Source organism: Stygiolobus sp. CP859M (genome assembly GCF_037389975.1).
Lineage (GTDB): Archaea > Thermoproteota > Thermoprotei_A > Sulfolobales > Sulfolobaceae > Stygiolobus.
Genome location: NZ_JBBHKS010000020.1, coordinates 57,672 through 113,751, shown reverse-complemented (window position 1 = coordinate 113,751; position 56,080 = coordinate 57,672). Strand labels below are relative to the sequence as shown.

Here is a 56,080-nt window from a genome sequence, read left to right as displayed (position 1 = left end):
TCAAATTCAGAGAACACAACTAGGATAGGATTATTTATACCCTTAAGGGGTATTCCGAAAAGGGGTATAGGAAGACTAATCACCGAACCTCACTGATAAGTAACCTACTACTGCTGATTTATCCCCAGAAGTATCACCGGAAGTTGCGTGTTTCAACACATACGGTTTCTTACCGAATTTTTTGGCCAGTAATAACACAGTCATTATCGGCCCATAACCACAAGCAGTAACGTCTTTCTCTTCGACGACTTTGAAAAGACCTTTATAATCAAGTTTCTCGATTTCAGTTATTGCCATATTGTCCTTTTCGATCGTCTTATCATGGGGCTCATAGTGATTCAGGTCACTACTTGCAATCACTACAATATCCTTCTTTTTCTCATATATCTTCATAATCTTGTATATACCATCTGCTAACATTTCCGCAACATCGGGTGTTTGCATCATTATAACTATCGGAACTATTTTAAATTCTGAACCGAACAAATATTGGAGAAAAGGAACCTGAACTTCCACAGAATGCTCGTACAAATGGGCCTTCTCATCTATATCAACAATACCCGTTAGCCTCACTAATTCCATAGCAATATCCTCATCTATTTCAACTTCACCCAAAGGAGTCCTCCACTTTCCCTTAAGCCAAACTGATACAAAAGAACCTAAGCCCGTGTGATTGGGGCCTAGTATAATGACTGTGTCCGGTTTACCCTCTTGTGCTAAATAGTAATAGGAATGGGCTGCAACCGGTCCACTGTACATGTAACCTGCATGTGGGACTATGAAAAACAAATTATCTCTTCTCTGAGGTTTTTCTTTAGGAATTGAGGGTAATTCTCCAGGGCCCAAAGGATGTAAAAAACATTCCTTAATCTGTTCCTTTAGTTTCTCGGGATCTGCGTCATAAAATGCACCAGCAACTGCTGGTATTCTTATCATTCCGCCAGCCTCGTCTCAAAGTCTTCGACCCTTGCTGGTATATCACCGTCAGCTGGTATCTCCTTCCTCTCTCTTAATACTTGCCTAGCCAAAGCCCAATAAAGTAATGCTAGCGACTTCCTACCCTTGTTATTTGCAGGTATAACCACGTCTATGAAGTCTACCTTCGCATCCGTATCTGAGAAGGCCACAATAGGAATGCCCACCTTTGAAGCTTCTTTAATAGCTTGCAAATCAGTTCTCGGGTCTGTTACAACCAAAACTTCTGGCTCTATATAGTTAGATAAGTATGGATTAGTTAAAGTGCCTGGCGGGAATCTACCTACTATAGCTTTACCTCTAACTATTTGGGCAAACTTCTGAGTAGGAGTATATGCGTAAGGTCTCGACGCTACGGCTAATATACCTTGAGGTGAAAACTTAGCAAGGAATTTAGCTGCTATCCTTAACCTTTCGTCGATCTTCCTGACATCTAGCACGTAAAGACCTTCCGGTCTAACTCTATAGATAAATCTCTCCATGTAAGCCGTGCACGTATGCGTCCCTATGTGAACTCCAGACGATAGATACATATCTAGAGGCACTAATAGCTCGATTAATTGACCTTTCTCTGTTTTCTGAAGTTCTGCCTTCTCCTCCTCAGATAATTGACCACCTTTTTCTTGTTCACTCATTTTCTCCACCTCAAATCGGCCTGGTGTAATGTATAACTTCCCTAATTATATCTACATGGGATAAAAGCATTCTCCTGCAACAATATCTTTTCACTCCTAAACTATCTAACACTTTTCCCGGTTCCTCTCCTGCCGATATTCGAGTTACAAAGGGCTCCCACTTATCAGCAATTACGGAGCCACATGTAAAACATCTAATTGGAATAATCATAAGATTTCACCTATATGCCTTCTGCCTCCACCTTCTCGCACTATACCTCATCCACTTTTCTGACTCAGTCTGCCTTGGATCGCCAGCTAACATAGTTCTATCATAGGCTTTATATATCTGCTCAAGCTCTTTGCTCCCAGTAAACTTAACTAGAGCTCTAGCTAAAGCCATCCTAGCAGCATCCGCTTGCCCCATTACTCCTCCGCTGCTAGTATATATTCTGGCATCGATCGAGGATGCTATATTTTGTCCTGCTAGCATCAAAGGCTCCATTATTTTCATTCTAACTACCTCTATCGGTAGGATTTCCAAGGGGGTATCGTTAATGTAGACTCTACCTTTACCTGAAGTTAGATAGCACCTAGCTCTTGCCATTTTTCTTCTTGCCGACGTAATTATAACGGTCTTTTGTTGCTCAGCCATTTACATAACCTCCTATGGCTTTAGATAATTCTGCTACAGTTATATATTTACCCTTTAATCTGCTCACATCAGCATCCTCGAACCTAATCGTCTGCTTACCTTCATACTCCTTAGGAACGCCTATATATACAATTAGGTTCTTATAGTATTGCCTACCCATTCTGTTCTTAGGTAACATACCCCTTACAGTCCTCTTCACTATATTTACAGGGTTTCTAGGTCTTCTTATACCGTTCTTTGCAGGGTTCTGCATAGTCCTAACAGTGAACAAGAGACTGTAACCTTGTATAACTCTAGATCTAGGACCGCTTATTACTGCCTTTTCTGCATTAACTACTATTACCTTCTTTCCTTCTTTAAGGAGTTTCACAATATGAGTTGCCATTCTTCCTAGAATCTGGTTCTCTGCATTAACTATTACTTCATTTTGGGTCTTCTGAACTTGTTCACTCATTGCTTCATCAACCTCACGGTTTTACCTTTAAAGTCTTTTAACTCCTGAACTGCCTTATATAAACTCATAACTTTACCCCCACTTTTCTCAATTTTTTCTTTGGCTGACTTAGAAAAGGACAATGCTACAACAGTAACTGGATGATCGAGTGAACCTATACCTAATACTTTACCAGGTACTACCACAATATCATTAGGTTTCGTGTGCTTATTTATTTTATATAAGTTAATGTAAGCTCTTTTTCTACTAGGAGCTTTGAGTTCTTCAGCTACAGCTAACCAAAGGTTCTTCTTTTGCTTTTCGAGAGTGTATATAAGCTTTCTTAGCATAACGTTTGTGCTTGCCATTTTCATACAACCCCTAACTTGCCCTTTAATTCATTTAATTTGCGTATTAAGCTTTTACTTGCCTCTATTAAAATTCTCTCTGGCTTCAAACTGCCGGTTGACTCGATCTCAAGTATGTACTTTCCTTCTACTGCTGATACTTCTATTTTCCCCCTACAATACTTAAGACACTCTTCACATAAGGTACAAGCAAGCTCATTTGATACTACAACCCTGCCGTCCTTTGTCAAGAATACTCTTTCCGGACAAACTTCTACTGCTTTTTCACAATTATCCAAGACTTCAACCTTAGGATAATACCTCAGGATAGCAACTGAAACCGGACTATACTTAATGTGTTCTTTACCGTATCCAAGCCTAAGTTTAGCTTCAAGTGATATCCTCTGCTTCGGACCTAACAGAACTATAGGAATCGCGTCGTTTATAGGAACTACTGCGGGATCCTCGGATTTGAGGTCTTTAGAATATACCATCATAGAGCCTTGGTCATTAACTTCAACTTGTAAATATACTCTAGAATAACATCCATCACAATTTTCCTTGCAGTCCACACATTCTTCAGGTGGACGATAATGTTCTAAAGCCTCGTCAGATGTAAATGGGATCATAGCTAACCTGTGTGCTAAAATCTCATCGTAAAGGGGGCTGTTATTCTCTATAAAATATACTTCATCTACAGCCATTGTGGGTACAAACAGCATTGAAGCTCTGCGTATGGAATTTACAAACTCTAGAGGATACTCTGAGACTATTAATGACAAAGAAAGATTATCTTTACGAAGTACTGAAATAGACATAGTAAAACACTCGTAGTCTCCTTTTTATACTCTTCTTCCTCTTCTTCCGCCTGGTCTCCTTATAGTATCGTGGGGTAAAGGCGTTACATCTTCTATCCTTCCTATTATGAATCCAGCCCTAGCTAACGCTCTTATAGCTGGTTGTGCTCCGGGTCCGGGTGTTTTAGAGCCATAACCACCCGGTGCCCTTACTTTTATGTGAATTGCAGAAATTCCCTTTTCGAATGCATCACTTGCCGCCTTGTTAGCAGCTAACATAGCTGCATAAGGTGATGGCTTTTCTCTATCGGCCTTTACTACAGTGCCACCAGATGCTTTAGATATTATCTCCGCCCCAGTAAGGTCGGTTATCGTTATTATTGTGTTATTTTGTGATGCATAAATCCTTGCTTGACCCCACCTAATTTCACGCCTGCTGGACATTTACCTCACCTCCAGAAGTTTGTGTTGGTGGATACTGTTTAAACGGTGAAGTAGGATAGTAATCTATCATATCCTCTTCACCTCTTTGAACTATGTAACCGGGAGACGTAACTCTCTTACCACCTAGTGCTATATGACCGTGGACTATAAGCTGTCTAGCTTGATATATTGTCCTAGCTAAACCTTTTCTGTAAACTATTGTCTGCAATCTTCTTTCCAGATAACTCTCTTCTGTTAAGCTCAATACGTCGTCAACTGTGGCATTTTCTTTATCTAATATTCCCATTCTGTATAACTTTGCAATTAACTGTTTCTCTCTTACAGCCCTTTCAGCTGGGGGTAAACCCAATAAAGACCTCGCCTGATGTCTAAAGTTTCTTATTATCGTCTGTGCTAACCATAACTCCCTCTTGTTTCTTAGACCGTACTTACCTATTAGAACTTGTTCTCTATCTAGATTTACCTTTATCCAAGGATGACCCGGACCTGCCCACTTCCTTCTGCTTTTTCTTGGATCTCCCATCTATTCCACCTCACTTCTTAGCTTGTCCACCACCTGAAGAACCCCCACCACCGGAAGATTGTGCTTTAGGCTGAGCTTGAGCTTGAGGCTGAGCAGCCTTTGACCTTCTCACACCTACAGTAGTTCCAGTTCTACCCGTAGTCCTTGTTCTCTGCCCTCTAACCTTAAGTCCTAGAGAATGCCTTACTCCTCTCCAGCTTCTAATCTTTTTCTCCCTCTCTATATCGTTCCTAACATAAAATATCAAATCAGAAGTAACTAAATGTAAATCTACACCTTCTTCATAATCCCTCCTTCTGTTATACAACCATGTAGGTAACTCAGGGATTTTCTTATTAGTCAAATAATTCTCTATCTTCTTTATATCCTCGTCAGAAAGTTCTCCTAACCTTCTGTCCTTGTCAAGACCTAATTTACTAACAATAGCTCTTGCGGTGTTATAGCCTATCCCTTTAACCATTGCAAGAGCGTAAGGAACCTTCATAGTACCATCTACGTCTTGCCCGAAAAGCCTAACGATATATTTAAACTGCTGTTGTTCCGACATTAGCATCAGCTTATACACCTAATTACTAACTTGCTTTTAAAGTTTTCAATACATTTTCTTTCTTCTCCTTTACGAGTTTTAACGCATCATTCAACCTATGTCTAATTAATTCCTCGCTGTAACTTGTCTTATTTCCTATAATTTTTTTAATCGAAGTATAGGGGGACTCTCTAAATCCCATTTCTAATCGGTTTCCCCTTTCGTCGACAAGCTTGCCCTTATCGGCCCTCACTATACGACCAATTATACCAGCTCTTATACCAGACTCAGTAAGTTTTTTCAGTATCACGTCAGGCTCTTTAGTGAAAATCGCAATAGAATCTATGGATAAACCTAAAGGGTCTATTCCCAAAGAGTTTAGCATCTCGTAAACTTTGGGGTTTATAAGCGAGATAAAAACCTCTTTTTCAAGTTCAATACCCAAGTTTTCAGGCAACTCGTAAGCCGTGGCACGTATTCCACCGTTAGTAATGTCAGTAGCACTGTGAACCTTGTTGACGATAGATTCTTCACTAATTACTCTACATGTAACTAAGTCTACGAGAGATAAGGTCTCCCTCACTACATCATAAAAACCATTATAAATTGCAGTAGTAGTTATAGTACCTCCTCCGTTTCCCTCGGTCATGACTATATAGTCGCCCTCTTCGATCTTATCCCTGCTAAAGAAGACCTTCTTCAATAAACCCACGGCTCCTATACCTCCACTGATCCTTTCCCCTATAACTAAATCTCCTCCGATCCTTAACGTACTACCCGCAAGAATAGGAATACCTAAAAACTCCGTAACCGACATTACTCCAGCCTCAAAATCCAATAACATTCCCAAATCACTGTCGTCAGACAAATGTATATCAACCAGAACTCCTATCGGTTCTGCACCTTTTACCATAACGTCCCTTAATGCTGCTCTTGTAGCGTGAAAACCTGCTAAAAAGGGGAAGTATGCTAATCGGGAATGTATTCCATCGATCGAGACTACTACGTTCTTGTTAACTCTAGCATCTTCGAATTTATTTAAGCCACTTAAACTCAGGATCTTTTCATGAATTATATGGTCACCTTTCCCCCTAGAGCCTAATCCCGCCTCACCAGCCTTGAGACCGGTTACCGGGTAGGAAAGAAGTGGTTCTATTTTTGATGCAATTATAGACTTTTTAACTTCTTCTATTATAGCATCTGTTAACTGCTCTTTGAGTTGATAATCTTTCCCTTTGTAAAACTCAATTTCCTCTATAATCTTCTTTCTCATTTCTTCTATATTAGGATATAATCTCCTAGCGATACCTTCTAAGTCCATATAATATAAAAAAGGAATTGCAATATTAAGCATATGAAAATACTTTCAAAGGAGTTTCAGGTAAAGACCAAGAGTCGTTTTGAAAGTATAGATATAACAGACCTAGTTCAAGAGAGTATAAAAGGTGTGAATGAAGGTATAGCCTATGTTATAGTAAAACACACAACTTGTGCAATAACTATTAATGAAGCCGAGAGGGGATTAATGAGTGATTACATAGAATGGGCTAAAAAGTTGGTTCCTCCAGAGGGGGAATTCAGGCATAATATAATCGATAATAACGGACATGCTCACGTGATATCTTCTATAATAGGAAATTCAAGAGTAGTACCAATTACTGGAGGAACGTTGGATCTCGGAACTTGGCAAAGGATAATCTTATTAGAGTTCGATGGGCCAAGAACTCGAACAGTTCTCGTTAAAGTGATGGGAGAATAATAGCTTTTTTAGTTGATTTTTACAATATTATTCGGGCTCTAGTTATGCCACCATCGCCCTTAACAATAATCGATAAAGTGGAGTTATGTACTACTTCTTTATGTATTGAAAAAGTTGTGGACGAATATCTTACTTCTCTAATGAGAAAGATAAAAGAAAGCGAGAAAACAATTGACAACTTCAGGCTTTTTGATGAGGGAGAAGACTCGGTTAATGAAAGGGAATTCTTTAATTATTATAAGTTTACAGAGGCTCTTATCGAAAAAGTGATAGAAAACGACATAGATCTCAATTTCATAATCAACGATTTAGTTGAAAAATTGGGCAAGACTCATCCGGTCGTTCTATTCCTTAAGCAACTCACTGAAGAATAGGATTTTTTATTTTATTTTAGTCTCTTTATTTTGGGGATGCTTACTTTGAACGTAGACGAAAAGCTAAATCTAATAAGGAGAAATACGGAAGAAATAGTAACACTAGAAGAACTAAAGAAAAAACTGGAAGAAGGAAACAGATTAAAGGGATATATAGGCTTTGAACCTAGTGGGCTGTTCCACATAGGTTGGTTAATATGGGCACAGAAGGTTAAGGACTTAATCGAAGCAGGCGTTGATATATCAATATTAGTTGCCACGTGGCACGCATGGATAAATGACAAGCTAGGAGGAGATTTAGAGAAAATTCGCTTAGCCGGGGAATACGCAATAGAGGTGTTAAACTCTTACGGAGTAGACGTGAGTAAAGTAAAAGTTGTTTATGCTGAAGAATTCGTGAAAGACCCGAATTATTGGGCTCTAGTAATTAAAGTAGCTAAGAGTACGAGCCTTGCGAGGATGAAGAGAGCTCTTACAATAATGGGAAGAAAAGCTGAAGAAGCTGAGCTTGACACTTCAAAATTAATTTATCCGGCTATGCAAGTTGCTGACATTTTCTACCAAGACCTAGATATAGCCCTAGGAGGAACTGACCAGAGAAAGGCTCACATGCTTGCCAGAGATGTAGCTGATAAATTGGGCAAGAAGAAGATAGTAGCAATTCACACTCCTTTATTAGTAGGACTTCAAGGAGGTCAAAGAATGAACGTTCAAGGGATGGATGAAGACGACTATTTAGCTTCTATAAAGATGAGTAAGTCCAAACCAGAAACTGCGATTTTTGTTCATGACCCACCCGAGCTAGTGGAAGCTAAACTGAGAAGTGCGTATTGTCCTAAAGGAGTTATAGAAGATAATCCAGTTCTACAAATTAATAAGTACATCATATTTGCGAACAAGGGAGCCACCTTGAAAGTGGAAAGGGATGTAAAGTATGGTGGAGATATAGAGTTTAAGACTTATGAAGAACTAGAAAGAACTTTCGCTGAAGGCAAATTACATCCATTAGACTTAAAGCTTGCAACAGCGAGAAGACTAAATGAGATCCTAGATCCAATTAGAAAAAGTCTCTACTCGAAGACCAAATACGAATCCCTTATCTCAGATCTTGAAAAAAGTGTAAGTAGATAAATAGAAGGTGTGAAAAAATGAAATATAACATAGTCCTTAAATTTGAAGTAGAGGGTATTGTAGATAAGCCTGACGTTATAGGAGCAGTTTTTGGACAAACCGAGAATTTATTTGGAGAGGACTTCGACTTGAGAGAATTACAAGATAAAGGTAGATTAGGTAGAATATCAGTTGAGATAAATACTACTAAAGGTAGAAGCGAAGGAACAATAATAATTCCTTCTAACTTAGATCGAATTGAAACTGCACTAATAGCTGCTATGGTCGAAAACGTAGATAAAGTGGGACCCTATAATGCAAAATTCCAGTTAGTAGAAATTCAAGATATAAGAGAGGAAAAGATAAAGAGGATAATCGACAGAGCAAAGGAAATTTTATCTAATTGGTCTAAGGTAAGAACACTTGACATAAGAGAAGTTATTTATGAAATATCTTCAGCCGTAAAGACCGGAGAAATAATAGAGTATGGTCCCGAAAAATTGCCCGCAGGCCCAGATGTAGAAAAGGATCCAGAACTCATAATAGTTGAAGGAAGAGCCGATGTAATAAATTTACTCAAATACGGGTATAGAAATACCATTGCAATTGAAGGAGCTACTGGTAAGATCCCTCAAAGCGTAATAGACCTAGCAAAACAAAAGAAAACAGTAATAGCTTTCTTAGACGGTGATCACGGAGGAGACTTAATACTTAAGCAATTAATGATGAGCAACATAAAACTTGATTACGTCGCTAGAGCTCCAGCAGGAAAAGAAGTCGAAGAACTAACTGGAAAGGAGATAGCTAAAGCACTTTCTAACATGATGACAGTATCTCAATACTTAAAGAAGCAACAAGAGGCTCAGCAAGCCATAAGAGACGCGATAGCTCCAGAGACTAAACAAGTGTCTGTAACTAACGTAAGTATTAAAGAAGAACAGATTCAAAAGTCAGGACAACAACAAATAACCATAAACATTCCGCCTAATGTAGTTGAAGAAATAAAGAAACTGCCTGGTACGTTAGAAGGTATACTTTATGACGAGAACTGGAACATAATAGAAAAAATCCAGGTTAGAGATATAGTCCAAAAACTGGAGAATACAAACGACAACAGGATCAAATATATCGTGTTTGATGGAGTAATAACACAAAGATTGGTAGACTTAGCTTCCTCCAAAAATATAAGTATGTTGATAGGAGCGAGGATAGGAGGTATTTCAAAGAGACCTAAAAACCTTGAATTATTGAGTATCTCTGATGTTATATCCTAGGACACCGTCTATTTCTTAAAGAAGCTTAATATGTCCGTACCGCCACTTTTAAGAGAATCTTCTTTTATACCAAATACTTTTAACACGTGCATAGCTGATGGAATTATTTGATTATCTACGTAGTACGAAATATCAATTCTAGAGTTATCCTTCACAAGGAAATAAGGTTCAGCCCTTTCCGAAAGTTTATTAGTACCTTTAACAATAACGTAACCTATCTTACTTCCCTTAGTCACCAAGTATCCTGCTTTAATTGCCTTCTTTGCTGCAACTACGTGAGGAGCTGTAATTGCGTACTCATTAACATCTTTATCCAAGCCTTTCCAAATTATGAGATCTTCTATCTTGAACTCTCCACGTCTTAGGGAAAGAACAGTCTTCCGTACGTATCTAACAGCATCATCAACCTTCCCTGTCCTGAGTATGATTTCTATTACATTCCTTTGCACTTCTCTAGCCAACTCACACCAATCTCCTCTGATAGCTTCAAACCCTACAATGTCAATCCTTCCGTCTTCTGTTATTCCTGCATATCTTTTTTTACTCTCTGTAAAGAGGACTCTTCTGTATACTTTATCCACCTTAATTTCTATACCGAACCTCTGAGAGATCATTTCTTGGAGCTTGTTTATATCCCCGTTTCCTTTTATGAATATAGAGTCCGTATCACCGTAAATTACTTTGAACCCGTGCTCCGTAGCGATCTTAGCAGCATCACTTATTATACTCCTCCCCCATGCCGTTACAGCCTCAGCACCTTCTCTGCTGTACCATCTTGCGTTAATCCATCCCATATAACCGTAAAAAGCATTTGCCATTACTTTCAACGCCTTTTGTCTTTCGTCTAGCAATCGTTTTTCATATTCGTCCTTCGTTTCTTTCAACTTAGATTTAATCTCCCTCCTCTCCTTTACCAAATTCTCCAGTACGAATTTGTATAGACCAGGTGGTTCCTTTCTAAATTTATGACCTATGGGCGAGACCCAACAATCATTACATTCACCCTTAACTAACGTGTCGGGACCTACATTATATTTGATCATTACAGAGGGATACATTGATGAAAAGTCGAGGACTATTACGTTTTCATGAATTCCTTGAATAGGTGATATAACTAGCCCTCCTTCATAACTTTCGCCAGTTCTCTCTTCCTTATTCGGTATGAGCTCGTTGTACTTATTTGACTCTCTCATTAATAGCCACTCCACTCTGTAACCTACACTCGCCATAGATAGCTGGTCTAGTGGAAGTCCAGTAATCCTCGTTAACTCTATTGCAAAAGGTAGGAAGGATTCGCCAAGAAGATATACAGACCTTGCATTATCCGCTACATATTGAATCACCTTGTTTTTCTTATCCTTATCTTCCCACATCTTAGGTATCTCATACCACTCTAAGTTAACTCTATCTTCTTTTTTGACAATCCCCAAGTAATCACATATGTTCTCCAACGTCTTGATTTTTACCTCTGATACAGAGTTCACGAAGCCAGCCAAGTCCACGTTTAATCTTCCAGTCATCGAATAGTGCCCGTAAACACCTTGTGAGGGTTCCCCATTAACCCTTCTACCAACATCTAGCTTTAAGCCCTTAGAATGAGCCCTCTCCAAAAGATACTGTAAATCAAACGAGTTAGTGTTAAAGCCATAAACAATGTCGGGATCATAATCCTGAAAGAAAGCAACAAACTCCTTAATTATTTGTTTATCGTCAGAATCGGAAGCCACGAACTGCTTCGCACTATCGTCTGTTTTAACTGCAATTACTACTATAGGGTCTTTTCTGGGATTAGGAGAGCCTTGTTTAGAATACACTTGAATGCTAAAAGAAAGCTTTCTAAGCTTCGGTATGGAACCTACGTATTGTTCTTTTATGTTCTTGATTTCATAGACCTTATTAACCCTGAAGTTAGTATTTCCTACCTCCTCTACCTCAGCTTTAATCCAATGGAATGGCTTTATGTCCTTATCTATTGAGTACCTCATGTAAAATCTTATATCAGCCTCTAACACTTGCTTTACTCCTTTAACTTTAAGAACTTCATCCCTATATATTCTAACGTAAGCGGGTATCAGTGTTTCTATTCTTAATACAGTAACGGGTTGTCCAAATAATTTCTTTCCTTTGATTGGAATTATATCAGTTATTGGTGATCCAGACTTACTAAGCTTTTTTATTTCCTCTACAATATAGTCTACTTCTTTTTCATCAACAACCACATAGAAATACGATCTGAAATTTTTCTCTAGAAGAACAGTCCTTTGTCCTTCAGTGTCAATTGCCCAGATAAAGATGACTGGTATATTGTCAATTACGTCATATGAAAAATCAAGTATGAAAAAGTCTTTAATCATAAATTATATACCACTTCTCATGTATTATAAAGGCAATCAATCACTCAAATCCAATTCTATCTAGCAAATCTTTAACCATAATAAATGCATGTTGGTTTCTACCATAGTAATTTAATTGTAATTTTACCACTTTATATCCGAGTTTGTTATAGAAAGAAATTCCATCTTTATTTCCGTAATTAACTTCAAGATACGAGTGAGAGCAACCTTTTAATCTAAACTTCGACTCTAGTTGCATTAAAAGCATAGAGCCCACCCCTCTTTTCCTTTCCGTCTTTTTTACTGCAATAGATACCACATGACCTCTATAACCGTATTGAATCACGCCTAAAGAATATCCCAATACCTTACCTTTCTCGTCCTTTGCAACTAAAAATAAGTCGTCTGCTAAAAAATAATAAGCCCTGAGTAAAGAGTAAGGATAAGGATTCTCAAAGCTCTCAAGTTCTATTGCGTAGATCTCGTTAAGATCGTCTTCGTTCGCATTAGTTATAATTACCAAACTTCCACACTAATTTATTTAGCAATGAGGATTTTAGAAATTGACGAAAAGAAAAACCTAATAAAATTACACGTGGAAGACGAGGACGACTTATGGATATTACACTTGATTCTTGAAAAAGGAGATATAGTAATAGCAAGAACTACAAGAGACGTAAGCATAGGAAAGGATAGTAGGAGGATACCCATGACAGTAGAACTTGAAGTAGAACATACTGAATTTCAACAATATACGTCAAGACTCAGAATACATGGAATAATCTTGAATGCGCCAGAGAGGTTCGGAATAAAGGGGGCTCATCACACCATTAACCTAGATCTAGGAGACGAAATAATAATAATAAAGGAAAAGTGGTCTGAGTTCTCATTAGAAAAAATAAAGAGACAAGCTGAGAAAAAAGGGAAATTACTTATTGTATTAGTGGACTTCGACGAGTATTTAATAGCAACACCTATGGCTCAAGGGGTTAGAATATTACAAGAGAGAAGTTTACCATCACCTAATAAAGAGAATGAAGGAATAATAGAAGAGAACGCTAAAGAAGTCGCTGAAGAGATAAGGAGCTACCTAAACTCTCTCTCAACTAACGTAGTGGTATTGGCTGGCCCTGGTCCTTTTAAGGAAATAGTTGCAAAACATTTACAAAACGTAAAGGTCTATATAGATAGCGTATCTTCAGCCACCAGAAACGGCTTGAACGAGATCCTGAGAAGAGATGTTATTAACCAAGTCTATAGAGATTACGAACTAGCAGAAGAGGTAAAAGTTATGGAAAAGATCATGGAAAATCTGTCGAAAGACACTGGTCTTATAGCTTACGGGAAAGACGATGTTAAAAAAGCTGTAGAGTACGGTGCAGTAGACACGTTGCTTGTAATCGAAGATTACCTATCAGCTGATACGAGAGAAGAAATAGAGCCTGTATTGGAAGATGTCGAAAGGAAAAGAGGAAGAGTGATGATCGTACCAAAGGATTCAACTATTTATTATCAAGTGAAAAACCTTACTGGAATAGTTGCATTACTCAGATTTAGGATAAACTAACTTTTCTGATATTCTTAATCTCCTCTGGTCTGGATGTTCTTCTACCAATAATACCTCCGAAAAAAGGTTGGAGAACTCAGGAGAAATAGCCCATATACCATCACTTATCTTCTCTCCGTAATCCGACAAATCCATATTACTCCTGACAATAGCCCTTACTACTGTTCCCTCTGGAGTCCCCTGCTCGTAAGGTTTGGAGGAATACCTGATTATCCGCAAAAATCTGGTTCTAGTCTCCACAACGTCTTTATAGACGGAACTACAGTAATGTAGTGCTAAATTACACGTCTCGTATCTTCTGAGTAGTGATAATGCTACTTCAGCACTCTCCTTTACCCCCGTGAGACCGTGGTTAACCTTGTACCCTTGAACGTTAAGGGGTTGAAAATTCCTCTCCGTAAGCTCCAATTCATTAATATTGATAAATTTAACTCCCTTCTCAGTACCCCACTTAATAATTTTTTCTAGATAATCCTTTTCATGAGGTAGCGAGGGAACTTCTATTCCCACATCGAAATCGAACTTTAAAGCCTTCTCTATAGCTTTAAAGTACTCATCTTTAACTGGGTGAAATCTTATCTCATCTAAACCTACTGCTTGCAACTCTCTTAAAACGTCGTAAGTTACATACCTACCACTAGTGTAAAGATGAACGTGAAAGACTGAAGAAAACTCATCTTTTAGCATTCTGATCAATCTTACCACTCGGTTGAGTGCTAATATTGGATCCCCTCCAGTGATCCCAGCCCCTAAGGCGTTCATTCTGTAAGCTTCATATATGAAATCACGTAGTGTCTCTACTTTTGCCTCATTAGCATACATTACGTCTTTACCGAACCTTTCGTTACTGACTGGACAATAATAGCAGTTATCACCACACTTTCCAGTTATATAAACTACAAGCTTACCCCCTAGTCTACATAATTCACAGCCTTTGGGTAATGCCGTATAAACACCTATGTCAGGATTTCCCTTTAGCAATTCTCTCTTCAATATATTTCCTTACATCCTCCCTTTTAACTTCACCTAATAGCTCCTTTAACTCCCTCATTTCGTCCTCTTCATTATAAGCCTTATTAGCCTGTAATTTAGGAATTCCTTCGTTACCACCTTCAGGAAAATACCAGTCCTTAAACCAAGTAAAACCCGCTTTGATGAGGGAGAAACCCAGTGGGGTATCTGCAGGATTATATCCCTGAATTAGCATCTCCCTGGTTTCCGGGTCTTTCAAATAGGTCACGAAAAACTTCCCACCAGGTGGCAAGAAATGATACACAAAGGAGAAAAATTCGTCTTCTAGTCCTTCATTTCTCAACCACGGGTCGTAATCTATCTCTAACCAAGGGGTGTAATAACCCCTACCAGAAAAGTAGTAAGCTTTACCTAAAAATTTCCCATTAATAAGCACTAAAAATGTTTTTAATTCCTTAATGTGTGTAGGTCTGACGTCTTTACTTTCTATCTCTAGCCGATTTCCTACCTTACCTCTTAACATCAATAGCTCTACGGAAATATTTGTTATTCTTATATAAATTTCTGATAGCGTTCTCAAAACTCTCATCTCTGTCCAGTTCGTATTTAAGAAATACACCTGAGTGACCCCTATCTTCTCTTTTAGTCAATAGTCTCTCACGTTCTAAAATCGTGTCATAAGATACGTTCTTCAAAACTTTTGCTGCATAATCCTCATTGCCCTTGAGAGGTATTTCAATGTGACCATTCTCCGTAGGGATAATTATCATTAGCTTCTTGTTTACTCCTGAAATTCTTATACCTTTTTCGATATCTTGGGCGGAAACCAGCCCACCAAAATAATAAAACTCTACTTCCTTTCTGGACATTTTAGATAACGGAAAAGAGATAACCTCTTTCTCATCAGGGTCTAAAGAAATATAAGCTTTTGGAGTCGAAAAAGGTGTAGCTTGAACAATGAACTTGTGGTCGGCATTTAACAAGTCAAGTTTCAAGATGTCTGGCGAAAACACAACCACGTCTATATCACTATCCTCATGAACGTCTCCTCTTGCAACGGAACCATATGTAAAACCTTCTTGTCCCAACATACGTAATCTAGAGAGAATACGTAAAGCCCTATCTCTCTTTTCAGCTAACAACTTCCAATGCCTCTCAGTATACTCTACTTCCATCTGATTTAATAGTGACTGGAATTAGTTATAAAATGTGAACACTCCTGAGTTGTTTTTCCTAGGGCTAGTAATATTTTGGTTGGTTTTATACCTCATTAAAAATAAGCTTGAAAGACGCGGATTCCAAATATACCCTTTCCTTTTGCTTTGGAAAAAAGGAACGAGAAGTGAGTGGTTTCCAAATATTGCCAATAAAAGGTACTACAAAATTTTCGAGAAAATAGCCCTTATTTTAGGACTTGTGTCAATGGTGGGTGGAATATCACTAGTGGTGTACGTGTTTCTGAATTTAATTAACGCTTATTTCATATCACCTAGTCAAGTAGCTCAATCTCAAGTACCGAGATTAACTCCAATTATTCCAGGTGTAACTATAGGGATCAATCAAGTACCTTGGTTATTACTCGCTATTGGAATATCTGTAACTCTCCACGAACTAGCGCATGCAATATCTGCCACATCAAATAAAATTAAAGTAAAAGGAGGAGGCATCTTACTACTTCTTTTCTTTCCCGGCGCTTTCGTTGAACCAGATGAAGATGAATTCATGGGTTCTCCAATATCTGCAAAACTGAAAGTAATCTCGGCAGGGATAGCAGTGAACCTAATATTAGCTGGAATAGTCTTTCCTTTTGTGTTTTACCTACCGCCTTTAATCTCCCAAGGTCTTCAAATAGTTGCTGAAGTACCTCATTACCCAGCTTATAATACATCGATACCAGTTAATTCAGTAATACTAGCTGTTGATGGACATAAAGTAAATACTCCTGATCAATTCAGCTACTATTTGAGCCAATCAACACATGTTAACATAACTTTGCTACTTCCAAACGGTAGTGTGATAATTAAAACTCTAAATACGACCCCAGACCACAAAATAGGAGTTTACATAACTTACGATTACCCACCTATACTTTATGCTATATTAGACTTTGCGTACTGGATGTTCACGATAAACTTTAGTTTAGCACTACTCAACGGTGCACCGCTAATAATTACTGACGGAGGAAAAATATTTACTGAGCTGATCAAAAAAGTCGGATTAAGCGAAAATGTGTCCTACGTTATTCAAGGACTTCTCGTAGTAGTGTTGATAGGAGCGATAGTGCTATCCCTCAGTCCTCCTCAATAAGTTTAGCACTCAACATCGGGAAGGGTATAACTTCTTTGATACTCATATTGTTTGTGAGCAACATCACGAGCCTATCTATACCTATACCAAGCCCACCAGTCGGTGGCATTCCGTAACTTAGCGCCCTGATAAAGTCCTTATCGTAGGGGTGAGCCTCTTCGTCCCCTTTCTTAAACATATCCTGCTCTTGCCTGAACAACTGGTCTTGTAGGATAGGGTCATTAAGTTCGGTGTATGCGTTAGCTAACTCCATCCCAGCTATGAAAAGCTCGAACCTCTCAACAAGTCCAGGTTTTGATCTATGGGGCTTACAAAGGGGCGTAGTCTCTATCGGATAATCTATTACGAACGTAGGCTGGATCAAATTGGGAACTACTAACTTATCGAATAATTTCTCTATCATAAGTCCCCTAACGTAGGTGTCGCCTCTAGGTCTTAGTTCGTACTTCCTCATAAGCTCCTTTAATTGTTCATCAGTCATCTCCTCAACGCTCTTGCCCAAAGCTTCCGATACCGCTTCTAACATGGACACTTTCCTGAACTGAGAGAACTCTATTGTATATTCCTTTCCTGCAATTGTATACGTTAGCTTGAGGTCGTTACTTTTAACCTTCCTGACAACCTCTTGGATCATTTGTTCGGTTAACTTCATAATATCATTATAATCTGCATAAGCCCAGTAGAGTTCTAACAACGTGAACTCGGGGTTATGAGTAACATCTATATCCTCATTTCTGAAGACTTTACCTATTTCAAAGACCTTATCGAAACCTCCAACAATATACCTCTTGAGGTAAAGCTCTAATGATATTCTTAGATACCAGTCCTCATTAAGATAGTTAACGTGGCTCTTAAAAGGCCTTGCCAGTGCTCCGCCATATACGGGCTGCAAAATTGGGGTCTCAACTTCAACAAAACCCTTTGAGTACAAAAATTCTCTAATAGTTCTTATAGTAGTATAACGGATTTCCATAGCCTTTCTCGCTGAGTCGTTATAGAGAAAATCTACATACCTATGGGCATAACGGAACTCTGGGGACATCTTAGTCCAATCTGGTGGCTCTATTAGTGCTTTAGCCAACATAGTGTAATCTTTTACTCTAAGTGTTAGCTCTCCCTTCATCGTATAGAATAAATCTCCTCTCACACCTATTATATCTCCACGATCTACGATCCTAAAGAAGTCCTCGTATTTTTCGCCTAGCTCATTCACTCTGAGCTGTAATTGTAACCTCTCGCCCTCATCGAATATGTCTACAAACGATATCTTTCCATGACGCCGTATATTAGCTACTCTACCAGCAGTAGAAATATCGAATATGAAGGGGTCAGTAGGTTTCTCACTCCTTTCAAATTTCCTTATCTCAGGGATTGTATGAGTTATTTCGTATTTTTGTGGATAGGGGTTTATACCTCGTTTCTTCAACTCCTCTATGATGGCTATCCTTCGTTCATCCCATTTCAAGTGTGATCACTATAATCTAACTACATCAGAAATAAGCCTAGTGCTCAATTTAGCGTATCAGATAAAGGAGGGGAAACGAAAAACAAGAAAATATAAAAAAGTAAAAATCATTAGTACATATTCTTACTTTTTCTTACTTTATTTACTTTCCTTTCTCGGCTTTTGCTAACATGTCTAATAGCTCTTTGGGAGCGTCTTTCTCGCTTACAGCTCCCCTACCAGTCTTTCCGTTGTCGTCATAAGTGAAGGATATCATTTTTCCTACTCTCCAAACCTTCTTTATCTTTGAAGTATCTACTTCTTTCTCTTCTCCCTTATACTTGAACTTTACCTTTGCCATATCTTATCATGGTATCTTACGATACTATCATAAATAAACCTTACGGTATTAAGTTGAGTCATACTTATGATATTCTCTTAATAATTTTCCCCTAAATATGGGAGTGAATTTTAATTTGAAGTTATTTGTAATAATTGGTTTGTCTAATTTAATTCTTGAACTAGAGATGAAATAAAGACCTAATCGAAATTTTTGGACTATTATAGTATTAATAAACGTTTAATGTAAAGAGCATTTCAGCTTTAATGTTTAGAGGTTGAAGACTTAGACCTCTTATATAGTCCAAATCACATCAACCAAGTAAACGTTGAGTGTGGAGATAGTGTCGTCGTTAAGTTATTTATATTTGTATAACGAGTATTACTTATGGGTAGGAAGCCTGTATTTAGGAAAGACGTTTCTTGTCCCTCTTGTGGTAGTCATCACGTTGTTAAGTGTGGTAGGCCTTTGGGTAGGCAGAAGTATTTGTGTAGGGATTGTGGTAAGTACTTCTTGGGTGATGCTAGTTATCATCATCATTCTAGGAAGTTGAGGGAGGAGGCTTTGAGAATGTATGCTAATGGTATGAGTATGAGGGCTATTTCTAGGGTGCTTAACGTACCTCTTGGTACTGTTTTCACTTGGATTAAGCGTTATGGTAGGAAAAAGTATGAGAAGTTGGTTGAGTTGTGGGGTAGGGCTAAGGAGTTGGTCAAGGGTAAGGTTGTTACTAAGGTTGTTGATGAGATGTGGACTTACTTGTACAAGAATACTAGGGCTTTTTACAAGTGGGTTTTCACTTGTTACGTGTACACGAAGCTGGGAGTTTACCTCATTTACTCTGTGGGGGATAGGGATGAGAGTACTTTCCTTGAGGTCAAAAAGTATTTGCCCGAAGAGGGTAGATGGGTGAGCGATGATTATAACTTGTACTACTGGTTGAAAGACCACACGGTTGTCTCGCCAGTTAACCCGAACGAGTCCTTTCATTCCTCATTAAGGGATAGGCTAAATAGATTCAAGAGGGCAACGAAGGCAGTAAATAGGAGCATTCGTAGCATGATGTACTCCATAGCCCTAGTCTTGTGGGAGAGAAGGTTAATCCCAGAATTTGTAACTTAATGACGACACTATCAGTGTGGACAACAATTTTGTTAATTTAATATAATTTTATTCAACAATCTTTTCTCGTTCTGTAAGAAATTGTTTTCGCGTAATACTATTTAAGGGTGAGCACGGGGTTTTTTATCTTGGTGAGCACATGGGAATCAAGTGGAAAGTTCCCGTGCTCACCCAAATTGTATTATTGTTATTTGAGTATATTAATGTTAAGCCAAGGTTTTACACTAGAGAGCAAGTAGCGCAGGCGTTGGCAGAATACTTGTGTGGTTTGTCCTCTTGGAGGGCTAGTTTACCACATTCTACACTCTTGTACTATTTTAGGAGGTTGGGTTATGTTAGGTATGTTGTTTCTTTGAGTGGGGTTTATGCTGTTGATGAGACTAAGGTTTTGAGTGTTAAGGGGGAGTATTATTACTTGTGGATTGTTAGGGATGTAAGACTAGGGCTGTGCCTTTCTTCATGGTGAGGAGTGCTAGGAGTGGTGTTCATGTGTTAGTAATTCTCACTGCAATGAGGGGCATGGAGGAGTTAGCTAGTAAGTATTTCAAGAGGGTGGACGAGGTAGTATACTTGCACGATGGTGCTTCAATATACAACGCTTTCACTTGGCTTAACGTAAATCACAAGAGGGTAACGTTCGCAAAAAGGGACTATGCGGAACAAGGTTTTAGGAGTGTCAAACATAGGCTTTCACCAATGGACAAACACTTCCCTTGGAACTCTAACGCAAAGACGATCGAGAGATGGTTCGCAACCTATTTCCTTATCTATAACATCCTTTACTGCCCGGTGTATTTGTTAGATAAGGGGGTGATAATAAATGTAAATATTTCAAATGAGTGAAAATGTTGTCCACACTCTAAACGTTTAGAATAATTCCTTTAGCGTATACTGTGACACTGAACAAACTGAGAAAGCCGTAATCGCCTAAGGAGTTGTTGTACCAGAGATTAAATAATCACGTCATTAACTCACTTCATCATCTAAGCCACACGCTAAAAGTTGAGGTAAAAATCTTATTTTTAACATCTATTACGAGACCAGTAATTATTAGTCTGAGGAGGCTAGAGCGAAACGTTTTTAACTAATTACGCGTTAATAAAAAATAACAACATGGGGGCGTAGTCTAGCTTGGACTAGGATGCCAGGCTTGGGCCCTGGTGGTCGCGGGTTCAAATCCCGCCGCCCCCACATTAGGGATACCCCTAACACCTCCCCTACTAATATAAAATTCGATCATCTTGTCTAAAGGACCAACGTAAGTTCCTTTACGTTACCCTTTGAGTCCTTCTTTATCTTGTAAACATAATACTTCTTCCCTCTTTTACGAATCTTATATTACCCTGCTGAGAAAACACTATAACCCATATTTAAACTATAGATTAAACAAGTGGTATAGTTACGAGTTTGGCCGGGATGAAGAACGCTTAAAGTACACAGACCAGAAGAATAATTAGAGAATCATAATAATTACAATGAAGAAATTAACATCTAAGAAGATTTAGAATTTTTTATTTAAATTTAATTTGTTAGAGTAAAACAACTAGTGAATAGGAAAAAGGGAAAGAAACAAAATACTTTACTGTTGCTTTTTCTCTTCAATCGACTTACTCTTCGCTAACTTCTCGGTTTCAGACTCTCTCCACGGTTCTGCCTTTTCAGTGAACTTTACGTTAGATTTCATTCCAGCTAACTTCTTTGCTACCTCTTCTGAATAGTTTAAGTCATAGAGTCTACTGAACATTATTCTCTGGGCAGCTGGACTACCAGCACCATGAACTGACTCTATCATAAACGCAACGCCCATGCTCACGTTCTCTAAAAGCCTAACCATTCTTAATCTATCTTCAGCTGTATAACCTTCTACTCCTTGTAAGTATTTTGCAATATACTCCCTTAGTTTAGGGTTCTTTAGATCCCACTCGCTTGGCGCAGTTCCTATGATTCCTCCTGCTATGTCTATTGCTAATTGTGATATCTGTGCTGGAAACCTAGCTACTAAGTGCTTTGTAACATTTGCGTGCATAGGGTTTACCCACCAGCAGTTAGGACAAGGCTGAACCGCATTTAGACTTGCGGCAATTCCTGCAGCATACATTGTCTCAGTGAGGAAAATCTCTTCTGTTAACTTTTCTTGAGCGTGAGAAGCTTTCTCAATTCCAATTTGCTTTGCTAAGTTGTATGTGGCTCCGATTATTACATCACCCAGACCGGCTTTACACCCTCCGTAACCTTGCCTATGATATGCAGAGAATATTTCCACGAGCTGTGAAGTGTATTGCCAGTCCCTTAGTAAGAACACCCTTTCCATTGGAACAAATACGTTGTCAAATATTACCAGTCCCTCATGATTGTAGAAATAAGGTAATGCATCTATGTCTCCTCCTTCCATTCTCCTTGCGTCGTTTAATTGTCTTCCAACTATGATCTTAATCCCTTCTGTGTCAGTAGGTATAGAGAATGCTACAGCATAATCTTGGTCTTCAGGACCCATTGCCCTAGTTGGGAGTACTACTATTTCTTCGCTGGCAGCTACACCTGTAATGTTTGCTTTTGCACCGGAAATGTATATACCATCCTTTGTTACTTCTGTAACTCTCACGTAAGCGTCTTTGTTCTTTTGCTGACTCGGCTTTAACGTCCTTACTCCTTTTGTATCTGTCATCGCTCCGGCTAATGCTAAGTCCTTCTTTTGAACAGTCTTCAAGTACTCAACAAATCTTTCTTTAGGCTCAGTCTTACCCTTTTGTGCCATTAACTCCGTTACGATATACAATGTGTTAAGTGCGTCAAAACCTACACATCTCTGGAAACAAGCTCCAGTTTTGTGGCTTAATTTTCTTAAGAGTTTTACCTTAGCGGCTAAGTCATCTGGTGATCTGTGAATATGATTAAACCTGTTTACTTCTTCGTTAATGAAAGGGCTCCATGCCCTTGCAAGCTCCTTGGTATCCTCTTCCCACGGAGCATCAAAGGTAGCCTTAAATGCCATTATTGAAGGTTTAAGAAATGGGTGAGTGGTTACGTCTTTTACTTCTTTACCCATCACGTAAATTTCAGCCTTATTCCTAACTTTTATTGCCTCCAAATATTGCTCTCCAGTTCTTAGTCCCATGGGTATACATTGGTGTTTAAAGTTTTTAAACTTTCGTATAACCAAAATTATCAATTTTATAAATAGGATATAGTAAATAAAAAAGGAGCGAAAATATAGTGTATTTTACTCTTTTTTTTTTTTTTTTTTTTTTTTTTTTTTTTTTTTTTTTTTTTTTTTTTTTTTTTTTTTTTTTTTTTTTTTTTTTTTTTTTTTTTTTTTTTTTTTTTTTTTTTTTTTTTTTTTTTTTTTCCTATCTACTACACGTTTATTTCTTTTTTCTCTGGTCAAGGAAGACTTGTAACTTATATCCAGTCCAGACGCTCTGACCGGGTTTTAACCACTCTATCTCTACGTCATCAGGGTTTATACCTAATCTACTGGCTAGAATCTCCTTAGCTTGTCTGTCGTATTGAGGGTCTACTAATTCCTTCCTTGTCTCTATCTTAATCTTCAGCTTATCCATTTCGTTGTCGTAAATCACGAGGTTGAACATACCGGTCGTATCAGGTATCTCATTTACAGCGTCTTCAACATATATCGGGAATAGTAGTTTACCTTTCACTCTGAACATCCATTCAACTCTTCCAGGTATAGGTTCTGCGAATCTCATGTGAGTAATGCCATACACTGGATCAGGATCTGTTATGAACTCGTTCTTTACATAATCACCCAGACTGTACCTGATCAAAGGCATGGTGAAATGATTTAACAATGTTGCTATTAGCTCTCCTCTCTCCCCTTCGGAAACCGGTTCATCGGTCTTAGGATCTACTATATCGAATATCTCCATGTCCTCCCATACTACCAGTTGTCCTTCCGAACCAGGTATCTCTATGGCCATATGACCGTCAGTAGTGCCCCAAACGTTTATGGCTAACTTAGCGTTAGGGTGGACTTGGAATAGTTTCTTCTTTGTATTTTCTGCCGCAGCTCCTCCGTGGAGGAGTAAGACTTTGAATGGTGTTTCCCATCCTTCAAGCTTAGCTTCCTCTCCGATAAGTCTGTGCAGCCATGGGGTTGTTGCGAATACGTCGACTTTCCACAATTTGAATATCAGCATGTGTCTGTTTTTCCATGAGAAGAAAGTCTCTCCTCCTCCAGCAATCGCTGTAGCACCACATCTCCACATTGCAGTTTCAACTACTGGGGGACCCCAACTATAGAAGCCGCTCATATTGAGGTAATTAGCATAAACTATTGTTGGTTTTACTCCAGCAAAAGTCCAAAGGTACCTAGCTTGCCCCTCTTGGAAGTAGTCTAGTTCTAAAGCACCCCAACCTTGGAAGGTCGGAAGACCCGTAGAACCAGATGTAGCGCCTACGAATCTTATTCTCTTAGCAAGCTCGGGATGCATTATAGTTCCGAACGGGGGATTAGCTTGAAGGTCTTTTCTCAGTTCATCTTTTCTCAGAATCGGTATCTTCACAATATCTTTCCAATTCTTGATCATGTCTGGCTCGAAGCCTTTACTCTTCCAATAGTTTCTGTAAAACGGAATGTTATCCCAAGCCCATTTGACTATTCTCTTAAGCCTGAATGTCTTCAGCTTTTCTAACTCTTCTCTGGGCATTGTCATTACTTTTTTGTTCCACAATTTCTCAGAGGGGTCTGGAGGATATGCGTTTCTTATAAAATTCTCTCTCCTAAGTTCTTGATGAACGGCCTCATATTCGGCTAATACACTTGACATATACTTAGATTGTATAAACTATTTAAAAAGTATTAATATTTGTGAAAACCTTCTCCTTTGCCCTTCCCGATCTTACCTTCAGACACAAGTTTCCTAAGAAGCTCCGTGGGCTTATACGCTTGATAACCCTTAGAATATATGTCCTCGAGATTCTTCAATATCTTATCTAAACCCACTTCGTCTGCCATCACCATTAACCCCTTTGGGAAGTTGAAACCGTATATCATTACCGTATCTACGTCCTTAGCAGACACTATACCATTTTCTACCATCCAACTAGCTTCGTTAACGGCGAGTGAGATTAACCTCGCGGGATCTACCTTGCTTGATTCGGGCAGTTGGACTTTAGCGTATTTACCTGGGGCTGGATATGTATAGAATCCTTTTCCTGTTTTAACCCCCAAGTTTTTCTCGTTTACTTTAGTTTTGAACATTGAGCAGTTTACATCAGGAGTTCCTCTGACAACCAATACATTCCATATATCTACTACCACGTCGAGTCCTACATAATCAGCAAGTTCAAATAAGCCCATTGGTAACTTAAGTTTATTCCTAGCAGTACTATCAACTTCTTCTATTTTAGCTTCTCCGCTCTCTACTTCCCTACATGCTTCCTGAAGTAGTCTAATAAATATCCTATTAGAGACAAAGCCTGGTATTTCATATTTTAAACTCACCGGGATCTTATTCATTTTTTTAGCTAAGTCTATCGTTAAGTCTACTGTTTCTCGATTTGTGTATTTACTTGGAATTACTTCCACGAGTTTCATTATAACTGGAGGATTAAAGAAGTGCATCCCTATTACTTTCTCCTTTCTATTTGTCGCCTCTGCTATATCTGAAATGGGGATAGATGACGTGTTAGTTGCCAATACTGCATGTGACGGCATAACAGTGTCCAACGTCCTGAACACAGTTCTCTTAAGCTCTAGCTTTTCGGGAACAGCCTCAATGGCAAAATCTGCATCTTTAGCAATGTCATAAGAGGTGTTAAAGGATATTCTATCCAGAGCAGCTTTAGCATCACTTATCTGTTTTCTTTCTGCTAGCTTGTTCAGGGACTCTGAAATGCGTTCTTTAGCCTTGTTTAAAAAATCCCAAGATATGTCTATTAGAGCAACTTCAAACCCAGAAAGTGCAGCTACTTCAGCTATTCCATGTCCCATTGTACCTGCTCCAACTACAGCTATTTTACTAATCATCATGTAAGAGAGAAAAAAGTAGATTATAAATAACCATGTTTTTACACCTTTTTTATAATCGTAAGTGTTTTTATACCAGATTACTAAAGTATAAATATGAGTTTGGAGCTACAAGTAAATTATCGTAAAGCAGAGGAAAAAGATTGGGAAAAAATTCTAGAACTTTATAACTCTTTATCGTCCGAAGATCTCTATTTACGTTTCTTTTCTTATCATAGGCTTACACTCGAAGAAGCAAAAAAGATAGTGAGCGGAGGAGATCACTACACTATAGTAGCCGAATCTGAAGGAAAAATAATAGGAGAAGGAACTTTATATAATGATGGAGAATTCGCTCTAGTAGTGCATCCAAATTGTAGAAGAATAGGGATAGGAACTAAGATTGTGAAAAAATTGATAGAGAAGGCTAAAGAAGAAAAATTGTGTGGAGTAAAATTTTACACTCTGCCAGATAATTATCCCATGATAAGAATAGGGAAAAAGCTCGGATTTACAATTAGTGAAGATGTTGATGAGGTTTTTGGTTATTTAAAGCTAAATTGTAGTTAAAAATAATTAAAAATTACGAGAGAGTAAATTAACAAAGTTTAAAGTAACTTTTATTAAATTATAATACGAATGTTTATTGTAGTGAACAACTATTACTGGAAAAAAGTTAATAAGTAAAAAGATTCAAGCTCCTTGCGAGACCTCTATAAAAGAGGTGATACCAGCAATTAGGAGTATTTTGGCTCAGGAGTTAATTAAAAGAGGTTATTCTCAAAAAGATATAGGTGAACTACTCGGTATATCTGTTGCGGAGGTAAACTATCTTATTAAAGGTAAGAGAGGAGACTTAGAAATAGAGAAAGAGCTGGAAAATGATGAAGACTTCGCCGACTTAATAAACTCTTTTGTAAATAAACTAGTGAACGAGAAAGATAGCGAGGATACTGTGATCTCACTATGTCCTCTATGTAGTTACGCTAGAAGAAAAGTCTTAAAGCAGGATTCGGCTTGTCCTTATGATATATGATGAGCTTCCAGGCTCTGGAACCGTGAAGATAGATTGCAAGCGCTGATTTACGTAGTCTTGCTTTTCCTACTATCCTTCCAAAACTTCTTTCCTTGATTTCAGTTAAGTTTATTTTCTTTGTCTCCAAATCGATTTTAGTACATGATCGATAATGGGCCCGTAGCTCAGCAAGGTAGAGTGCCGGGCTCCAGATATGGAGAACATTGGGTCTAACGACCCCTTTATGGGGGATGAGCGGTATCTGGAAGAGAGACCCGGTGGTCCGGGGTTCAAGTCCCCGCGGGCCCATTATTTTTAATAGCTGGCTTGTCTTCTGTTCATACATATAAAGATTTTAAACAGTATAAGCGGTATTATATGTGATGAGTCAAGAGAGAAGAATTAAGGTTCTCGTGGCTAAGTTAGGTTTAGACGGACATGATAGAGGGGCTAAAGTAATTGCAAGGGCTTTGAAAGATGCGGGTATGGAAGTAGTTTACACGGGATTAAGACAAACACCTGAGCAAATAGTTAAAGCAGCCTTGCAAGAAGACGTGGATGTCATAGGAGTGAGCATACTAAGCGGGGCACACTTAGAACTGGTTCCTTTGGTAGTTCAACAAATGAAAGAAAAAGGATTAAACGATGTAGTGCTGGTAGTGGGAGGAGTTATTCCCCCACAAGACATACCTAAGTTAAAAGAGATTGGAGTTGACGAAGTATTTTTACCCGGATCAAGTTTGAAGGAGATTACTGAGAAAATAACTAAAGCGGTAGTTACTAAGAGGGGCTTAAAGATTGCTTCTTGAAAGAGCACTTGAAGGAGACGAGCTATCAATTTCACGTCTTTTAACAAAGATTGAATATATGTCCAGTGAAGGGTTAGAGAGCTTACAAGAATTAATGAAGAGATCAGGGAAAGCTCATGTAGTGGGAATAACAGGCTCTCCCGGAGCTGGTAAGAGCACCTTAATCGGAGAGTTAATCAAAGAATATGTAACTAGAGGCCATAGAGTAGGTGTAATACTGATAGATCCTTCAAGTCCGTTTAGCATGGGCTCTTTTATGGGCAATAGGATAAGATTGACAAGTGTTGAGGAAAAGAATGTATTCGTTAGGAGTATTGCCTCGAGGGGCCATCTAGGAGGTATATCTTCTGAGGCACTAATGCTTATTGAAGCATTAGACGGTCTTGGCTTCGACAGAATTATAGTGGAAACTGTAGGAGCAGGTCAGACAGATACAGACGTAGTAAACGGAGTTCACACGATCGCTGTAGTAAACGTTCCGGGGACTGGGGATGAAATACAAGCTTTGAAAGCAGGAATTATGGAAATAGGGGATGTATATGTAGTAAATAAAGCTGATAAAGTGGAAGCAGAAATGCTGTTTAACGTCTTACGCTTCGCTATAGACACAGCAGAAGTAGATTATAGAGACGGATGGAAGCCTAAGCTCGTAAAAACGATAGCTACTAAAGGAGTAGGGATTAAAGAAACGGTAGATATTTTTGAGGAACATCTGGAATATTTAAAGCAAAAAGGTATCTTCGACAAGAGAATAAGAGAAAGAAGAATAAAGATGATGGAGTTACTATTGAGAAAGAAAGTAAACGACGTTATAACAAAAATCATTAGGGAAAACAACGAGATAATATCGAAGAAGCTTAATGAGGAACGCGATATAATAGGTATTCTAAATGAAATGTATAAACTAGTTAAGGAAACTATGTGAGTCTTCTACTTTGGTATTACGCCTTGCCTTTTTAATTCCCTTACTACTAACTCTCCTATCCTTGAAAGACCGTAGTACTTATGATGTGTTCTAGTCTCCTTTTTTGGCTTAGACCTTCTCTCCCTAAATTTTATTATTTTAGCTTGAGCCTCTTCTAGTAGACCCATTCTTTCCAATTCCTCTAACTTAGGTGTTATCTCTTCTAACGGCTTATGCAAAAGCTTTGAATAAGTTAGAGCGTGATCTGCGTTTACCTCATCAGCTATCTTAAGAATATCCAAGGCGAACTGGTCGTTTTTAACTAAATCAATATATGCCTTTATCAATTCCTTCTCATCTAACTGTCTTAATAAGTGATCTCCTTCTCTGGTCAAAGTGTAGTAAGTATGGTGTTTATGAACTTCTTTACTGAGCTTAAACTTTGCTTCAGTATTTTTCAGTGTAGCACCATGAACCCTTTCAATCAATCCTAACCTTTCTAGCCGGTCTAGCAATTCTACTACTTCTTGAATGGGAATTTTTGTATTCAGCATTATTGACTTTCCATAGTCAACATTAGCCTTCCTTAAATGTTTCATTATCTCCAGAAGTCTCTTATCCTTTAGAACTTCCATTAGTTTTTTTCTCAACTCCTCATCCATAATTCACTCTCCCTTCAGGAAGTTGACTATAGCGTTGTTAAAGCTTACATTATCATCTAGGTAACATGCGTGTTGCTTACCTACTATCACAAGCTTCGCCGTGTTTACGGTCTTCATTATAAGCTCAGCATTACTTCTAGGAGATATTGAGTCTTTCTCACCCCAAATCAGAAAAATTCTCTTGCCTACTAAGTTCTTCAACTTTTCCTTATAGGCGGAGACACCTACAGCTCCGACTAACACCAGTCCATCTACCATGTCCGGGTTATCTACAGCGAATCCTAATACTGCTTCTCCACCCATGGAAGCACCTAATAAATATGCTTTGCTTATCCCTAAGGTGTCCATGAAGTCCTTTATAAAAGATGAAAGAGATTCAAAGTCCCCATTGGTAGACTTACCAAAGCCTGGAAAATCTACCGAGATCGCTCTATATCCCGCATTGGCTATACTTTCTACTGTCTTAGTTTCGACCCATGTATGAGCGTTAAATCTCGCACCGTGAAATAGAAGAAAAGGCTTTCCACTTCCTTCTTCAATAAAATGTATTTTAGCACCTTTTACATCGACATATTTGTCTTGCATAATTTAAAATATTTGACATCATCTAAAAACTTATTTCCTTAATTTTATACTTTGTTTTCTTATTTACTCATTTTTATCAATAAATTTGAGAATGAAATCTAAGAGGTTATCATTTAATTGGTACCTACCTACTTCGATATTCCATGACCTCACTACCTTGACATATTTCATAAATGAAGAAACGGAAACTAACCACGGAGGATAAGTAAAGAGACCTATAACTTTTTTAAATTCCTCGATTAAGAATGCTTTACCCGGTGTAACTACAAACATTAAATCTACGTCTAAAGATGTGTAGTTAGGGGAAAGCGCGTCGTTGTATGACTCGATTGATACGTTCTTGTAATTCTGAAAAACTCTCCGTGTACACTTCTCGGTTATCGCAGGCGAAGAATCTACAAGCTCCCGAAGTTTTTCCTTAGAGATTTCAGTAGCCTTAAAAATCTTCTTTAAGTGTAAAACTTTTCCCGTTAATGAGTCTGGGACTATCTTCTCGAAACCTTGTAGTGAGAAATGAAATACCGATTCGCAGTCGAAGACACGTAACATTACAATAACTCCTTCATTTATCAGTTCCTTGTAAAGCCTCACATCAAAGTTTATCTTTTGTAAATCTGGCGGTGCTAGTAATACTGCAAATGGATTAATCTCGTTTATTATGTTTATTATTCCGCTCTTTTCACTCTTATATCGTATTATTTCGTCATAGTATTTTAACGCATCATTTCCAACTAGAGCGTTTAACTCCTCACTTCTTAAGAGTGTCGAAAAGCTGTACCAAGCGTTATGACCTGCCACGGGTTTGTGAGGAAAAAATTCTATTCCATTTTGCCTTAAGGTTGATAATAAAGATAGAGAAAAAGTTGTTTTACCTGAGTCAAACTGTAACAAGCCGTTTACTAGTACTCTCATCCCAATGATCTTCTTATTTTAGCCATTTCTAAAAGGTAATTCTTAGCTTCATCTATGTGTCCTTCTTTCAACGCCAATAACGCCAGACTTGTCATTAAGTTATGCTTTCTACTTACGTAGTCATTTCCCCCAATGTGTATCCCTAGCTGATGTTCAACGAAATCGATATCTCCTTTTATCTTAGTCAGTGTATCCTTATCCACGTTCCAAATCTGTTTAAGTAGTTCAAGGGACTCTAAGCTAATGAATTTAGCAGCACATTGAATGTCATACTTAAAGTATTTGTAGTTCTGGGAAAATACCTCGAATTCCTTCTCGTTAAGTTTGCCTAAAGAGGAAATACCGATTATTTCAGGAGGTATACCTAGGCTGTAAAGCGCTCCAGTAAATGCTATCGCTCTGGGTAACGTTACTTTACCTGTACTTCTTGAATATCCAAACAGTCCTATATGCAATTTTCTCGCTCTTCTTCTAGGTAATAAAAGAGCTATCTTGTTTATAGCATCTGCCAAACTCTCTATTATTGGTTGATAACTTTCTGTATACAATCTAGCTATTTTTTTAAGAATATCTTCCTCGTCATCACTTAGTATGGGTTTCTCCTGCACACCTCTCTCGTTAACTTTCCTTATGGCACTTACTACCTGATCATCTTCATAATCATATTTGAAAGCTGACTGAACTGTATAAGTATAAACACCCCTGTACTCGTCCATTGTCCTATCTACATTATCAGGACTAAAATGTCCTCTAAACGGTAATGCTCCTACCCCTAACATAGGGAAGAAAGATATGTTAAGTTGTTTCTCCATCTTCCCTAGTCTGCTAAGTGCATATTTCACCGAAAGTATAGCGGAGATCATCCCGTAGTTCATTGCAGGGTCTGACCTAGCCAGAAACACTCTCATATAAGGAGGTCTAAGAGCTTTAACATAACCACCTACTATCTCGTCTATTCTTAGCATAGAATCTCTGTCTTCGATGAGCGGTATTATTTCGATTTTTTTAGGGTTTATCTCACCTATAAGGTCTTTCACGTAAATATCATCGACGAGTTTCACGTCCTCTGTATTGACTATCACGTTCTCATAATATTTTACGATAGAGATCAAATCTTTATAATCAGTAGTGAAAGGAAGAATCACCTCGAATACCGGAGGGGTAGGTTTTGTATCATAGAATTTCTCTGCTAGGTCATAGGTGATCGGAATACTTTGAAGAGTTTCCGCGAATACTTTCTTTTCGGCTCCCTCAATCTTCGGGTTCGGAATTCTGTAAGTCAGGAATATGTCCCTACCTAATACTTTTTCCTTGAAAAACTCAGGGTGTTGAGAAAGTAGTTTTCTGACTACGTGGGTATCTACGTCTTTTCCCTCTGCGTCCCACATGACCTCATCCACACCATAATGAGAATACGCTAAATAAGCTTCAATTACTTCGCCTTCACCGCTTATTACTTCGCCCTTATTCCACTCAGGCACTCTGGCATTATCAGGGTGTTGAGTTGACATAGTCTTAGGTATTTTCCTCATATTAGTAACGCGTGTGAAAATATGATATAAAAGCTTAAATTATTAAAAATTGTGGGTTAGATGATTACTTATGCCGTTAAGTAAAGGTATGGATGCCCCTGATTTTGAAGCTGAAGCAAGCACTGGTAAAGTTAAACTTTCCGATTATAAGGGCAAATTAATAGTAGTGCTTTACTTTTATCCTAAGTCATTCACACCAGGCTGTACTAGGGAAATACAGAGGTTTGTAGAGCTGTATGACCAGTTCAAGGAACTATCCGCTGAAGTCATAGGAGTAAGCGTAGATTCTTTAAGCACTCAAAAGAGGTTCGCTGAGAAATACAATGCAAAATTCCCGATTGTTTCAGATAAAGAGAAAAAGATAAGCGAGGCTTATCAAGTATTAAATGAAAAGGGAACAAGTGCACAAAGAGTCACGTTTATAATAGATGAAAATGGGAAAATCATAGAGGTTCTTGAGAAATTAAAGAAAGCTGAAGAACATGCAGACAAGGCTTTAGAAATAGTAAAGAAAATGAGAGGGAAGTGAAAGGACGTTTAAACCGTTTAAACCCTAGTCTTTAATTATCCTTTTGTATACTTTGTTTTTGAATGCCTCTACCGGATTATTCAGCACCTCCGGTATGTGATCAACTATATCCGTAGCTACTAAATGTTCACCGAGTTTTTGATATGCTGTCGAACCTGCTAAGCTGTTCACAAAGACTCCCATATATGCGGAAGTATAAGGATTAACCTTTTGAGCCATAAATGTAGCCACGATCCCCGTAAGTGTATCACCGGTACCTCCTATCGCCAAAGCCGGATTACCAGTTTTATTCAACCTAAACTCCGAACCATTACTTATTACATCCACATAGCCTTTCAACAATACCGTGCATCTACACCTTTTAGCGGCGTCTATAACTTGTTTAACCCTCTCCCTTATAGATTCCTTTACAGTCTCTCCAAAGAAAATCTTGAATTCGCCAGCATGAGGAGTTATTACAGCGTTTGGGTAAAGTTCCCTCCCAGCATTGGCTTTGAGAGCATCGGCATCAATTACAGCAGGTTTATCTAACGACTTAAGGTAATCTACGATGACTCTAGAGGCTTCAACTGTTTCAGGCTCCATACCCATACCAGGACCTATTACTACAACATCCGCTCTATCTATCCACGGTCTAAGCTCCTCTAAATTCTCCTTTGATATGTTTTTACCCTTAAGTTTTATAGATATTAAATCGGGTGAGAAGCCAGCTATTATTCTTGCTGTTTCTTCTGGAGAGGCAACATAAACCAAATCGGCTCCGGTTCTCAAAGCAGCTAATGCTGATAGCGTAGGAGCACCGCTGAACGTATAACTCCCACCTATAATTAGAACCCTTCCGTTATCGCCTTTTTTGGCTCTGTAATCCCTTTTCCTTATGTTTATGACGAGGTCTCCAGGTCCCACGTATATTTCTGCTTCCTTCGGAATTCCAATTTTCTTTACGACCGTTTTCTCCGAAAAACGTTGAAGACCTGGCTTTAGATCATGGAATGTCACTATCAAGTCAGGGTTTACATATTCTCCAAGTGCACCACCAGTATCAGGATCTACTCCAGATGGTACGTCTATGGAAACCTTGAACCCTTTGCTTTCATTGAAAACTTTTATCGCTGTAGCGAAAGGCTCTCTGGGTTTACCAGAGAATCCCGTACCGAGCATCGCGTCGATTAATACGTCAGTCTGCACTGGAGAAAGTTGGGATATATCTTTTACCTCGGTTACTTTTACGGAATAGTCCATCTCTTCTATTACATTAAGGTTTAAGACAGCGTCCTTGTGTTTATTTTCGCCGAATAAGAAAACCTCTACTTCTGCACCATCTCCTGCAAGGTGTCGAGCTGTTACTAATCCATCTCCACCTTTTCCACCGTGTCCCACAAATACCTTGACCTTAAGGCCTTCAGGATCAAACCTCTTTATTATTTCATCTCTAACGCTCCTGCCGGCGTTCTCCATGAGTAATAATGTAGGTACTCCTAAGGCTTCGCTGTTTATTTCCAGAGCCCTCATCTTTTTTGCGGATATCATAACAAATTAAATTATCCGTCAATATATGATAATTCTTTCTCAGACTCGGGTTACATCGTCACTTTTCAGCATTGGAGTTATTCATCACCTTTTTTCAAATATTTTTATAACACCAGAGCTTTTTAATTGTTGAGGGTAAATGAAAGGAACACAAACAGAAATGGGGCTAAAAGGACTGTTTATGGCTAATTCTGAAGACCACCTACTCCTCTCATTCACATCAGAAAAATTGTACCAACTTAACAGAAAGGAAGAGGCTCAAATGGTAAAAGAGAAGTCTCTTGTAGAGCTAGGTCATGCTAAAGGAATTCTTGAAAAACTCGTAAAGTATATGGGAGTTAATAGTATGAAAGAGTGGTTAAACGAAATTAAGAATAAGAAAGGTGACGATGTTAAAGAGGAATTTATGCTTACGTCTACTATATATCTATTAAGCAAGCTCTTGTCAGAAAAAATCAGTGATATAAAAGAGAAAGAAGAGCTTACGAAACAAGCAGAGATTTACTATCAAAAAGCTAAGGAAATTTACGAGAAACTTCTTGAATCTAACATAAATGTAGCCTAAACTTCATTAATTTTTTTAGATATATACGAAAAATGTTTAACAAATCTTTATATATCCGGTTAAGGTAATGATAACTTGGGTACCTAAATGGTCTACCTCGCCCTCGAAAAAATATTAAACGAGTTTGCTGAGAAAGAAGGAAAAGAACACGTAGATACTTACAACAAAGTAGCCCTAACAGCAAAAGCTGAAGGCTACGCAGACGTAGAAGCAATGCTCTGCGCATACGCCGAGGAAGAAGCAAAAATAGCACAAACAGCAAAGAACGTAAGCGAGCTCTTAAAGGTTAAAGCACTACTCAGTGAGTTTGCTGAGAAAGAAGGAAAAGAACACGTAGATACTTACAACAAAGTAGCCCTAACAGCAAAAGCTGAAGGCTACGCAGACGTAGAAGCAATGCTCTGCGCATACGCCGAGGAAGAAGCAAAAATAGCACAAACAGCAAAGAACGTAGCTGCATAAATGTTTCATTTTTATTTTTATTTTTCTTTGGGATAAATTTTATTTGTTCTAGATTAGTTGGGAGTCGGTAATACTATATATTTTCGCAAAATTAATAAATGTTTATCGAGCATATTAGTCTGATATGACGATAGGATATATAGTGGGCTCAGCAACTACCGAACAAGCAACAGCCCTTCTTGAAAAGAAGATAAGAAACGGGTATTACGTTGTAATAGAATATGATGACGAAAAAGTGTTAGGTTTAGTTACTCAGACTTTTACCGGCAGCCCACTCCTTGATAATAATTTAAGCGATATAGAATTCATACAAAAAATTAAGAAATTTAATAACTCGATCCCCTACTTCGTAAAGGCCAAGATAAAATTACTTTGTAAGCTAAACGGTACGTTATCGAGACCTGATATACCTCCAGTAGCTGGGTCACCTATAAGGCTTGCAACAGATGAAGAGCTAAGAAGCGTGTTTTCTAATGGTGAAATAAGGTTGGGTAGGGTGATAGGAACTAACGTAGAAGTTAAAATCAAACTTAACTCTCTGGCTAGACACTTAGCAATTTTAGCTGCAACAGGATCTGGAAAGTCCAATACCGTAGCCGTGCTTTCATCCCGGATAGCCGAGAACGGCGGCTCAGTTCTGATTTTCGATTATCACGGAGAATATTACGATAGTGAGATTCCTAGATTAAACCAAATAGAACCGAAGATTAATCCATTGTCTCTAACGGTTAGTGAGTTTGCAACCTTGCTAGAACTGAGAGAGAACGCTATAATTCAATATAGAATTTTAAGGAGGGCATTCAAGCAGTTTGTTGAGGAAGTCAAAAATGGCATAACTGAGAATACCATTAGTTTCGCTGAACTAAACACAAATTTCGTTCAGCTATTGACCGAGAAAGTTAATGAAGTGTCTAAGGATGAAAAAAGAAAAGATAGTAGGGATGAAGTACTGAATAAGATAGAGGACTTTGCGGATAGGTACAGCGAGCTAATAGACTTCACTTTCGGAGACGTAATAAATAGACTAAAAGTGGGTAGAGTAAATGTAGTTAACCTAAGCTCTCTAGACGAGGACGGTATAGACGCTGTAGTCGCCCATTACTTAAGAAGAATTTTACATGCCAGAAAGGAGAATAAGATTAAGAGAACCGGCGGTCTCAAGTTCCCTATCATATCTGTAATAGAGGAGGCTCACGTTCTATTATCGAAAGATGAAAACACGTTAACTAAGCATTGGGCGGGTAGAATAGCCAGAGAAGGCAGGAAATTCGGTGTAGGCTTGATAATAGTCAGTCAGAGACCTAAAGGTCTTGACGAAAATATACTGAGCCAGATGACAAATAAAATAATTCTTAAGATAGTAGAACCTACAGACAAAAAATACGTTCTGGAAACCAGCGATAATCTAAGTGAAGACTTGGTAGAAGAGTTATCGTCCTTGGATACAGGAGAGGCTATAATAGTAGGTAATATCGTTAAGTTACCTGCCTTAGTTAAAATAGATAAGTTCGAAGGAAAATTAGCTGGAAATGACCCCGATCTAATCTCAGAATGGAAGAGTGTTAAAGAGGATGAAATTAAGCACATAGATACAGCCTTCTGGGGATAACCATGAGGATCTTACACGTTTCGGATACACACTTAGGGAAAAGACAATATGATAAGGACTTCAGGGAAGAAGATATATACGACACCTTCAGGCAAATAATCGATATAGGTATTAAAGAAAGAGTCGACGCTATTATACATACAGGTGATTTCTTCGACAAGAACGAACCACCTAACAAGGCTATATTGGTAGCTTTAAGGGAGCTCAAGAGATTAAAAGAGAAAGAAATACCTTTTATTGCTATTGCCGGTGACCATGATTCTCCAAAAAGAGGAAGTAGTATTTTCCCGCAAAGAATATTAGAAGAAGAAGGTTTATTAATACTTCTTGATCATCAAAAGAACTATTATAAGCTAAATGACGTTGAAATTTTTGGCATCTCCCACGTTCCCTTGACGGGAGCCAAGGCGTTAAAGGAGAAACTAGAAAAAATGAAACCTTCCTCTAGGAAGAGCATCTTAATGCTTCATCAAGGTGTCAATCCGCTATTACCTTACCAATACAGTTATCAACTGGAAATATCGGATCTTCCCAAGGGATTTGGAATAATAACTTTAGGACATTTCCATGACAGAATAAAACATGTTCTTGATGGAGGAACGCTCGTAGAAGTAGCTGGTTCACCAGATATTATAAGTGTAGCAGAACTCGAGGGATACCAAAAGAATAAGAAAGGTGTAACCATTATCGATTACTCCACTAATGAACCTTCTATACATTATATCAATACTGATATTAGACCACAATTAGAAGTTACGATTAATACAAATAATCTAGAAAAAGAAGTTGAGTCTTTAATTATCAGGCTTACGTCCTTAATAAACGGGAACACGAAAAAACCAATTTTACACATTACACTTGAGGGGACTCCACGAAAGAAAAACGAAATCGTAAATAAGCTGAGAGATTTGTCTAAAGTCTCAGAGTATTACAGAATAGCGAAGGACAATACGTCTTACATAGACGAGACAAAAAACAACCCTAAAGTTTCTCCTACTTCGTCCCTAGATGAAATGATTATGGACTATTTAGTCAAGGTTGCCAGATACACAGAGTCTAACGCAAAGTTAGTACTTTCAATACTTAAGGAAAAAAACGAAGATGAAGTATATAAGCTCCTTAGGAAATTTGCGGGGTTAGATTGAAATGATGGAGATAAAAAGAATTTATCTTGAAAACTTTCTAAGTCATGAAAAATCGGATATAAAGTTTAAGCCTGGAATTAACGTAATTATAGGCCATAACGGAGCTGGAAAGAGTTCTATAATAGACGCCATTTACTTTTCTTTATTTAGAGACCCAGTGAGGAAAATAAACCAAGACGACTTGATTAGAAAAGGAAGCAAAGAAGCGAAAGTAGAATTAGATGTTGAAATCAACGGAAAGACCTATCAAATTACGCGTTTAATCAAGGGAAGTATAACGGATACTATTTCGGAAATCTTTCCAAACGGGTATAAGACCTTAGCTAGAGGAGCCAAAGAAGTTGATGCTACAGTATATAAGTTGATAAATGCTGATGAAGAAATCTTCTCATCTACTTTATTTATTGCACAAGGTAAAATAGAGGAAATTTTTGATAATATTTCTAAAATAATGGATAAAATTCTAAGAATTGAAAGGATGAATGAACTTAGAGAGACTAATGGTCCTATTCATCAACTAATAAAGGAAGTAGATAATGAACTAAAGTACCTAGAGGGGGAAAAAGAAAGGTATAAGATTATAGAGCAGAGGATTAATGATAACAAGAAGAGAATAGAAGAAGATCAAAAACAATTGCAAGAGATCACTGAAAGAGTAAAGAGAATTCAAGAAGATATACAAAAGAAAAAAACAGAAATAACACAGCTCGAAGACAAAAAGGCAAAAGTAGAGGCTTTATTCCAAAACAAACTCTCTATACAAAAGGAGATTCAAGAAATAGAAGAGAAATTAAGACAATTACCCGGTCTTCTTGGAGAAAAAGAAAACTTAGAAACAAAAGTTAAAGATGAGGAGCTGTTAAATAACAAACTGAATGCCATAAAGGAAGCTAAAGTGTTAATCAGTTCTATCAAACAAACCTCACAATTCCTTGATAATCTAATTAAACAACTTAATTCAAAGAAATCTGATTTAGAGGAAAAGAAGAGGCTCGAAGATAAAGAGAGGATATATCAAGAACTTAACAGAAAGAAAATGGAATTAGAAAATGTGGAAAACGAGTATACTAGGCTGACTAGTATACTAGAAAATATCAAAAGAAATATTGAGGAAAAGAAGAGAAGACTGTCAGAAATGAAAATTATTAATGATGAAGAACTAAAGACAAAGTTAGAATCGTTAAATGAAGAATTAGAGAGGAAAAGAAAAGAAAAAGAGGAAATTACTTCTAAAAAAAGTGAGGTAGAAGGAGAAATCAAGCAACTAGTCTCTATTAAGAACAACTTACATTCCCTTGAAAGTGTAAGTAAATGCCCGGTTTGCGGAAGAGACTTAAGTGCACATGAGAGGTCAAAAATATATCAAGAACTTTCCGAAAAAATTGAGCAACTAAGTAAACAAAAACTGGAACTAAACAAGCAATACCTTAGCTTGTCTGATTATATCAACAGCTTACAAAGCACTATAATGCAACTTCAATCTCAAATACTGAGTTTACAGAAGCTAAAGGGGGAGTATGAGAACCTCAAGCAAGAGTTAGAAAAATTGGAGAAACAAAAAGCGGATTATGAAGAGAAGGTTAAGAACTACCAGCCTGTCCACGAGGAATATAATAGGGTCAAGGATCAGCTAAAGAAACTTGAAGATTATCATAACAGATATTTGAAGGTAAGCCGTGTGTCAGAAAACGAGATCGAGGATCTAGAGAGAGAAATAGCTGAGAAGGAGAAACAAAAAGCTGAAGACACAGAAAAACTATCACAAATACTTAAAGAGTTTGAATTACCTAATGACAATAAAAAATTATTAGAGATCGAGAAACAAATTGAGAATAAGATTACTGAGATTCAGAGCCTGAAAAGAAAGTTAGAGGACGTAAAAGCTAAACTAGCAGTCCTACAAAACGAGAAACTAAGAAAGACTACACTGGAAAATGAACTGAAGAATGTGGAAGAGGAAATCAGTACAATTAAGTTTGATGTAGCCTATTACCAAAAATTAAAAGAGGAAGTGGAAAAAATGAACGACGAATACAACAGATTATCTGTAGAGATGGGAAAGCTAGAGGGAGAAATAAAAGCATTACAGTCTACCATAGATAACGACCTTAAGGAGCTGGAAGAGATTAAAAAGAAAGTGGAAAAAGAGAAAAAGTTAATCGATGCAAAGAAGAACCTAGAGGGACTTAGGGAGATATTAAGCGAGAAGAAACTTCAGGCTTACATTAAGAATAATGCAAAAACATCCATAGAGAATAATCTCATAACTATACTTTCTAAATTTGATCTAACATATAGAGCTTTAGAACTTAATTTTGAGCAGGGAGGTAAGGGAAAGAACAAAGCTAGTGCAATAGTAGTGTATAATGATAAAGGGGACGAAGTCCCTGTAAATGCTTTAAGCGGTGGGGAAAGAACATCTATTGCAATAGCCTTAAGGCTTGCGATAGCTAAATCTCTAATGAGAGATTCCGGAGTATTGATTATGGACGAACCAACGGTTAATCTTGATGAGTACAGAAGGAGAGAGTTAATAGACATAATACGGTCATCTCTTGAAATAGTTCACCAAATTATTCTTGTAACTCACGAAGAGGAGTTAATGGAGGCTGGAGATTATGTACTCAAGTTGGAAAAGAAAGGCGGCATAAGCAAGGTGGAGGTGGTATCTAATGATCAGCAGGTTGTATAACGAAATACTAGAAAACAAACAAAGAATACTAGTAAGCACTGCTGAATTAAAAAACCAGTTATTTGCCATGGTTAAAGAAAAATTAGATACCAAATGGATTACATATCTACCTCCAACTAATATACCTTCAAAAAACATTTTAGCTATTGACGGTGGAATGTGGTCTAAAGAGACTAGATCAGGAGTAGTGTTTATCGTTGATGCTGAAGCTGTATTGTATGATGGAAGAAATATAAAGAGAGTAGACGATAAGGTGCTAATTGATGCTTTCAGGCCCGGTAATCATGCTAAGGAAAGAATCTCGCTTGTTATGCAATTAATGGAGTTGCAATTGGCAATAAAGAATGGGGACAAAGCCGACCTAATCCTATTGGACGGAAGTTTAGCAAAAAAGATAGGAAGACATAAAGTAACTGAGAAAATTTCGGATATAGATGATATATTTACTGTCGATGATATTATCTCCCTCAAGGAGAGAGAAAGCGAGGAAAAAATGCACAAGTTATTAGTTGCGGAAAACCACTATGCTATCTCGCTACTTATAGAGAAGTATAGAGAGAAACTTCTATTCATATCTAAAAACAGTAAGTCATCGGACATCTTTGGTCAACCTTATTCCGATGTAGTAGTTTTAGAGCTCTTTACTCAAGGTATCGGTTATACTCAACCCACGGAGAAAACAATTGAGGATAAGTATGTAGTAAGTAAAAAAGCAAGTAGGATAATGTCAAACCTAAAATTTTACACTTCATTGGTGAGGCTAGATAAAGATGGCAGGATCTTAAAATTTGACTTTTTTGAAAGAGGAAAACTGTTAGAATTCATAAACACTTTAGCGGCAATTTCAGTAAGAGGGTATCCGTACCCGTTGTTAGAAGTTCATAAAGACGTAAGGATCAGTAGGGATGATGCGAAAAGGGTTATGAGATTACTTGGGTTTAAACCTAAACAAGAGGAGTGGTGGCCAAGTCAGTTCTTATAAATTTTTTTAAGTCCAAGTGATAGAATTTCTGTATGCCTAAAAAAGTTCTTGTAGATATAAGTGTCGAACCGATAGGAACATCTAGTACAAGCCTTTCGCCTTATATAAAGAAGGTTTTTGATGTCCTAGATAGATTAGGTATAAAATACTACCCTTCACCTGCAATGTCCACATTAGAACTAGACGATATAACCAAACTTGGATACGTACTGAAAGAAATCAATGATGAACTGGAAAGGATGGGAGTTAAGAGGATAGTCACCCTTATTAAAATAGATGATAGGAGAGATAAAGAAAACAGTATCGAACATAAGCTTGAAGTAATTAAAAGGTAGTAGTGTAGAGTTTAAGTTCTAGAAGATATTTTCTAGTTTTCTCATCAGTTAACGCTCTAACAATATCAGTTGTAGTTAGTATACCTTTTAGTTCTCCGGAAACACCCACTACGGGAAGACCTTTGACCTTTCTATTAGCCATTAATCTAGCAGCGTAATTTAGGTCCTCATATTCATCTACTATAACAATAGTTGGTGTCATTACCTCCTTAACTTTTACGTTAACTTCCTTCATCTTCAACACTGGAGCTAAATATAAGAGGTCTGTGGTGGTTATTGTACCGACAATTTTCCCGTCACTGACCACTATTAATCTGCTGATGTCGTTTGATAATATCAAGTTCAATGCCTCATGCATGCTAGAATTTTCATTGATAATTATTGGATTTTTGGTCATATATTCCGAAATTTTTTGTATTCCTCTAATCAAACTACCGTAATACTGAGATAGGTCGCTTTTTATTATCATACCTAAAATTCTCCCGCTGTCCGAGGTGACTATTAGCATAGGTTGTTTCTTCTCTATCATTATTTGAGCGGCTTCAAGCGGTTCAATGTCACTTGTAACCGTCACTATATCCTTTCTCATAACTTCGGAGACGTAAACGCTATCAAGCTCTCTACTTCCCATTTTACTTATAAACTTGAGAACATCTTTTTGTGTCACTACACCTAAAGGATTGCCGTTCTCATCCCCTACTATCAACTTAGGCACATATTCCATTGTCATAATCTTTATTGTATGTAACAATGAATCGTGTGGCCTCACGATTATAGGCTCTCTTACTATTCCCATGGTATATCATAATGAAATTTAAACTCATAAATTCATAGTATATTATTTGATGGAGAAGTTTAGAGAGCTAATTGCTGATATGGTATTTTCAAAGGAGATAAGTAATTATGAAGACAAGATAGAAGAGGGGAGAAAGAAGAGGGACAGCTGCATTTACTTTATGAATGGAGTTTGTTCCAGATATGTAATCAAAAAAGATTCAATATTGCTCGAGTGGATCGGAAAAGATAGAAGAGCTACACCCCACCCTCTTCTATGCTATATTTGCCCTTATTACTCTTTAAAAGCTGAGGAAAGGAAAGATATCCTTGACATAATAGAGCTTTACGTATATTATGAGAACGAGAAAGAGTTAGTTGAACGTGAGCTGCTCTTCCTAGACAGAAGGTATGAAGAGAATCCCTTCCATTTATCGTTGAAGAGAAGAAGAGAGGACCTTATTATCTTCCTTGAAAATATTAATGAAAAAATTAACATCATCAAACGGATAATTAAAGTGGAGGGTGTCGAAGATAAAAGAACTGTTGAAGATATCAAAGAGGAATCCACGATTTAAACATTGGCCCTCTGGTCATCGTTGAGTTAATACTCATACTCCCAGAGGTGATCCTGCCTATTAAAAACAATTTTACTCGCGGAATTTAAAGTTTTTACAGTGAAACATCCATAAAATACACATGAACCGTACATAAACAACAATATAAAATGCCTTTTCCAATTATAAGGTATGAGTTATATCCCATGAAAATTATAGAATATATCACATTTGTAAATAATTTTTAAATTGTTTTGTGTTAGTTGTTATTACTTGTGGAAATAGACTTAGCTGACCTATTAAGACAAAAAGGATTGAAGGTTACACCTCAGAGACTGTCAATACTAAAACTATTGTATAGTGGAGGTCATTTTAACGGTGAGCAGATATATAATGAGCTTAAGAAATCAGAGCCAAGTATAAGCTTATCCACAGTATACAACGCGCTTAATGCCCTGGAAAAAGCGGGGCTACTAAATTCGTTCGAAGTTAACGGAATAACGTGGTATGAAATTAAGAGGGATTTACACGTAAATGTTTACTGTGAAGACTCTAATCAAATTATAGACGTTAATGTAGATCTTGAGGGGTTATATAAAGAACTGAGTGAGAAAGGAATAAATGTTAAATCCCTTAACGTCGTTGTTACTGCGGAATGTTCTAAGCTTTTGAAAGAACCTCAAATAAGTACTTCTTAAACTTAGAGGAGTCTGCTTTTGTAACTATTTCTACCTTTATATCACTCTTTGTCATATCATACCAGTCCACCAGCATAGCCCCCCTTGATTTTCCACAAACCTCTACATCCACTCTTTTCTCTACTGATTCGAGAATAATACTGTTGTCGTAAGCAATGGCTACAGTTAGTGAATCTGGATGTACGCTACCCTTGGATCCTGTACTTTTGGAGTATTCTCTTAGAACTTCATTAACTTTGATAAAAAAGTTCGAACGATTTGTACCCATAGATGAAATTCTTGACCACTCATCATCTGTTATTGTAGCGGCTTCCTCAGCTATTTCCCACGGTACTATTGTAATATCAAAACCGCTTTTCAAGACTATCTCAGCAGCCTCTGGGTCTACCCAAAAATTGAACTCTGCGATTTCCGTCGTATTGCCTCTTGTAAAGGCACCTCCCATAATCCAGACCTTCTTAATTCTCTTTATTATAGAAGGATCTTTCAAGTACGCTAATGCTAAATTCGTTAAAGGTGATACGGCTAAGATTTCTAGTTCTCCATTATATTTTTTTGATAGCTCTATTATTGCATCGCTTGCAAAAATATTTTCTGGTTTTTTCGAGGGTTTTGGTATATCCAACCTCCCCATACCTTTCTCTCCATGAACTTCTTCAACAGTCCTCCAGATACCTCTAATCGGCCTAGAAGCCCCTAAAAAGACCGGTACATGAGAATAGCCGAAATATTCTAGAGTAAATAAAGCATTATTTATCTCATTTTCATACTTCACATTTCCAGCAACTACTGTAACTCCTTCCACGTCGAAAAATTCTAGTGACAATAAGAGAGCTATAGTGTCATCACTTGCTGTATCTGTATCAAAAATAACCTTTCTTTTCATGTAGGATTAATACTTTTGCAATTTACTTTAAACTTTATTTTTCTCTTGATAACAGAAAGGTTAGCCCTTAATTACTTGAATAATTCTTAATAAAAATAAAATAATTCTACTTGAGTTAGTACGAGCTAACTGTTCTCATTCTTTCCAGAGAGATATAAATGTCATTAGAATTAGCCTAAACCTTAATATCCCTATTAGTTTAATCAAAATATTTTTAAGGTGAGTATCACGTATTATGATTAATGCAAGTTAGGCTTTATAATGTAGGCGGTATTAGCAGAGAACTTTATCTCTCTATAAAGAAGGGCATATCTATATACGAAGCGCCTAATGCATATGGTAAAACATCGTTAGCGAGAGCTTTGATTTCGTTGTTAACATCGGAGATAACAGCGGAGGATCTGCTGAATGTTTTTAGTGATGAAGGATATGTCGAAGCTGAAATAGACGGCAAATTATATTACAGAAGATTTAAGAGAATTAAGAATAGGATAGAGGAGGAGAAAAAACTGTATATGGATGATAAAAATGCATTACTACTGTCGTATTTCTCACCCGAGAACCCGTTAGTAGCAAGAATATTAGTCGGAGACGAGAACATAGAGTGGTTTATATCTGCGGCATCAAAAATTGATGAGATTAAGAAGAAAAAAGAAAACTTACAATATAAACTGGGAGAAATAAAAGCAACATATGAAGAATATCAAAAGAAATATAATGAAGCTGAAAATTATATGAAACAATTAGAGGCAATAAATCAACAGTTAGAGAAACTAGAAAAAGATAGAGAGAGTATAAGAATAAACACTGAAAATAGTATCAGGATAACTAAGAAGAATAGATTAGAAGACTTAGAAAAAAGACTTGAAGTAAGGCAAAAAGAATTGAGAGAAAAGGAAGCTAAAGCAAAAAGAATTGAGAGAGAGATAGAAGAACTTAAAAAGAATCTGAACTCTATTTCTAAAGAGAATTTATTAAAAGAGATAGAAGAACTTAACGCAAAGTTACAAAATCTTAACTCAAAAAAGTATAACCTAGACGTAGACTACAGAATGCTTGGGAGAGTACTAGATGAAATAAAAGAGGCTGATGAGAGACATTTAGCCGTATGTTACGTTTGTGGACATGAAGTAAATCCTTCAATTTGGAAGGAGAGATTAGATACCATAAAGAAAGAACTAACAGAAGTAACTAGACAAAGGGACGAGATAACAAAGGAAATAAACAACTTACAAAGCAGGATTAATACAATTACTAATAAAGTAAAAGAAATAGAGAAATATGAACAACAATTAACTAATAAGCAAAATGAACTAGAAACGTATAAACTAGAGATAGGTGAGATACAAAAATCTATTGAAACATTGCAGAGACAAATTAGAGAACTGAAGGAAAAAATAGAGGAGCTTGACACCAAAGACTTAAGCTTAAGTGGAGAAAGTGAACTTGATAAACGTATAAAAGAGCTTCAGCAACAAAGGAGCAATATAGAGTTAGAGCTACAAAGAATAGGCATACCTAAAAGAATTATGGAAGAACTACAAAGCTTCAGAAAGAATATAAAGGATATAGAAGATCAAATTTCTACTCTAGATAAGGAATACATTAGAAGACTAACTGTAGTGAAGGACACTTTTAGCAACCTGGCTAACTCTTTAATGAGGGATCTTGAATTTAATTATACAGCTGAAATAGATGAGAAATATAGAATAGTAATAAAGAAGGACAATGTGAAGATGGATTTGAAGAAACTGTCTACTTCAGAGAAGACTGCAATAGCATTGGTATTAGTATTGATAGGATTGAAAGAGTATTTTAAGAGTCCGTTCTTCATAATTGATGAGTCATTTATGACATTTGACCAGAGAAGATTTGAGAAGATTCAGAAGTACCTTTCCGGCATAGTGGACTATACGATAATAACTAAGAGTAACGATACCGTACAATTCAGGAACGAGAAATTACTTGAGCCGAATCAGATAACGGGTTAATTAGTACCTTTCTCTTAACTCTGATTTAGAAAATATTTATTTTAACTTAAATTTATATTTTTGATTAATAAGTATTTTTACAGATTTTTTACATTAATCTCAGGTGACCAAGGAACGTCCAACTCCTTCATTAAGAGCTTATTTAAATCAGTTTTTATCGCTTCCTCCACCTCAGGCGGTATATTCTCGATTTGCGTGAACCAACCTACCATCGCCATCATACCCAACTCTTCGGCTTTTTGCTTTAACCATAATGCTACTGCTAGACCTGCTTTTGTAGGCTTGAATAAAACTATAGAAGCACCTATTGATGAACTAGCAATTTTTATGGCATGTTTAGATACTGTTTTCCATCTAGTTTTAGTAATAATTTTTACAAGCTCCTTTGCCCTATCTCTTTCACCGATCGCATAGAATATTATCATTAGATAAAAAATGAATACTATACTAATAAAATTTATCCAGAGCCGGTGCCACAACCACAATATCCGAATTCATCAATTTCTATTCCACAGACTGGACATATATAACCAGAACCCTTGACTTCCGAAGCCTCTTTTTTAAATTGAAAAACATGAGGGTCTAATAAAGCTTTCACTAAATCTCTTATACTCACTAATCCAGTTATCTTTCCGTCTTTACTTAAAATCGGCAGATGTCTAAAACCATTATCCAGCATAACTTCTAGTGCGTCTACTATATCTGTGTCTTCTGTAACTCCTATTACATTTCTAGTCATGTAATCAGACACTTTTGCATCAGTCCTGCCATCAGCAACTACTTTAATTAGATCCCTTTCTGTGAATATTCCTACTATCTTATTATTATTATCTATTACTACAAGTGCACCTATGTTATGTTCTCTAAGCTCTTTTGCTGCTAGTGATATAGGATCAGTATCTCTTATGACGTGGATCACCTTATTTCCTATAATTCCTACTTTTGTCTCCATAAGATCTTATTGACTATACGCCTCTGATAAACTTTATTATTATTTTGACAAGGGGCAATTTATCGAAAATTATTCAAAAACAATTTTTTATAATCAGCGTGTAAAAGCTCTTTAACATGGTTGTTATAGTGTTTATTCGACATGCCCAATCAGTCTCAAACGTTCAAAGAATTCTTTCTGACGATATAAACAAATACCCGTTGACTGACGAAGGTAGACAACAAGCTAAAGAGACCGCTAAAGAGTTAAGGAAAATCCCAGCAGTAACGAGACTTTATAGTAGTCCTATACTAAGAGCTTACCAAACTGCATCGATAATAGGAGAGGAGTTAGGACTAGTGTCAATCATAGATGATAGATTAAGAGAGAGGGAATTAGGCGAATTGAATAACTTTAGAATCGACGAAATTAATAACTGGAGAGTAAAAGTTTATAAAAGAGAAATCTCGGCTAAAGGATTAGAGCCATGGGAGATCTTGATGAAGAGGATAGTTAGCTTTGTAGAAGATATTATTAAGAAAGAGGAAGGAACAATTATCGCCGTGAGTCATTACGACCCTATTAGGGCTTTTCTCTCATATCTTATAGATTTAGACGACATTGGTTCTTGGGGAATCTCACTACCAAATGCAAGTATAAGTATAGTCAAATGCAATGACGAGAATGCAAAAAACTGCAAGATAATCTGTATCGGAACTCCTATTTTAACAACTGAAATCTTATCTAGACTCTAATTTTATATTACTGTTGATCCATTTTATATACTCTATAATTTTATTCTTAATAGAAAAATTAACGTTATCGAATATTATTTTATCTACTTTCTCAACGGAATTCATGATAACTTGCCTCACAACCTCTTGGTTTATCTCATTTAAGTAATATTTGGATACAACATGCCCTATACATTTAGACGTACTTATCTTCGAAAAATAAGGTGTATAGTGAGTCCCTCCTACTCCCGCAATAATCTCTTCACATACGGTTTGATCGAACTTATCCACACCTCTCAAGGTAGCCTCAACCATCATTTTTACAAGGTTCTCGTTTTGCCAGTAGTTTATATCGCTACCTATCTCCACAAAGATCACCGGATGAGTCTGATACGTGGGACCATGATGAGTAGCTTCAATAGCCTTTTGGATATCCACGGGTAAAGTTAATATCTCTCTAAAAATTGAGGATAATAATTTAGGAAAGGCTATCCCTAGTTTAAAAGGTTCTCCTCCAAAAGCATTAGACCCCGGATTTCCAGGGTAATGAACAGTTAATGAAGGAGTCTTAGACGAGCTCTCATGACGTGAAAATATAACAATAACGTCTCCCTTGTCGTACCTGAAATCTATCACATCATCTTCTATTTCATCAAACCTATACCCTAGTTTTTTAATCGTAATTCCTACAGGGTCTTTTGTAGACATTAAGAAGTTTACTCTCATGACGACCCACTCTTTAGAAGACCTAAAGCCTCATCCACAATAAAGGGAGCCATTGCAAACCCAAATCTAAATCCAGTAATAACTAGCGCGTTTTCAGCAATTTTTTCAATAACGTACTTTTTGCTGCTCGAAGCTGTCCTGAAACCTACGCTAACTAAAATCTGATGACTCAATGGATAGATGGAGTTAACTGTATTCACCGCATCTTTTACTTTCTCATTGTTTATCTTATTATCTGTGGTTTTCTCTGCATCCGAACTGATAATAACTTCTGAACCTCTTCTCTTTAAGAATATCTTACCTTTGTAAAACAAGATATTATTTAAAGTGAAGGAAGAAGAACTCGAGATCAAATGACCCTTATAGACCTCGAGATCTTTGATACCAAAAAGTTTTATAGTGAGATAACCGGTAGAGAAAATAACGTTCCCGTTCACCGAAATGTTCTCTCCTGACGAAAGGTGTAATTTCGTTATCTTGTTATCCTTAATCTCGTATCCGATCACTTCCTCATTTATCATAACACTTTTCGTTACCTTTTCTAAAAGTTTCTCTCCATCTAAATAAAGAGCCCTTTCGTAGATGTACATTTTTGTACTCTCAGGTACAGTAATATCGGGTTCCATCTCTTTCAATTTGTTCATCGAAATTTCTCTTCCTATCTGTTTATCTGATATAACACTCATTTCCTTGTATATAACACCGTACTTATGTGATAGCTGGACATAATAATCTATTGAAGATAAACACTTTTCCATTAAGTCCCCGCATAATGGTGGTATAATAGACCATACGCTTCGGTTTGAGTTAAGCTGTTTAACTTTACGTTCTTTTTCTATAATCTTTACATCTTTGTTCATATCTTGAAGCTTATCAGCAACGACGGCACCTACAATTCCTCCACCTACTATGATAATTTCAACCATAACATTGTTTTTAGAAATTAAACAAAATAAACTTTTTAAAGTACGAGGAAAACAGTATCTGGATAGTTATGAACGAGGAAAATGATCCTGAGTTACAGAAGCTTTTGGAGGAAAAAGCTAAGAAGCTAGCTAAAGTAGCATCTAAAAAAGAAGAGCAGAGGAGAGAGGCAGTAGCACATCTTGATTCCAGTAACTTTGACTCTTTCATAAACTCACATAAGGTTGCTGTTGTAGACTTTTGGGCTGAGTGGTGCGCTCCTTGCCTTATATTAGCACCTATAATTGAAGAGCTAGCACATGATTACCCACAAGTAGGTTTCGGAAAAATTAACAGCGATGAGAATCCAGATATCTCAGCCAGATATGGAGTAATGAGCTTACCTACAGTTATATTCTTCAAGAACGGAGAACCAGTAGATGAATTGCTGGGAGCAGTTCCTAGAGAAGAGATAGAGACAAGAATTAAGGCATTGCTAGGTGAATAATATGAAACCGTTGCTTTTAGGAATTGATGGGTTGAGTTATTCAAGTTTTATGAAATGTAATCCTAGAACTTTATTGATGCTCTTCAGTAGTACTTTCAGGGGAGTAGTGGCTAATAAGAACAAGAACAACCACCCTACTCCTGCATGGCTTAGCATTTTAGAAATGACAGATGATATCAACGAAAGCGGTTTTCTATCTTCTCTCCCTAATTTGAAGTTAATCAAGATTACTAAGGCAGTTGCAATTAATATACCTATAACTAATCCTACCTATGGAGAGGTTAAATTACCTTATGACAAGACTGTACCCATAAAGGACGAACTAAACAAAGTTAAAGAAGCTATATTTAAAAACATAGATGAAAACCCAGTAATAGCAGATGTGACAGCTCTAGACAGGTTCTTAGTAAATAACGGGAGCATAGATAAGTGCGAGATCTATAGAGAGATTGACGGCTTCGTTAAAGAAATAATAAATAGAGTTCAGGATTTCATAATATTCTCACCTTATGGAGAACCTAAGGACGGAAAACATGAAGACTACGGTGTCTACTTATCAACGGTTCCTAGACCTAATGAGCATGATACTGTAAAACTGCCTGAACTTGGTATCCTCTTTTCAAAGCTAGTTAAGGGAGATGTATTTTATTGATTTCAAAAAATTAATTGTAATATGGTAACGCCATGTGGTATGGTACACTGAATGCAGACGATATTAACATTGCAGAATATAACTTCTTGAGATATTTGTACATTGAGCCCCACCTAAAGTCTATTTTCTTAACATATTTATTTACATCGAATATCAACATCCCTGAATAATCTCCGGCATGCATCATACATATGACTCCTTGTGCATAATAAGGTAGAGTTCTACCACTAAGCTCCTTTACAATTGTAGCGGCTGCATTTTCAGATGATATCATAGCCGCTCTTCCGGTCTTTGCCGGGATCATACCTTTTGCAGAATCGCCGACTGCGAATATATTCCTAAATTTAGTAGATCTAAAAGTGGGATGTTCCACTGAGATAAACCCAGATTCGTCTGTTAACCCAGCTTTTTTTGCTATTTCGGGTGCGGAGAGTGTAGGAAGAACGGAAATTAAGTTAGTATCAATCTCGTTTCCGTTACTTAACAAAACTTTGTTTCTAGAGATCTCCTTAACATAAACTCCTTTTATTAACTTAATCCCTCTTTTTTCAGCATATGCATTCACTTGTTTTGGGATCCAATCTACCGGTAATATCCCGAACATACCTTTAGGGCTTTGCGTACCTAGATATACTGTTACCCTCTTTCCCAGTTTTCTACCCAGATATTCCAGTATAAAGGCAACTTGATAGGAGGGACCTTCGATAGGGCTGTTCATTGCATTACCTACGAATACGTTTATTTCATCTTTTTCTTCTACAACCTTTTTTATACCTAAAAATCCCTCAAGTGTGTGATGCATAAATGCGTTTTCATGACCCTTAATTTTATTGAAGTTTTCTTCATAAGCTCCGCCTAGAGCGACAACTAAGTAGTCATAATCAAATGTGCCTTTATCTGTCTTTACTTCATTAGATTCCGGTCGTATTTCTAAGACCTTACTTTCAATGAACTCAATGCCTCTTGGCGGTAATTTTTGAGATGCAAGAAAATACGTGTTTTCAATTTTTACATCGTCTGTAAGCAGAGCTGGAAATATTGTATTGTCGTAAACTCGATCCGATTATGAAATAACTATAACGTCAGCTTTATCTGGAATATTTTCCCTCAATCGGTGAGCAATAGTCAAGCCCGCAAATCCAGCTCCTAGTATTAGAACTCTCTTTTTATTTGCCATTAATCTACATTGTTGTAAAAAGGATATAAGGCTATCACAACAGGTTGAACGTAAAGATCTTTACGAGTTATATGCATTTTAGTTAAGTACCCAATTGCCCCTTCACTCTGTTTACTCTCTTTCGTAGAGAATATAATATCCGTAACCTCACCTAACTCCTTTCCTTCGACTAAAAGCGAAGTCATTGAGAGAGGTAAAGGAAAAGATGCTGAAAACGCGAAGTTCTCTATCCCTTTTTTACTTGCTGCATAAACCACTGCATAGGCCAACATTCTATTTTCGTAATAAAATACACCGCCCTCTATTCCTATTCCAATATCAGCATGTGTGTGTCTTAACGCTTTGTAAGCCCTAGTTTTAGCACCTACAAAAGTTTGATTGCAAACTGGTTGAGGAGGTACTTCCGGATCTACTTTTACGGCTTTAACTTCAGCTTTCATACCTATAATTCTGAGAGCTTCCTTGACAGCCTCTACCTTTGCCTTGTTTGTAGAACCTACCGCAACAAACATTTTTATTCACCTTAGCAAAAAATTTGGTCATGGTAACAATAAAAGTTGGGCCATTAGCAGACTCAGGAGACCTATACCCATTTATACCATTAATTGAGGGTAAAGTAAAGCCAGAGGGGATTAACTTAGAATTCGAAGTGATTACTACCGTACAAGATACTAACGAGATGGTTTTGAAAAAAGATGTAGATGTAGCTGTACCATCTGCTGCAATGTATCCTTATATTCAGCAAGATTATTACGTGATAGGGGAAGCCGTAGCTTCAGCCATAGACGGGATAACCGGGATGCCCATTTTATCTACGTCGCCTTTAACCCTAGAAGACTTAAAGAATTCCAGAGTTATAGTGCATGGCCATAATACAACAGCATATACCTTGTACAAGCTGCTTATAGGTAAGTATAGAAAGCTTGTTATAATTAAAAAAGTCCTTGATGAGATAAAAGGATTAGGTAAAGAAGGAGATGTGTTAGTTGCTGTACATGAACTGAAAATGATGTATGCCTTAGAGAAGTTAGGGATCAAAGTACACAGAATTGCTAGCATGTGGGAGCTATGGAAGCAAGTTGCCGGAAACGCTCCCATGCCTATGGGAATGGTAGTAGTGAATAAAGATCTAGGTAAGGATATAGCTATAAAGTTCAAAGAAGCCTATCTAAAGAGTAAAGTTTATGCAGAAAAACATTTGGACGAAATTATAAAGAAAGATGCCGAAATCATGAGAGAAGCTCATAATGAAAATATAGAAGAAGAAATTATTAGAAAGACAATATGGGCTGATATTCAAGAATATAACGTACCTTTAGCGGACGTAAAGAGGGGCTTAGAGACTTTCTATAAACTCACTGCCGAAAGAGGAATACTACCTAAAGTGATAAACCTTGATATAATTTAGCCTCCCTTTAATGACGAAAAGCTAATTACTTTTTCACATAGTGTTATTCTACACATATAATCAATGCTTTTTATAACTAAATTCAGATAACTTTCTGGTACGTATAATTCTACTAAATGTAGGCTTAATCCTTCCAGATCTTCAAGCTCATATGCTACCCTTATAAAAGGAAAATATTCAAGTTCATTGAGAACTTCTTCATCAGGTGTTATCAAATCTACAAAAAAGTCTCTCTTCCCGTAGTCTACTATGTACCCTTTTACATCTATCACCCTCGTATTATCCCCTTCTTTTAACCCTCTGTTCTCATCGAATTCGGTAGGTTCTACTCTGATATAATCTGCCCTTTTGTTGAAGTTAGGGTTCCATGTATCCAATTCAAGATCGTACTCATCAGGTTTTCCTGAGTAATTCCTAATCTCCTTAATTTTCAGTTCATTCTCTTCGATTAGTGCTTTCCTACCCTTAATGCTAATCCTCAAAATTTTGCTCTTGTTATGTAACCCTTTACACAGCGAAAAGCCTTCAAATTTAATTATCGGCGTTAAATATAGATTCTTTTTCATACTAGTTATAAGCTTAATAATATCATCCTTTTTGGCCCCAAGGGTATAGGCTAACAAATCATAATTATCGCCAAAGACCCTCATTTGTCGAATTAAGTGAGCATGAGCAAACATCACTGTCTATAATAATAGGAATTAGTTTTATATGCGTTTATCTAATAAGATAATCACCAATAATGAGATTTTTAGTTTTTAACCCTAGAAGATGGGAACTAGTGTCATTAAATCCTTTCGACTTTGGATTGGAAGACTTTGTTAACCCTGTAAGAGCTAAGTTAGAATACGAAAATTTCTTAGAAAAACTAAAAGAGTTAGGAGAGGTAAAAGACGTTTGTGATATCGTAGAAAGGGAAAAACTAGTCGAGTTAGTTTATACGTCAATACCTACAATTGGAGAAGGAAAAATCGAGGAAAAGAAATTAGAGAAATCAATACTGTCTTTGGACAGGGAAGATTTATGCAACCTTTTCATTCTTAATCCCACTGTAATTATATCAGAGAACGAGAACAGAAAAGTACCTAAGCTTAGGGTATTCTCTGAAAAAATAAGAGGAGAATTAATGTGGTTACATAGATACGCGTTAATAGATAAAATTCCAGTGATAGGATTTCCATCTATTTCTACTAGTAAGTTTGAGATAAAATTTTTGTATTATTCTTTAAAAAAGGAAATAAACCGAGAACCACTAATGGCTGATTATCCGCCATCTTTACTAAATTTTGATGATATAATCATAGATAAACTAAATAATTTACTTATAGCTCAAATAGGAGGTTCAACTAACGTAGAGGGTCTTTCCAAACTATTCAAACTAAGATACACAACTTTAGGTGAAGTATACCTTGATAATAATAGTGACAAATTACCTATATTTAATTTCATTAGATTTCTAGAAAAAGATAGTGTCATAATAAACAAAAAGATTTTTGAAAAGAGCAGAGTTGATGTTTATGAGTTTACCGGAAACAATTACCATTTCAAGTATACGACCGACCTAAAAAGCTTCCTTAAATTATACTACAAAAATATAATAATTGCAGAAAATGAAGATATGTCATTTCTAGTTAATGATAGAAAAGTTCTTATTAAAGAAAAATCGAAATCTGATGAACTTCACAAGATATTTAGGGACTTAGGACTGGACATAATAACAGTGACGATGAACAATCTTTCTTCCACTTATAATGGACCTTACAACTTAGTAATAGTTTATTAAAAACTTAAAAATGAGATATTTATACAATAATGAGACTTTATTAAATTAAAACACTGTTAATTAGACTTCCTTCTCTTCATTTAACTAAAATTTATTAGTTAAAAGTTAAATGTAATATTGGGATCGCTTATGGCTGAGAGTAAAAAAGAAGAGGTAGAAATTAATTCTTTCAGTGATTTGATAAAAGCTCTATTTAAATA

Annotated in this window: 65 protein-coding genes, 2 tRNA genes and 2 pseudogenes (2 of these 69 only partly in view); 31 read left to right on the top strand and 38 right to left on the bottom strand. The window is 37.1% G+C overall.

Annotation, left to right across the window (positions count from 1 at the left end; genetic code table 11):
- The 12 genes in view from WIW72_RS10030 to WIW72_RS09975 are tightly spaced (at most 25 nt apart) and all read right to left on the bottom strand, a layout consistent with a single transcriptional unit that may run on beyond the window.
- Positions 1–83, bottom strand: partial view of a hypothetical protein gene (locus WIW72_RS10030; RefSeq protein WP_337702428.1) — the 5' portion only. Its footprint begins 583 nt before the window's first position; the window shows 83 of its 666 coding nt (coding positions 1–83); its start codon is at positions 81–83; its stop codon lies off the left edge, out of view.
- Positions 76–936, bottom strand: coding sequence for an AmmeMemoRadiSam system protein B (amrB, locus tag WIW72_RS10025; RefSeq protein WP_337702430.1), 861 nt, complete (start codon positions 934–936; stop codon positions 76–78). Before amrB ends, WIW72_RS10030 begins: the two co-directional genes overlap by 8 nt.
- The gene (gene rpsB / locus WIW72_RS10020) at positions 933–1,610 is read right to left on the bottom strand and encodes a 30S ribosomal protein S2 (protein WP_337702432.1); all 678 of its coding nucleotides are present in this window, start codon (positions 1,608–1,610) and stop codon (positions 933–935) included. Before rpsB ends, amrB begins: the two co-directional genes overlap by 4 nt.
- 10 nt (positions 1,611–1,620) lie before the next feature.
- A complete protein-coding gene (locus tag WIW72_RS10015; protein WP_337702434.1) occupies positions 1,621–1,821 on the bottom strand; it encodes a DNA-directed RNA polymerase subunit N in 201 nt (66 codons plus the stop codon).
- A gap of 6 nt (positions 1,822–1,827) precedes the next feature.
- A complete protein-coding gene (locus WIW72_RS10010; RefSeq protein ID WP_337721426.1) occupies positions 1,828–2,244 on the bottom strand; it encodes a 30S ribosomal protein S9 in 417 nt (138 codons plus the stop codon).
- Positions 2,237–2,698, bottom strand: coding sequence for a 50S ribosomal protein L13 (locus tag WIW72_RS10005; protein WP_337702438.1), 462 nt, complete (start codon positions 2,696–2,698; stop codon positions 2,237–2,239). Before WIW72_RS10005 ends, WIW72_RS10010 begins: the two co-directional genes overlap by 8 nt.
- Positions 2,695–3,051, bottom strand: a complete 357-nt coding sequence (locus WIW72_RS10000; protein ID WP_156007664.1) for a 50S ribosomal protein L18e — start codon at positions 3,049–3,051, stop codon at positions 2,695–2,697. The genes WIW72_RS10005 and WIW72_RS10000 overlap by 4 nt, the downstream gene beginning before the upstream one ends.
- The gene (locus tag WIW72_RS09995; protein WP_337702440.1) at positions 3,048–3,842 is read right to left on the bottom strand and encodes a DNA-directed RNA polymerase subunit D; all 795 of its coding nucleotides are present in this window, start codon (positions 3,840–3,842) and stop codon (positions 3,048–3,050) included. Before WIW72_RS09995 ends, WIW72_RS10000 begins: the two co-directional genes overlap by 4 nt.
- A gap of 24 nt (positions 3,843–3,866) precedes the next feature.
- Positions 3,867–4,265, bottom strand: a complete 399-nt coding sequence (locus WIW72_RS09990; protein ID WP_337702442.1) for a 30S ribosomal protein S11 — start codon at positions 4,263–4,265, stop codon at positions 3,867–3,869.
- Positions 4,249–4,788 carry a 30S ribosomal protein S4 gene (locus WIW72_RS09985; RefSeq protein WP_337702444.1) on the bottom strand — a complete coding sequence of 180 codons (540 nt, stop codon included), beginning with the start codon at positions 4,786–4,788 and terminating at the stop codon, positions 4,249–4,251. The genes WIW72_RS09990 and WIW72_RS09985 overlap by 17 nt, the downstream gene beginning before the upstream one ends.
- Before the next feature lie 10 nt (positions 4,789–4,798).
- Positions 4,799–5,335: a 30S ribosomal protein S13 gene (locus tag WIW72_RS09980; protein ID WP_337702478.1), complete on the bottom strand. Its 537-nt coding sequence runs from the start codon at positions 5,333–5,335 to the stop codon at positions 4,799–4,801.
- A gap of 25 nt (positions 5,336–5,360) precedes the next feature.
- Positions 5,361–6,635: an AIR synthase-related protein gene (locus WIW72_RS09975; RefSeq protein ID WP_337702446.1), complete on the bottom strand. Its 1,275-nt coding sequence runs from the start codon at positions 6,633–6,635 to the stop codon at positions 5,361–5,363.
- A 33-nt stretch (positions 6,636–6,668) separates the two neighbouring features.
- On the opposite strand from WIW72_RS09975, the gene WIW72_RS09970 reads away from it, so the two are divergent.
- From WIW72_RS09970 to dnaG, 4 genes are read left to right on the top strand one after another with little or no spacing between them, the layout of a single operon-like run.
- Complete coding sequence (locus WIW72_RS09970) at positions 6,669–7,073, top strand: secondary thiamine-phosphate synthase enzyme YjbQ (RefSeq protein ID WP_337702448.1); 405 nt, start codon at positions 6,669–6,671, stop codon at positions 7,071–7,073.
- Between the two features lie 44 nt (positions 7,074–7,117).
- The gene (locus WIW72_RS09965) at positions 7,118–7,447 is read left to right on the top strand and encodes a hypothetical protein (RefSeq protein ID WP_337702450.1); all 330 of its coding nucleotides are present in this window, start codon (positions 7,118–7,120) and stop codon (positions 7,445–7,447) included.
- A 45-nt stretch (positions 7,448–7,492) separates the two neighbouring features.
- Complete coding sequence (locus WIW72_RS09960; protein ID WP_337702480.1) at positions 7,493–8,578, top strand: tyrosine--tRNA ligase; 1,086 nt, start codon at positions 7,493–7,495, stop codon at positions 8,576–8,578.
- Between the two features lie 17 nt (positions 8,579–8,595).
- On the top strand, positions 8,596–9,831 hold the full coding sequence (gene dnaG, locus WIW72_RS09955; protein ID WP_337702452.1) for a DNA primase DnaG: 1,236 nt from the start codon (positions 8,596–8,598) through the stop codon (positions 9,829–9,831).
- Between the two features lie 8 nt (positions 9,832–9,839).
- Here the strand turns inward: dnaG and WIW72_RS09950 are convergent, their stop codons facing one another.
- Positions 9,840–12,185, bottom strand: coding sequence for a DNA-directed DNA polymerase (locus WIW72_RS09950; RefSeq protein ID WP_337721425.1), 2,346 nt, complete (start codon positions 12,183–12,185; stop codon positions 9,840–9,842).
- A gap of 40 nt (positions 12,186–12,225) precedes the next feature.
- A complete protein-coding gene (locus tag WIW72_RS09945) occupies positions 12,226–12,687 on the bottom strand; it encodes an N-acetyltransferase (protein ID WP_337719714.1) in 462 nt (153 codons plus the stop codon).
- Positions 12,688–12,711: 24 nt separating this feature from the next.
- Here WIW72_RS09945 and WIW72_RS09940 point away from each other — a divergent pair, with 24 nt between their 5' ends.
- Positions 12,712–13,731: an mRNA surveillance protein pelota gene (locus WIW72_RS09940; RefSeq protein WP_337721424.1), complete on the top strand. Its 1,020-nt coding sequence runs from the start codon at positions 12,712–12,714 to the stop codon at positions 13,729–13,731.
- On the opposite strand, the gene WIW72_RS09935 is transcribed toward WIW72_RS09940, so the two are convergent.
- From WIW72_RS09935 to WIW72_RS09925, 3 genes are read right to left on the bottom strand one after another with little or no spacing between them, the layout of a single operon-like run.
- Positions 13,708–14,724, bottom strand: a complete 1,017-nt coding sequence (locus WIW72_RS09935) for a radical SAM protein (RefSeq protein ID WP_443294969.1) — start codon at positions 14,722–14,724, stop codon at positions 13,708–13,710. The two genes, WIW72_RS09940 and WIW72_RS09935, sit on opposite strands and share 24 nt — an antisense overlap.
- Positions 14,693–15,226 carry a DUF1122 family protein gene (locus tag WIW72_RS09930; protein ID WP_337702460.1) on the bottom strand — a complete coding sequence of 178 codons (534 nt, stop codon included), beginning with the start codon at positions 15,224–15,226 and terminating at the stop codon, positions 14,693–14,695. The genes WIW72_RS09935 and WIW72_RS09930 overlap by 32 nt, the downstream gene beginning before the upstream one ends.
- On the bottom strand, positions 15,213–15,878 hold the full coding sequence (locus tag WIW72_RS09925) for a nucleotidyltransferase domain-containing protein (RefSeq protein ID WP_337702462.1): 666 nt from the start codon (positions 15,876–15,878) through the stop codon (positions 15,213–15,215). The genes WIW72_RS09930 and WIW72_RS09925 overlap by 14 nt, the downstream gene beginning before the upstream one ends.
- A gap of 142 nt (positions 15,879–16,020) precedes the next feature.
- On the opposite strand from WIW72_RS09925, the gene WIW72_RS09920 reads away from it, so the two are divergent.
- Entirely contained in the window at positions 16,021–17,010 is a 990-nt protein-coding gene (locus WIW72_RS09920) for a site-2 protease family protein (protein WP_337702463.1), read from the top strand.
- Here WIW72_RS09920 and lysS read toward each other — a convergent pair.
- Both lysS and sul7d read right to left on the bottom strand, forming a co-directional pair.
- Positions 16,994–18,475, bottom strand: a complete 1,482-nt coding sequence (gene lysS / locus WIW72_RS09915; RefSeq protein ID WP_337702465.1) for a lysine--tRNA ligase — start codon at positions 18,473–18,475, stop codon at positions 16,994–16,996. The two genes, WIW72_RS09920 and lysS, sit on opposite strands and share 17 nt — an antisense overlap.
- 142 nt (positions 18,476–18,617) lie before the next feature.
- On the bottom strand, positions 18,618–18,815 hold the full coding sequence (gene sul7d, locus WIW72_RS09910; protein ID WP_156007647.1) for a Sul7d family chromatin protein: 198 nt from the start codon (positions 18,813–18,815) through the stop codon (positions 18,618–18,620).
- Between the two features lie 366 nt (positions 18,816–19,181).
- Here sul7d and WIW72_RS09905 point away from each other — a divergent pair, with 366 nt between their 5' ends.
- From WIW72_RS09905 to WIW72_RS09895, 3 genes and pseudogenes are all read left to right on the top strand, one after another.
- Positions 19,182–19,916, top strand: coding sequence for an IS1 family transposase (locus WIW72_RS09905; protein WP_337702467.1), 735 nt, complete (start codon positions 19,182–19,184; stop codon positions 19,914–19,916).
- 139 nt (positions 19,917–20,055) lie between these two features.
- Positions 20,056–20,759 (top strand): annotated as a pseudogene (locus WIW72_RS09900) (IS6 family transposase).
- Between the two features lie 272 nt (positions 20,760–21,031).
- Positions 21,032–21,107: transfer RNA gene (locus tag WIW72_RS09895), tRNA-Pro, on the top strand.
- 28 nt (positions 21,108–21,135) lie between these two features.
- Here the strand turns inward: WIW72_RS09895 and WIW72_RS09890 are convergent.
- The 4 genes and pseudogenes from WIW72_RS09890 to WIW72_RS09875 form a co-directional block, all read right to left on the bottom strand.
- A pseudogene (locus tag WIW72_RS09890) lies at positions 21,136–21,212 on the bottom strand (putative integrase); the annotation flags it as partial.
- Between the two features lie 283 nt (positions 21,213–21,495).
- Positions 21,496–23,031: a 4-hydroxyphenylacetate 3-hydroxylase family protein gene (locus tag WIW72_RS09885; RefSeq protein ID WP_337702469.1), complete on the bottom strand. Its 1,536-nt coding sequence runs from the start codon at positions 23,029–23,031 to the stop codon at positions 21,496–21,498.
- Positions 23,032–23,278: 247 nt separating this feature from the next.
- Positions 23,279–24,703: a phenylacetate--CoA ligase family protein gene (locus WIW72_RS09880; RefSeq protein ID WP_337703200.1), complete on the bottom strand. Its 1,425-nt coding sequence runs from the start codon at positions 24,701–24,703 to the stop codon at positions 23,279–23,281.
- 32 nt (positions 24,704–24,735) lie between these two features.
- Positions 24,736–25,908 carry a 3-hydroxyacyl-CoA dehydrogenase gene (locus WIW72_RS09875; protein WP_337703202.1) on the bottom strand — a complete coding sequence of 391 codons (1,173 nt, stop codon included), beginning with the start codon at positions 25,906–25,908 and terminating at the stop codon, positions 24,736–24,738.
- Positions 25,909–26,001: 93 nt separating this feature from the next.
- On the opposite strand from WIW72_RS09875, the gene WIW72_RS09870 reads away from it, so the two are divergent.
- The 5 genes from WIW72_RS09870 (at position 26,002) to meaB (ending at position 28,633) form a co-directional block, all read left to right on the top strand.
- Positions 26,002–26,454 (top strand): GNAT family N-acetyltransferase, encoded by a 453-nt coding sequence (locus WIW72_RS09870; protein ID WP_443294965.1) that lies wholly within the window; start codon positions 26,002–26,004, stop codon positions 26,452–26,454.
- A gap of 154 nt (positions 26,455–26,608) precedes the next feature.
- Complete coding sequence (locus WIW72_RS09865; protein WP_337703204.1) at positions 26,609–26,920, top strand: transcriptional regulator; 312 nt, start codon at positions 26,609–26,611, stop codon at positions 26,918–26,920.
- 153 nt (positions 26,921–27,073) lie between these two features.
- Positions 27,074–27,208: transfer RNA gene (locus tag WIW72_RS09860), tRNA-Trp, on the top strand.
- Between the two features lie 71 nt (positions 27,209–27,279).
- Positions 27,280–27,708, top strand: coding sequence for a cobalamin B12-binding domain-containing protein (locus WIW72_RS09855; protein WP_337703206.1), 429 nt, complete (start codon positions 27,280–27,282; stop codon positions 27,706–27,708).
- Complete coding sequence (gene meaB / locus WIW72_RS09850) at positions 27,698–28,633, top strand: methylmalonyl Co-A mutase-associated GTPase MeaB (RefSeq protein WP_337703208.1); 936 nt, start codon at positions 27,698–27,700, stop codon at positions 28,631–28,633. Before WIW72_RS09855 ends, meaB begins: the two co-directional genes overlap by 11 nt.
- A gap of 5 nt (positions 28,634–28,638) precedes the next feature.
- Here meaB and WIW72_RS09845 read toward each other — a convergent pair whose 3' ends face one another.
- From WIW72_RS09845 to ppcA, 4 genes are all read right to left on the bottom strand, one after another.
- Positions 28,639–29,274 carry a DUF2250 domain-containing protein gene (locus WIW72_RS09845; protein WP_443294963.1) on the bottom strand — a complete coding sequence of 212 codons (636 nt, stop codon included), beginning with the start codon at positions 29,272–29,274 and terminating at the stop codon, positions 28,639–28,641.
- Between the two features lie 3 nt (positions 29,275–29,277).
- Positions 29,278–29,859, bottom strand: a complete 582-nt coding sequence (locus tag WIW72_RS09840; protein WP_337703210.1) for an alpha/beta fold hydrolase — start codon at positions 29,857–29,859, stop codon at positions 29,278–29,280.
- 63 nt (positions 29,860–29,922) lie between these two features.
- Positions 29,923–30,771: a hypothetical protein gene (locus WIW72_RS09835; protein WP_337703212.1), complete on the bottom strand. Its 849-nt coding sequence runs from the start codon at positions 30,769–30,771 to the stop codon at positions 29,923–29,925.
- Positions 30,768–32,303 (bottom strand): phosphoenolpyruvate carboxylase, encoded by a 1,536-nt coding sequence (gene ppcA / locus WIW72_RS09830; RefSeq protein WP_337703214.1) that lies wholly within the window; start codon positions 32,301–32,303, stop codon positions 30,768–30,770. Before ppcA ends, WIW72_RS09835 begins: the two co-directional genes overlap by 4 nt.
- Before the next feature lie 70 nt (positions 32,304–32,373).
- On the opposite strand from ppcA, the gene WIW72_RS09825 reads away from it, so the two are divergent.
- The gene (locus WIW72_RS09825) at positions 32,374–32,832 is read left to right on the top strand and encodes a peroxiredoxin (RefSeq protein ID WP_337703216.1); all 459 of its coding nucleotides are present in this window, start codon (positions 32,374–32,376) and stop codon (positions 32,830–32,832) included.
- 24 nt (positions 32,833–32,856) lie between these two features.
- On the opposite strand, the gene WIW72_RS09820 is transcribed toward WIW72_RS09825, so the two are convergent.
- A complete protein-coding gene (locus WIW72_RS09820) occupies positions 32,857–34,362 on the bottom strand; it encodes an NAD(P)H-hydrate dehydratase (protein ID WP_337703218.1) in 1,506 nt (501 codons plus the stop codon).
- A gap of 139 nt (positions 34,363–34,501) precedes the next feature.
- Between WIW72_RS09820 and WIW72_RS09815 the strand changes: the two genes are divergently transcribed.
- From WIW72_RS09815 to WIW72_RS09785, 7 genes are all read left to right on the top strand, one after another.
- The gene (locus WIW72_RS09815; protein ID WP_337703220.1) at positions 34,502–34,927 is read left to right on the top strand and encodes a hypothetical protein; all 426 of its coding nucleotides are present in this window, start codon (positions 34,502–34,504) and stop codon (positions 34,925–34,927) included.
- Between the two features lie 87 nt (positions 34,928–35,014).
- A complete protein-coding gene (locus tag WIW72_RS09810; protein WP_337719697.1) occupies positions 35,015–35,389 on the top strand; it encodes a hypothetical protein in 375 nt (124 codons plus the stop codon).
- Positions 35,390–35,513: 124 nt separating this feature from the next.
- A complete protein-coding gene (gene herA, locus WIW72_RS09805; protein ID WP_337700813.1) occupies positions 35,514–36,998 on the top strand; it encodes a DNA double-strand break repair helicase HerA in 1,485 nt (494 codons plus the stop codon).
- A gap of 2 nt (positions 36,999–37,000) precedes the next feature.
- Positions 37,001–38,143, top strand: a complete 1,143-nt coding sequence (mre11, locus tag WIW72_RS09800; RefSeq protein ID WP_337700815.1) for a DNA double-strand break repair protein Mre11 — start codon at positions 37,001–37,003, stop codon at positions 38,141–38,143.
- A 1-nt stretch (position 38,144) separates the two neighbouring features.
- Complete coding sequence (gene rad50, locus WIW72_RS09795) at positions 38,145–40,835, top strand: DNA double-strand break repair ATPase Rad50 (RefSeq protein ID WP_337700817.1); 2,691 nt, start codon at positions 38,145–38,147, stop codon at positions 40,833–40,835.
- Complete coding sequence (gene nurA / locus WIW72_RS09790; RefSeq protein WP_337700819.1) at positions 40,816–41,817, top strand: DNA double-strand break repair nuclease NurA; 1,002 nt, start codon at positions 40,816–40,818, stop codon at positions 41,815–41,817. Before rad50 ends, nurA begins: the two co-directional genes overlap by 20 nt.
- Before the next feature lie 32 nt (positions 41,818–41,849).
- Entirely contained in the window at positions 41,850–42,152 is a 303-nt protein-coding gene (locus tag WIW72_RS09785) for an MTH1187 family thiamine-binding protein (protein WP_337700821.1), read from the top strand.
- Here the strand turns inward: WIW72_RS09785 and WIW72_RS09780 are convergent.
- Complete coding sequence (locus WIW72_RS09780; protein ID WP_337700823.1) at positions 42,142–42,948, bottom strand: CBS domain-containing protein; 807 nt, start codon at positions 42,946–42,948, stop codon at positions 42,142–42,144. The two genes, WIW72_RS09785 and WIW72_RS09780, sit on opposite strands and share 11 nt — an antisense overlap.
- Positions 42,949–42,997: 49 nt before the next feature.
- Between WIW72_RS09780 and WIW72_RS09775 the strand changes: the two genes are divergently transcribed.
- Positions 42,998–43,504: a hypothetical protein gene (locus WIW72_RS09775; protein WP_337700825.1), complete on the top strand. Its 507-nt coding sequence runs from the start codon at positions 42,998–43,000 to the stop codon at positions 43,502–43,504.
- Between the two features lie 254 nt (positions 43,505–43,758).
- On the top strand, positions 43,759–44,181 hold the full coding sequence (locus WIW72_RS09770; RefSeq protein ID WP_337700826.1) for a Fur family transcriptional regulator: 423 nt from the start codon (positions 43,759–43,761) through the stop codon (positions 44,179–44,181).
- On the opposite strand, the gene WIW72_RS09765 is transcribed toward WIW72_RS09770, so the two are convergent.
- Positions 44,144–45,067 (bottom strand): nucleoside hydrolase, encoded by a 924-nt coding sequence (locus WIW72_RS09765; RefSeq protein WP_337700828.1) that lies wholly within the window; start codon positions 45,065–45,067, stop codon positions 44,144–44,146. The genes WIW72_RS09770 and WIW72_RS09765 overlap by 38 nt on opposite strands.
- A 242-nt stretch (positions 45,068–45,309) precedes the next feature.
- Here WIW72_RS09765 and WIW72_RS09760 point away from each other — a divergent pair, with 242 nt between their 5' ends.
- Positions 45,310–47,058, top strand: coding sequence for an archaea-specific SMC-related protein (locus WIW72_RS09760; RefSeq protein WP_337700830.1), 1,749 nt, complete (start codon positions 45,310–45,312; stop codon positions 47,056–47,058).
- A gap of 77 nt (positions 47,059–47,135) precedes the next feature.
- On the opposite strand, the gene WIW72_RS09755 is transcribed toward WIW72_RS09760, so the two are convergent.
- On the bottom strand, positions 47,136–47,483 hold the full coding sequence (locus WIW72_RS09755) for a hypothetical protein (protein WP_337700832.1): 348 nt from the start codon (positions 47,481–47,483) through the stop codon (positions 47,136–47,138).
- 32 nt (positions 47,484–47,515) lie between these two features.
- Entirely contained in the window at positions 47,516–48,010 is a 495-nt protein-coding gene (locus tag WIW72_RS09750; protein ID WP_337700833.1) for a CBS domain-containing protein, read from the bottom strand.
- Positions 48,011–48,126: 116 nt separating this feature from the next.
- Between WIW72_RS09750 and WIW72_RS09745 the strand changes: the two genes are divergently transcribed.
- Positions 48,127–48,744, top strand: a complete 618-nt coding sequence (locus tag WIW72_RS09745) for a 2,3-diphosphoglycerate-dependent phosphoglycerate mutase (protein ID WP_337700834.1) — start codon at positions 48,127–48,129, stop codon at positions 48,742–48,744.
- Here WIW72_RS09745 and WIW72_RS09740 read toward each other — a convergent pair.
- Together WIW72_RS09740 and WIW72_RS09735 are read right to left on the bottom strand one after the other, a co-directional pair.
- Positions 48,730–49,449, bottom strand: coding sequence for a D-aminoacyl-tRNA deacylase (locus WIW72_RS09740; RefSeq protein WP_337700835.1), 720 nt, complete (start codon positions 49,447–49,449; stop codon positions 48,730–48,732). The genes WIW72_RS09745 and WIW72_RS09740 overlap by 15 nt on opposite strands.
- Entirely contained in the window at positions 49,446–50,375 is a 930-nt protein-coding gene (locus WIW72_RS09735) for an FAD-dependent oxidoreductase (RefSeq protein ID WP_337700836.1), read from the bottom strand. The genes WIW72_RS09740 and WIW72_RS09735 overlap by 4 nt, the downstream gene beginning before the upstream one ends.
- A 68-nt stretch (positions 50,376–50,443) precedes the next feature.
- Between WIW72_RS09735 and trxA the strand changes: the two genes are divergently transcribed.
- The gene (gene trxA / locus WIW72_RS09730) at positions 50,444–50,860 is read left to right on the top strand and encodes a thioredoxin (protein WP_337700837.1); all 417 of its coding nucleotides are present in this window, start codon (positions 50,444–50,446) and stop codon (positions 50,858–50,860) included.
- Between the two features lies 1 nt (position 50,861).
- Entirely contained in the window at positions 50,862–51,512 is a 651-nt protein-coding gene (locus tag WIW72_RS09725; protein ID WP_337700838.1) for a hypothetical protein, read from the top strand.
- Between the two features lie 10 nt (positions 51,513–51,522).
- Here WIW72_RS09725 and WIW72_RS09720 read toward each other — a convergent pair whose 3' ends face one another.
- From WIW72_RS09720 to WIW72_RS09710, 3 genes are all read right to left on the bottom strand, one after another.
- Positions 51,523–52,461 (bottom strand): NAD(P)/FAD-dependent oxidoreductase, encoded by a 939-nt coding sequence (locus tag WIW72_RS09720; protein WP_337721427.1) that lies wholly within the window; start codon positions 52,459–52,461, stop codon positions 51,523–51,525.
- A gap of 114 nt (positions 52,462–52,575) precedes the next feature.
- Complete coding sequence (locus WIW72_RS09715; protein WP_337700839.1) at positions 52,576–52,689, bottom strand: NAD(P)-binding protein; 114 nt, start codon at positions 52,687–52,689, stop codon at positions 52,576–52,578.
- The gene (locus WIW72_RS09710) at positions 52,689–53,201 is read right to left on the bottom strand and encodes an inosine/xanthosine triphosphatase (protein WP_337700840.1); all 513 of its coding nucleotides are present in this window, start codon (positions 53,199–53,201) and stop codon (positions 52,689–52,691) included. The genes WIW72_RS09715 and WIW72_RS09710 overlap by 1 nt, the downstream gene beginning before the upstream one ends.
- Before the next feature lie 29 nt (positions 53,202–53,230).
- On the opposite strand from WIW72_RS09710, the gene WIW72_RS09705 reads away from it, so the two are divergent.
- Complete coding sequence (locus WIW72_RS09705; RefSeq protein ID WP_337700841.1) at positions 53,231–54,097, top strand: menaquinone biosynthesis family protein; 867 nt, start codon at positions 53,231–53,233, stop codon at positions 54,095–54,097.
- Here WIW72_RS09705 and WIW72_RS09700 read toward each other — a convergent pair.
- Positions 54,094–54,663 carry a hypothetical protein gene (locus WIW72_RS09700; protein WP_337700843.1) on the bottom strand — a complete coding sequence of 190 codons (570 nt, stop codon included), beginning with the start codon at positions 54,661–54,663 and terminating at the stop codon, positions 54,094–54,096. The two genes, WIW72_RS09705 and WIW72_RS09700, sit on opposite strands and share 4 nt — an antisense overlap.
- Before the next feature lie 176 nt (positions 54,664–54,839).
- Here WIW72_RS09700 and WIW72_RS09695 point away from each other — a divergent pair, with 176 nt between their 5' ends.
- Both WIW72_RS09695 and WIW72_RS09690 read left to right on the top strand, forming a co-directional pair.
- Positions 54,840–55,880, top strand: a complete 1,041-nt coding sequence (locus tag WIW72_RS09695; protein ID WP_337700845.1) for a hypothetical protein — start codon at positions 54,840–54,842, stop codon at positions 55,878–55,880.
- Positions 55,881–56,009: 129 nt separating this feature from the next.
- A protein-coding gene (locus WIW72_RS09690; RefSeq protein ID WP_196770238.1) for a hypothetical protein crosses the window boundary here: on the top strand, positions 56,010–56,080 show its 5' end (the start). The gene runs 85 nt beyond the window's last position; the window shows 71 of its 156 coding nt (coding positions 1–71); its start codon is at positions 56,010–56,012; the stop codon falls past the right edge of the window.

Coding starts and splice junctions, on each gene's coding strand:
- amrB (WP_337702430.1), bottom strand. CDS start 936: ATGATAAGAATACCAGCAGTTGCTGGTGCATTTTATGACGCAGATCCC.
- rpsB (WP_337702432.1), bottom strand. CDS start 1,610: ATGAGTGAACAAGAAAAAGGTGGTCAATTATCTGAGGAGGAGAAGGCA.
- WIW72_RS10015 (WP_337702434.1), bottom strand. CDS start 1,821: ATGATTATTCCAATTAGATGTTTTACATGTGGCTCCGTAATTGCTGAT.
- WIW72_RS10010 (WP_337721426.1), bottom strand. CDS start 2,244: ATGGCTGAGCAACAAAAGACCGTTATAATTACGTCGGCAAGAAGAAAA.
- WIW72_RS10005 (WP_337702438.1), bottom strand. CDS start 2,698: ATGAGTGAACAAGTTCAGAAGACCCAAAATGAAGTAATAGTTAATGCA.
- WIW72_RS10000 (WP_156007664.1), bottom strand. CDS start 3,051: ATGAAAATGGCAAGCACAAACGTTATGCTAAGAAAGCTTATATACACT.
- WIW72_RS09995 (WP_337702440.1), bottom strand. CDS start 3,842: ATGTCTATTTCAGTACTTCGTAAAGATAATCTTTCTTTGTCATTAATA.
- WIW72_RS09990 (WP_337702442.1), bottom strand. CDS start 4,265: ATGTCCAGCAGGCGTGAAATTAGGTGGGGTCAAGCAAGGATTTATGCA.
- WIW72_RS09985 (WP_337702444.1), bottom strand. CDS start 4,788: ATGGGAGATCCAAGAAAAAGCAGAAGGAAGTGGGCAGGTCCGGGTCAT.
- WIW72_RS09980 (WP_337702478.1), bottom strand. CDS start 5,335: ATGTCGGAACAACAGCAGTTTAAATATATCGTTAGGCTTTTCGGGCAA.
- WIW72_RS09975 (WP_337702446.1), bottom strand. CDS start 6,635: ATGGACTTAGAAGGTATCGCTAGGAGATTATATCCTAATATAGAAGAA.
- WIW72_RS09970 (WP_337702448.1), top strand. CDS start 6,669: ATGAAAATACTTTCAAAGGAGTTTCAGGTAAAGACCAAGAGTCGTTTT.
- WIW72_RS09965 (WP_337702450.1), top strand. CDS start 7,118: ATGCCACCATCGCCCTTAACAATAATCGATAAAGTGGAGTTATGTACT.
- dnaG (WP_337702452.1), top strand. CDS start 8,596: ATGAAATATAACATAGTCCTTAAATTTGAAGTAGAGGGTATTGTAGAT.
- WIW72_RS09950 (WP_337721425.1), bottom strand. CDS start 12,185: ATGATTAAAGACTTTTTCATACTTGATTTTTCATATGACGTAATTGAC.
- WIW72_RS09940 (WP_337721424.1), top strand. CDS start 12,712: ATGAGGATTTTAGAAATTGACGAAAAGAAAAACCTAATAAAATTACAC.
- WIW72_RS09930 (WP_337702460.1), bottom strand. CDS start 15,226: ATGTTAAGAGGTAAGGTAGGAAATCGGCTAGAGATAGAAAGTAAAGAC.
- WIW72_RS09925 (WP_337702462.1), bottom strand. CDS start 15,878: ATGGAAGTAGAGTATACTGAGAGGCATTGGAAGTTGTTAGCTGAAAAG.
- sul7d (WP_156007647.1), bottom strand. CDS start 18,815: ATGGCAAAGGTAAAGTTCAAGTATAAGGGAGAAGAGAAAGAAGTAGAT.
- WIW72_RS09905 (WP_337702467.1), top strand. CDS start 19,182: ATGGGTAGGAAGCCTGTATTTAGGAAAGACGTTTCTTGTCCCTCTTGT.
- WIW72_RS09885 (WP_337702469.1), bottom strand. CDS start 23,031: ATGGGACTAAGAACTGGAGAGCAATATTTGGAGGCAATAAAAGTTAGG.
- WIW72_RS09880 (WP_337703200.1), bottom strand. CDS start 24,703: ATGTCAAGTGTATTAGCCGAATATGAGGCCGTTCATCAAGAACTTAGG.
- WIW72_RS09875 (WP_337703202.1), bottom strand. CDS start 25,908: ATGATGATTAGTAAAATAGCTGTAGTTGGAGCAGGTACAATGGGACAT.
- WIW72_RS09870 (WP_443294965.1), top strand. CDS start 26,002: ATGAGTTTGGAGCTACAAGTAAATTATCGTAAAGCAGAGGAAAAAGAT.
- WIW72_RS09845 (WP_443294963.1), bottom strand. CDS start 29,274: ATGGATGAGGAGTTGAGAAAAAAACTAATGGAAGTTCTAAAGGATAAG.
- WIW72_RS09840 (WP_337703210.1), bottom strand. CDS start 29,859: ATGCAAGACAAATATGTCGATGTAAAAGGTGCTAAAATACATTTTATT.
- WIW72_RS09835 (WP_337703212.1), bottom strand. CDS start 30,771: ATGAGAGTACTAGTAAACGGCTTGTTACAGTTTGACTCAGGTAAAACA.
- ppcA (WP_337703214.1), bottom strand. CDS start 32,303: ATGAGGAAAATACCTAAGACTATGTCAACTCAACACCCTGATAATGCC.
- WIW72_RS09825 (WP_337703216.1), top strand. CDS start 32,374: ATGCCGTTAAGTAAAGGTATGGATGCCCCTGATTTTGAAGCTGAAGCA.
- WIW72_RS09820 (WP_337703218.1), bottom strand. CDS start 34,362: ATGATATCCGCAAAAAAGATGAGGGCTCTGGAAATAAACAGCGAAGCC.
- WIW72_RS09815 (WP_337703220.1), top strand. CDS start 34,502: ATGAAAGGAACACAAACAGAAATGGGGCTAAAAGGACTGTTTATGGCT.
- WIW72_RS09810 (WP_337719697.1), top strand. CDS start 35,015: ATGGTCTACCTCGCCCTCGAAAAAATATTAAACGAGTTTGCTGAGAAA.
- herA (WP_337700813.1), top strand. CDS start 35,514: ATGACGATAGGATATATAGTGGGCTCAGCAACTACCGAACAAGCAACA.
- mre11 (WP_337700815.1), top strand. CDS start 37,001: ATGAGGATCTTACACGTTTCGGATACACACTTAGGGAAAAGACAATAT.
- rad50 (WP_337700817.1), top strand. CDS start 38,145: ATGATGGAGATAAAAAGAATTTATCTTGAAAACTTTCTAAGTCATGAA.
- nurA (WP_337700819.1), top strand. CDS start 40,816: ATGATCAGCAGGTTGTATAACGAAATACTAGAAAACAAACAAAGAATA.
- WIW72_RS09785 (WP_337700821.1), top strand. CDS start 41,850: ATGCCTAAAAAAGTTCTTGTAGATATAAGTGTCGAACCGATAGGAACA.
- WIW72_RS09780 (WP_337700823.1), bottom strand. CDS start 42,948: ATGGGAATAGTAAGAGAGCCTATAATCGTGAGGCCACACGATTCATTG.
- WIW72_RS09775 (WP_337700825.1), top strand. CDS start 42,998: ATGGAGAAGTTTAGAGAGCTAATTGCTGATATGGTATTTTCAAAGGAG.
- WIW72_RS09765 (WP_337700828.1), bottom strand. CDS start 45,067: ATGAAAAGAAAGGTTATTTTTGATACAGATACAGCAAGTGATGACACT.
- WIW72_RS09760 (WP_337700830.1), top strand. CDS start 45,310: ATGCAAGTTAGGCTTTATAATGTAGGCGGTATTAGCAGAGAACTTTAT.
- WIW72_RS09755 (WP_337700832.1), bottom strand. CDS start 47,483: ATGATAATATTCTATGCGATCGGTGAAAGAGATAGGGCAAAGGAGCTT.
- WIW72_RS09750 (WP_337700833.1), bottom strand. CDS start 48,010: ATGGAGACAAAAGTAGGAATTATAGGAAATAAGGTGATCCACGTCATA.
- WIW72_RS09745 (WP_337700834.1), top strand. CDS start 48,127: ATGGTTGTTATAGTGTTTATTCGACATGCCCAATCAGTCTCAAACGTT.
- WIW72_RS09740 (WP_337700835.1), bottom strand. CDS start 49,449: ATGAGAGTAAACTTCTTAATGTCTACAAAAGACCCTGTAGGAATTACG.
- WIW72_RS09735 (WP_337700836.1), bottom strand. CDS start 50,375: ATGGTTGAAATTATCATAGTAGGTGGAGGAATTGTAGGTGCCGTCGTT.
- trxA (WP_337700837.1), top strand. CDS start 50,444: ATGAACGAGGAAAATGATCCTGAGTTACAGAAGCTTTTGGAGGAAAAA.
- WIW72_RS09725 (WP_337700838.1), top strand. CDS start 50,862: ATGAAACCGTTGCTTTTAGGAATTGATGGGTTGAGTTATTCAAGTTTT.
- WIW72_RS09715 (WP_337700839.1), bottom strand. CDS start 52,689: ATGGCAAATAAAAAGAGAGTTCTAATACTAGGAGCTGGATTTGCGGGC.
- WIW72_RS09710 (WP_337700840.1), bottom strand. CDS start 53,201: ATGTTTGTTGCGGTAGGTTCTACAAACAAGGCAAAGGTAGAGGCTGTC.
- WIW72_RS09705 (WP_337700841.1), top strand. CDS start 53,231: ATGGTAACAATAAAAGTTGGGCCATTAGCAGACTCAGGAGACCTATAC.
- WIW72_RS09700 (WP_337700843.1), bottom strand. CDS start 54,663: ATGAAAAAGAATCTATATTTAACGCCGATAATTAAATTTGAAGGCTTT.
- WIW72_RS09695 (WP_337700845.1), top strand. CDS start 54,840: ATGAGATTTTTAGTTTTTAACCCTAGAAGATGGGAACTAGTGTCATTA.